At 71.5% G+C, this 55,495-nt stretch carries 58 protein-coding genes and 1 pseudogene (1 of these 59 cut by a window edge); 36 read left to right on the top strand and 23 right to left on the bottom strand.

What is annotated here, in order from left to right; genetic code table 11:
- Positions 1 to 422 carry the 3' portion of an SDR family oxidoreductase gene (locus tag ABEA10_RS28245; protein ID WP_345469025.1) on the top strand. It extends 316 nt beyond the left edge of the window, so only the last 422 of its 738 coding nucleotides appear in the window; its start codon lies beyond the left edge, outside the window; it ends in the stop codon at positions 420 to 422.
- Here the strand turns inward: ABEA10_RS28245 and ABEA10_RS28240 are convergent.
- Both ABEA10_RS28240 and ABEA10_RS28235 read right to left on the bottom strand, forming a co-directional pair.
- On the bottom strand, positions 401 to 1,219 hold the full coding sequence (locus ABEA10_RS28240; RefSeq protein WP_345469024.1) for a MaoC/PaaZ C-terminal domain-containing protein: 819 nt from the start codon (positions 1,217 to 1,219) through the stop codon (positions 401 to 403). The two genes, ABEA10_RS28245 and ABEA10_RS28240, sit on opposite strands and share 22 nt — an antisense overlap.
- 47 nt (positions 1,220 to 1,266) lie before the next feature.
- Entirely contained in the window at positions 1,267 to 1,797 is a 531-nt protein-coding gene (locus tag ABEA10_RS28235) for a CGNR zinc finger domain-containing protein (RefSeq protein ID WP_345469023.1), read from the bottom strand.
- A 53-nt stretch (positions 1,798 to 1,850) separates the two neighbouring features.
- On the opposite strand from ABEA10_RS28235, the gene ABEA10_RS28230 reads away from it, so the two are divergent.
- Positions 1,851 to 2,492, top strand: a complete 642-nt coding sequence (locus ABEA10_RS28230) for a LysE family translocator (protein ID WP_345469022.1) — start codon at positions 1,851 to 1,853, stop codon at positions 2,490 to 2,492.
- A 62-nt stretch (positions 2,493 to 2,554) separates the two neighbouring features.
- On the opposite strand, the gene ABEA10_RS28225 is transcribed toward ABEA10_RS28230, so the two are convergent.
- Positions 2,555 to 3,439: a LysR family transcriptional regulator gene (locus tag ABEA10_RS28225; RefSeq protein ID WP_345469021.1), complete on the bottom strand. Its 885-nt coding sequence runs from the start codon at positions 3,437 to 3,439 to the stop codon at positions 2,555 to 2,557.
- A gap of 170 nt (positions 3,440 to 3,609) precedes the next feature.
- Between ABEA10_RS28225 and ABEA10_RS28220 the strand changes: the two genes are divergently transcribed.
- Positions 3,610 to 4,092 (top strand): PAS domain-containing protein, encoded by a 483-nt coding sequence (locus tag ABEA10_RS28220; protein ID WP_345469020.1) that lies wholly within the window; start codon positions 3,610 to 3,612, stop codon positions 4,090 to 4,092.
- Between the two features lie 50 nt (positions 4,093 to 4,142).
- On the top strand, positions 4,143 to 4,379 hold the full coding sequence (locus tag ABEA10_RS28215) for an alpha/beta hydrolase family protein (RefSeq protein WP_345469019.1): 237 nt from the start codon (positions 4,143 to 4,145) through the stop codon (positions 4,377 to 4,379).
- A gap of 265 nt (positions 4,380 to 4,644) precedes the next feature.
- Here ABEA10_RS28215 and ABEA10_RS28210 read toward each other — a convergent pair whose 3' ends face one another.
- Positions 4,645 to 4,995: a phosphotransferase gene (locus ABEA10_RS28210; protein WP_345469100.1), complete on the bottom strand. Its 351-nt coding sequence runs from the start codon at positions 4,993 to 4,995 to the stop codon at positions 4,645 to 4,647.
- 285 nt (positions 4,996 to 5,280) lie between these two features.
- On the opposite strand from ABEA10_RS28210, the gene ABEA10_RS28205 reads away from it, so the two are divergent.
- The gene (locus ABEA10_RS28205; protein WP_345469018.1) at positions 5,281 to 6,342 is read left to right on the top strand and encodes an ABC transporter permease; all 1,062 of its coding nucleotides are present in this window, start codon (positions 5,281 to 5,283) and stop codon (positions 6,340 to 6,342) included.
- 17 nt (positions 6,343 to 6,359) lie between these two features.
- Here ABEA10_RS28205 and ABEA10_RS28200 read toward each other — a convergent pair whose 3' ends face one another.
- Positions 6,360 to 9,575: an ATP-binding protein gene (locus ABEA10_RS28200; protein ID WP_345469017.1), complete on the bottom strand. Its 3,216-nt coding sequence runs from the start codon at positions 9,573 to 9,575 to the stop codon at positions 6,360 to 6,362.
- A gap of 117 nt (positions 9,576 to 9,692) precedes the next feature.
- Between ABEA10_RS28200 and ABEA10_RS28195 the strand changes: the two genes are divergently transcribed.
- From ABEA10_RS28195 to ABEA10_RS28180, 4 genes are all read left to right on the top strand, one after another.
- Entirely contained in the window at positions 9,693 to 10,340 is a 648-nt protein-coding gene (locus tag ABEA10_RS28195; RefSeq protein ID WP_345469016.1) for a hemerythrin domain-containing protein, read from the top strand.
- 40 nt (positions 10,341 to 10,380) lie between these two features.
- Positions 10,381 to 10,809, top strand: a complete 429-nt coding sequence (locus ABEA10_RS28190) for a DUF4267 domain-containing protein (RefSeq protein WP_345469015.1) — start codon at positions 10,381 to 10,383, stop codon at positions 10,807 to 10,809.
- A 188-nt stretch (positions 10,810 to 10,997) separates the two neighbouring features.
- A complete protein-coding gene (locus ABEA10_RS28185) occupies positions 10,998 to 12,308 on the top strand; it encodes an FAD-binding oxidoreductase (protein ID WP_345469013.1) in 1,311 nt (436 codons plus the stop codon).
- A 178-nt stretch (positions 12,309 to 12,486) separates the two neighbouring features.
- On the top strand, positions 12,487 to 13,296 hold the full coding sequence (locus ABEA10_RS28180; RefSeq protein ID WP_345469012.1) for a TolB family protein: 810 nt from the start codon (positions 12,487 to 12,489) through the stop codon (positions 13,294 to 13,296).
- Between the two features lie 76 nt (positions 13,297 to 13,372).
- On the opposite strand, the gene ABEA10_RS28175 is transcribed toward ABEA10_RS28180, so the two are convergent.
- Positions 13,373 to 13,999 (bottom strand): TetR/AcrR family transcriptional regulator, encoded by a 627-nt coding sequence (locus ABEA10_RS28175; protein WP_345469010.1) that lies wholly within the window; start codon positions 13,997 to 13,999, stop codon positions 13,373 to 13,375.
- 83 nt (positions 14,000 to 14,082) lie between these two features.
- On the opposite strand from ABEA10_RS28175, the gene ABEA10_RS28170 reads away from it, so the two are divergent.
- Positions 14,083 to 14,274 carry a hypothetical protein gene (locus ABEA10_RS28170; protein WP_345469009.1) on the top strand — a complete coding sequence of 64 codons (192 nt, stop codon included), beginning with the start codon at positions 14,083 to 14,085 and terminating at the stop codon, positions 14,272 to 14,274.
- Positions 14,253 to 14,747, top strand: coding sequence for a DUF3237 domain-containing protein (locus tag ABEA10_RS28165; protein ID WP_345469008.1), 495 nt, complete (start codon positions 14,253 to 14,255; stop codon positions 14,745 to 14,747). The genes ABEA10_RS28170 and ABEA10_RS28165 overlap by 22 nt, the downstream gene beginning before the upstream one ends.
- 60 nt (positions 14,748 to 14,807) lie before the next feature.
- Here ABEA10_RS28165 and ABEA10_RS28160 read toward each other — a convergent pair whose 3' ends face one another.
- The 4 genes from ABEA10_RS28160 to ABEA10_RS28145 form a co-directional block, all read right to left on the bottom strand.
- Complete coding sequence (locus ABEA10_RS28160; RefSeq protein ID WP_345469007.1) at positions 14,808 to 16,010, bottom strand: epoxide hydrolase family protein; 1,203 nt, start codon at positions 16,008 to 16,010, stop codon at positions 14,808 to 14,810.
- A gap of 212 nt (positions 16,011 to 16,222) precedes the next feature.
- A complete protein-coding gene (locus ABEA10_RS28155; protein WP_345469005.1) occupies positions 16,223 to 17,098 on the bottom strand; it encodes an NmrA family NAD(P)-binding protein in 876 nt (291 codons plus the stop codon).
- An 81-nt stretch (positions 17,099 to 17,179) separates the two neighbouring features.
- Positions 17,180 to 17,779 (bottom strand): TetR/AcrR family transcriptional regulator, encoded by a 600-nt coding sequence (locus ABEA10_RS28150; protein WP_345469003.1) that lies wholly within the window; start codon positions 17,777 to 17,779, stop codon positions 17,180 to 17,182.
- Positions 17,780 to 18,057: 278 nt separating this feature from the next.
- Entirely contained in the window at positions 18,058 to 18,303 is a 246-nt protein-coding gene (locus tag ABEA10_RS28145) for a hypothetical protein (RefSeq protein ID WP_345469000.1), read from the bottom strand.
- 547 nt (positions 18,304 to 18,850) lie between these two features.
- Here ABEA10_RS28145 and ABEA10_RS28140 point away from each other — a divergent pair.
- Positions 18,851 to 19,714 (top strand): alpha/beta hydrolase, encoded by an 864-nt coding sequence (locus ABEA10_RS28140; RefSeq protein ID WP_345468999.1) that lies wholly within the window; start codon positions 18,851 to 18,853, stop codon positions 19,712 to 19,714.
- A gap of 256 nt (positions 19,715 to 19,970) precedes the next feature.
- Positions 19,971 to 21,095, top strand: coding sequence for a hypothetical protein (locus ABEA10_RS28135; protein ID WP_345468997.1), 1,125 nt, complete (start codon positions 19,971 to 19,973; stop codon positions 21,093 to 21,095).
- Positions 21,096 to 21,231: 136 nt separating this feature from the next.
- On the opposite strand, the gene ABEA10_RS28130 is transcribed toward ABEA10_RS28135, so the two are convergent.
- Entirely contained in the window at positions 21,232 to 22,056 is an 825-nt protein-coding gene (locus ABEA10_RS28130; RefSeq protein WP_345468995.1) for an alpha/beta fold hydrolase, read from the bottom strand.
- Positions 22,057 to 22,067: 11 nt separating this feature from the next.
- Complete coding sequence (locus ABEA10_RS28125) at positions 22,068 to 22,730, bottom strand: DUF4097 family beta strand repeat-containing protein (protein WP_345468994.1); 663 nt, start codon at positions 22,728 to 22,730, stop codon at positions 22,068 to 22,070.
- A 223-nt stretch (positions 22,731 to 22,953) separates the two neighbouring features.
- On the opposite strand from ABEA10_RS28125, the gene ABEA10_RS28120 reads away from it, so the two are divergent.
- The 3 genes from ABEA10_RS28120 to ABEA10_RS28110 all read left to right on the top strand — a co-directional run bounded on the left by ABEA10_RS28120 (position 22,954) and on the right by ABEA10_RS28110 (position 25,455).
- The gene (locus ABEA10_RS28120; RefSeq protein ID WP_345468993.1) at positions 22,954 to 23,688 is read left to right on the top strand and encodes a GbsR/MarR family transcriptional regulator; all 735 of its coding nucleotides are present in this window, start codon (positions 22,954 to 22,956) and stop codon (positions 23,686 to 23,688) included.
- Positions 23,689 to 23,867: 179 nt separating this feature from the next.
- Positions 23,868 to 24,359, top strand: coding sequence for an Lrp/AsnC family transcriptional regulator (locus tag ABEA10_RS28115; RefSeq protein WP_345468991.1), 492 nt, complete (start codon positions 23,868 to 23,870; stop codon positions 24,357 to 24,359).
- Positions 24,360 to 24,468: 109 nt separating this feature from the next.
- The gene (locus ABEA10_RS28110; protein ID WP_345468990.1) at positions 24,469 to 25,455 is read left to right on the top strand and encodes a DMT family transporter; all 987 of its coding nucleotides are present in this window, start codon (positions 24,469 to 24,471) and stop codon (positions 25,453 to 25,455) included.
- On the opposite strand, the gene ligA is transcribed toward ABEA10_RS28110, so the two are convergent.
- The gene (gene ligA / locus ABEA10_RS28105; protein ID WP_345468988.1) at positions 25,397 to 27,388 is read right to left on the bottom strand and encodes an NAD-dependent DNA ligase LigA; all 1,992 of its coding nucleotides are present in this window, start codon (positions 27,386 to 27,388) and stop codon (positions 25,397 to 25,399) included. The genes ABEA10_RS28110 and ligA overlap by 59 nt on opposite strands.
- Positions 27,389 to 27,682: 294 nt before the next feature.
- On the opposite strand from ligA, the gene ABEA10_RS28100 reads away from it, so the two are divergent.
- Together ABEA10_RS28100 and ABEA10_RS28095 are read left to right on the top strand one after the other, a co-directional pair.
- On the top strand, positions 27,683 to 28,639 hold the full coding sequence (locus tag ABEA10_RS28100; RefSeq protein WP_345468987.1) for a DUF1259 domain-containing protein: 957 nt from the start codon (positions 27,683 to 27,685) through the stop codon (positions 28,637 to 28,639).
- A gap of 47 nt (positions 28,640 to 28,686) precedes the next feature.
- Positions 28,687 to 28,944: a hypothetical protein gene (locus ABEA10_RS28095; protein ID WP_345468986.1), complete on the top strand. Its 258-nt coding sequence runs from the start codon at positions 28,687 to 28,689 to the stop codon at positions 28,942 to 28,944.
- A gap of 23 nt (positions 28,945 to 28,967) precedes the next feature.
- Here ABEA10_RS28095 and ABEA10_RS28090 read toward each other — a convergent pair whose 3' ends face one another.
- The 5 genes from ABEA10_RS28090 to ABEA10_RS28070 form a co-directional block, all read right to left on the bottom strand.
- Positions 28,968 to 29,336 carry a VOC family protein gene (locus ABEA10_RS28090; protein ID WP_345468985.1) on the bottom strand — a complete coding sequence of 123 codons (369 nt, stop codon included), beginning with the start codon at positions 29,334 to 29,336 and terminating at the stop codon, positions 28,968 to 28,970.
- Positions 29,337 to 29,428: 92 nt separating this feature from the next.
- Entirely contained in the window at positions 29,429 to 30,133 is a 705-nt protein-coding gene (locus ABEA10_RS28085) for a helix-turn-helix transcriptional regulator (RefSeq protein WP_329240577.1), read from the bottom strand.
- A 45-nt stretch (positions 30,134 to 30,178) separates the two neighbouring features.
- Positions 30,179 to 31,177: a cation diffusion facilitator family transporter gene (locus tag ABEA10_RS28080; RefSeq protein ID WP_345468984.1), complete on the bottom strand. Its 999-nt coding sequence runs from the start codon at positions 31,175 to 31,177 to the stop codon at positions 30,179 to 30,181.
- 13 nt (positions 31,178 to 31,190) lie between these two features.
- On the bottom strand, positions 31,191 to 31,823 hold the full coding sequence (locus ABEA10_RS28075; protein WP_345468983.1) for an ACT domain-containing protein: 633 nt from the start codon (positions 31,821 to 31,823) through the stop codon (positions 31,191 to 31,193).
- Between the two features lie 69 nt (positions 31,824 to 31,892).
- Complete coding sequence (locus ABEA10_RS28070; RefSeq protein WP_345468982.1) at positions 31,893 to 32,465, bottom strand: AraC family transcriptional regulator; 573 nt, start codon at positions 32,463 to 32,465, stop codon at positions 31,893 to 31,895.
- Between the two features lie 351 nt (positions 32,466 to 32,816).
- Between ABEA10_RS28070 and ABEA10_RS28065 the strand changes: the two genes are divergently transcribed.
- Positions 32,817 to 33,665 (top strand): alpha/beta fold hydrolase, encoded by an 849-nt coding sequence (locus ABEA10_RS28065; protein ID WP_345468981.1) that lies wholly within the window; start codon positions 32,817 to 32,819, stop codon positions 33,663 to 33,665.
- 18 nt (positions 33,666 to 33,683) lie between these two features.
- On the top strand, positions 33,684 to 34,919 hold the full coding sequence (locus ABEA10_RS28060) for an FAD-dependent monooxygenase (protein WP_345468980.1): 1,236 nt from the start codon (positions 33,684 to 33,686) through the stop codon (positions 34,917 to 34,919).
- Positions 34,920 to 34,947: 28 nt separating this feature from the next.
- Here the strand turns inward: ABEA10_RS28060 and ABEA10_RS28055 are convergent, their stop codons facing one another.
- Positions 34,948 to 35,376: a MarR family winged helix-turn-helix transcriptional regulator gene (locus ABEA10_RS28055; RefSeq protein ID WP_345468979.1), complete on the bottom strand. Its 429-nt coding sequence runs from the start codon at positions 35,374 to 35,376 to the stop codon at positions 34,948 to 34,950.
- A gap of 104 nt (positions 35,377 to 35,480) precedes the next feature.
- On the opposite strand from ABEA10_RS28055, the gene ABEA10_RS28050 reads away from it, so the two are divergent.
- Positions 35,481 to 36,437, top strand: a complete 957-nt coding sequence (locus ABEA10_RS28050; protein WP_345468978.1) for a quinone oxidoreductase family protein — start codon at positions 35,481 to 35,483, stop codon at positions 36,435 to 36,437.
- Positions 36,438 to 36,443: 6 nt separating this feature from the next.
- On the opposite strand, the gene ABEA10_RS28045 is transcribed toward ABEA10_RS28050, so the two are convergent.
- Complete coding sequence (locus ABEA10_RS28045; RefSeq protein WP_345468977.1) at positions 36,444 to 37,466, bottom strand: PHP domain-containing protein; 1,023 nt, start codon at positions 37,464 to 37,466, stop codon at positions 36,444 to 36,446.
- 310 nt (positions 37,467 to 37,776) lie between these two features.
- Between ABEA10_RS28045 and ABEA10_RS28040 the strand changes: the two genes are divergently transcribed.
- From ABEA10_RS28040 to ABEA10_RS28000, 9 genes are all read left to right on the top strand, one after another.
- Positions 37,777 to 38,970: a sensor histidine kinase gene (locus ABEA10_RS28040; RefSeq protein WP_345468976.1), complete on the top strand. Its 1,194-nt coding sequence runs from the start codon at positions 37,777 to 37,779 to the stop codon at positions 38,968 to 38,970.
- Positions 38,967 to 39,623 (top strand): response regulator, encoded by a 657-nt coding sequence (locus ABEA10_RS28035; RefSeq protein ID WP_345468974.1) that lies wholly within the window; start codon positions 38,967 to 38,969, stop codon positions 39,621 to 39,623. Before ABEA10_RS28040 ends, ABEA10_RS28035 begins: the two co-directional genes overlap by 4 nt.
- Positions 39,624 to 39,778: 155 nt before the next feature.
- Positions 39,779 to 40,702: an alpha/beta hydrolase gene (locus ABEA10_RS28030; protein WP_345468973.1), complete on the top strand. Its 924-nt coding sequence runs from the start codon at positions 39,779 to 39,781 to the stop codon at positions 40,700 to 40,702.
- A 184-nt stretch (positions 40,703 to 40,886) separates the two neighbouring features.
- Positions 40,887 to 42,008, top strand: coding sequence for a PucR family transcriptional regulator (locus ABEA10_RS28025; RefSeq protein ID WP_345469099.1), 1,122 nt, complete (start codon positions 40,887 to 40,889; stop codon positions 42,006 to 42,008).
- Positions 42,009 to 42,088: 80 nt separating this feature from the next.
- A complete protein-coding gene (locus ABEA10_RS28020; protein ID WP_345468972.1) occupies positions 42,089 to 43,018 on the top strand; it encodes an ACP S-malonyltransferase in 930 nt (309 codons plus the stop codon).
- A complete protein-coding gene (locus ABEA10_RS28015; protein ID WP_329240615.1) occupies positions 43,015 to 43,980 on the top strand; it encodes a beta-ketoacyl-ACP synthase III in 966 nt (321 codons plus the stop codon). The genes ABEA10_RS28020 and ABEA10_RS28015 overlap by 4 nt, the downstream gene beginning before the upstream one ends.
- Before the next feature lie 54 nt (positions 43,981 to 44,034).
- Positions 44,035 to 44,286 (top strand): acyl carrier protein, encoded by a 252-nt coding sequence (locus tag ABEA10_RS28010; RefSeq protein WP_329240617.1) that lies wholly within the window; start codon positions 44,035 to 44,037, stop codon positions 44,284 to 44,286.
- 44 nt (positions 44,287 to 44,330) lie between these two features.
- The gene (gene fabF, locus ABEA10_RS28005) at positions 44,331 to 45,593 is read left to right on the top strand and encodes a beta-ketoacyl-ACP synthase II (RefSeq protein ID WP_329240620.1); all 1,263 of its coding nucleotides are present in this window, start codon (positions 44,331 to 44,333) and stop codon (positions 45,591 to 45,593) included.
- Positions 45,590 to 47,056 (top strand): acyl-CoA carboxylase subunit beta, encoded by a 1,467-nt coding sequence (locus ABEA10_RS28000; RefSeq protein WP_425550971.1) that lies wholly within the window; start codon positions 45,590 to 45,592, stop codon positions 47,054 to 47,056. Before fabF ends, ABEA10_RS28000 begins: the two co-directional genes overlap by 4 nt.
- A gap of 337 nt (positions 47,057 to 47,393) precedes the next feature.
- Here the strand turns inward: ABEA10_RS28000 and ABEA10_RS27995 are convergent, their stop codons facing one another.
- Together ABEA10_RS27995 and lnt are read right to left on the bottom strand one after the other, a co-directional pair.
- Complete coding sequence (locus tag ABEA10_RS27995) at positions 47,394 to 47,888, bottom strand: DUF3145 domain-containing protein (RefSeq protein ID WP_329240623.1); 495 nt, start codon at positions 47,886 to 47,888, stop codon at positions 47,394 to 47,396.
- A 144-nt stretch (positions 47,889 to 48,032) separates the two neighbouring features.
- Positions 48,033 to 49,595, bottom strand: coding sequence for an apolipoprotein N-acyltransferase (lnt, locus tag ABEA10_RS27990; protein WP_345468969.1), 1,563 nt, complete (start codon positions 49,593 to 49,595; stop codon positions 48,033 to 48,035).
- Positions 49,596 to 49,734: 139 nt separating this feature from the next.
- Between lnt and ABEA10_RS27985 the strand changes: the two genes are divergently transcribed.
- The 3 genes from ABEA10_RS27985 (at position 49,735) to ABEA10_RS27975 (ending at position 52,628) form a co-directional block, all read left to right on the top strand.
- Positions 49,735 to 50,901 carry a S8/S53 family peptidase gene (locus ABEA10_RS27985; protein ID WP_345468968.1) on the top strand — a complete coding sequence of 389 codons (1,167 nt, stop codon included), beginning with the start codon at positions 49,735 to 49,737 and terminating at the stop codon, positions 50,899 to 50,901.
- A 147-nt stretch (positions 50,902 to 51,048) separates the two neighbouring features.
- Positions 51,049 to 51,771 carry an alpha/beta hydrolase gene (locus tag ABEA10_RS27980; protein ID WP_345468966.1) on the top strand — a complete coding sequence of 241 codons (723 nt, stop codon included), beginning with the start codon at positions 51,049 to 51,051 and terminating at the stop codon, positions 51,769 to 51,771.
- Positions 51,772 to 51,824: 53 nt separating this feature from the next.
- A complete protein-coding gene (locus ABEA10_RS27975) occupies positions 51,825 to 52,628 on the top strand; it encodes a class I SAM-dependent methyltransferase (RefSeq protein ID WP_345468965.1) in 804 nt (267 codons plus the stop codon).
- Positions 52,629 to 52,790: 162 nt separating this feature from the next.
- Here the strand turns inward: ABEA10_RS27975 and ABEA10_RS27970 are convergent, their stop codons facing one another.
- Positions 52,791 to 53,267, bottom strand: a complete 477-nt coding sequence (locus tag ABEA10_RS27970) for a hypothetical protein (RefSeq protein WP_345468963.1) — start codon at positions 53,265 to 53,267, stop codon at positions 52,791 to 52,793.
- A gap of 158 nt (positions 53,268 to 53,425) precedes the next feature.
- Here ABEA10_RS27970 and ABEA10_RS27965 point away from each other — a divergent pair, with 158 nt between their 5' ends.
- From ABEA10_RS27965 to ABEA10_RS27955, 3 genes and pseudogenes are all read left to right on the top strand, one after another.
- Positions 53,426 to 53,950: an RNA polymerase sigma factor gene (locus ABEA10_RS27965; protein ID WP_345468962.1), complete on the top strand. Its 525-nt coding sequence runs from the start codon at positions 53,426 to 53,428 to the stop codon at positions 53,948 to 53,950.
- Positions 53,951 to 54,085: 135 nt separating this feature from the next.
- On the top strand, positions 54,086 to 54,547 hold the full coding sequence (locus tag ABEA10_RS27960) for a hypothetical protein (RefSeq protein ID WP_329240641.1): 462 nt from the start codon (positions 54,086 to 54,088) through the stop codon (positions 54,545 to 54,547).
- Positions 54,540 to 55,495: pseudogene (locus tag ABEA10_RS27955) on the top strand (hypothetical protein); the annotation flags it as partial. The gene ABEA10_RS27960 and the pseudogene ABEA10_RS27955, both read left to right, overlap by 8 nt.

Here is a 55,495-nt window from a genome sequence, read left to right as displayed (position 1 = left end):
TCCAGCTGAACCTGCTCGCCCCGTTCTACGTGGCACAGCCCGCCAACATGGTCATGCAGGGCCAGCGGACCGGCGGGACGATCATCAACATCGGCAGCGTCTCGGGCACCGACCCCCAGCCGGGCACCGCCGCCTACACCGCCGCCAAGGCGGGTCTGCTAGCTCTCACTCGTGCCCTGGCACTGGAGTGGGCGCCCAAGGTGCGCGTCAACCACATCACCGCTGGACCGGTCCGGACCGGGGCGACCGGTTACGAGGGTCTCGGCGGCGTGATCCCGATGGGCCGGCCGGCCGACCCGCAGGACGTCGCGAACGCCTGCCTCTACCTGGCCGGTGATCTGGCGTCGTACGTGACCGGCGCGGACCTCGCCGTCCATGGAGGCGGCGAGGTCCCGGCACGCTATGTCGTGACGCGAAACTGAGCCCGGCCGCCCGAGATCACCGTCGTCCCGCCGACCGCGGCTTCGAACAGCACCGCGTCCCCGTCGTCCCAGCCGATCACCTGGAGCCGGTCACCGGGGAACACCGGGGCGGCGAACCTCCCGTCCAGCGCCACCAGATCGGCCGGGTGCGCGCCGATCTCGCCGGACAGCGGCAGTGTGACCGCGGCCAGCGTGCACAACCCGTGCATGAACGGCCGGGGCATCCCGGCGGTTCTGGCGGCCTCCGGGTCGATGTGCATGGGGTGGCGGTCGCCGAGCAGCCGGTACAGCGCTGCCTGGCGGGGCGAGGTGTCAACGCTGAACTCGTGGTCGGGCGGGCCGTCGGGCCGTTTCCGACCGGACGGTCCGCGGTCGCCGTGGAAGCCCCCGCGGCCGGGAGCGAACAGTGACCAGGTGGCCTCGAAGTACTCGCACTCCACGACGACCTCGAAGATCGCGGCGGCGCCCTTGTCCCAGACCTCGGCGACGCGAGCGATCAGTTCCAGCTCGCCCGAGCTCGGCAGCGGTCTTCGGACGCGCAGCCGCTGCGCCCCGTGGACGGCGGTCTTGACATCGAAGGCCCCCGCCGAGCCGAGGGCATCGGGCGCCCACTGCGCCCGGGTGAGAGCGAAGGTCGGCAGCACCCGCAGCCGGTCCTCGAACACCAGGTCGAGATCGGTCGCGGCCGCGCCGACGGCGAGCGCGTAGAGGATCGCATCACGGTCGTCATAGCGGACCGTCCGGGTACCCAGGTCCCGGCCGCGCCAGCGCCCTGGGCTCGCCTCATCCAGATCCATGAAGGCCCCTTTCCTCACCGGCCGTTGAGCGGTGGCGCCCGTTTCAGCTAAAGGGCTTGCGGGTGACGCCGGCGTCCGCGGTGGCGACGGACCGCGTCGCGGCTCCCGCAGCGCGGTGAGCAGTAGCGCTGAGTGCCGTTGCGTGAGACGTCGACGACGACGTTCTCGCAGGGGGTGGCGGCGCATCTGCCCAGGCGGTTCATGCCTCGTGTGGTCAGGTGCAAGGCCGTACCGACGCTGAACACGGCGTGCAGTACGCCCGGCAGGTCGTCGACGTCTCGGTAGTGAAGGTGCCAGCCTTCGCCGTTGTGGTCGGTCAGCTGTGGGTAGGCGCTCGCGGAGGCCATCTGCTGGTTCAGGATGGCTGCTCGTTCGTTCGGGTCGTCGGCGTCGACGACCCGCAGCCACTCGTCGAGCACGGCCCGGCACCGGGCGTGGTCCCCGGGTCGCTCGGGGAAGATCATCGTCATCCCGAACTCGCGGGTCCGTTGGACGATCCCGGCCCGGGTATCGGGCCAGTCGTCCGCCAACGACCGGGCGAGGAGGACGGCGTACTCGCCGTAAGGGTTGAGATGCACAAGGCCATTACACCAAAGTGTGCGGCATGCCTCTCACCTCGTTGTCGTCACCCGTGTCCTCTGCGTCTGTGCTGGGGATGTCGCTCACCGCGCTGGTGATGGTCCTCACGCCCGGGCCGAACATGATCTATCTCGTCTCGCGCAGCATCAGCCATGGCCGCGGTGCCGGTCTGGTCTCCCTGACCGGCACCGGGGTCGGCTTCGTCGTCTACATGTTGATGGCCAATCTCGGCCTGGCCGTCGTGTTCGTCGCCGTGCCCTGGCTGTTCATCGGCTTCAAGGCTGCCGGGGTGCTGTATCTGGCTCACCTCGCCTGGCAGGCGCTACGGCCCGGTGGTCGAGGAGTGTTCGAGGTCCGCGATATCCCCCGCGACGGTCCGGTCCGGCTGTTCCGGATGGGGCTCGTGACGAACCTGCTCAACCCGAAGGCCGCGATCATGTACCTGACCTTGATCCCGCAGTTCATCGATCCGCACCGCGGCCACCCGACCGCTCAGGGCCTGACGCTCGGGTCGATCCAGATCGCGGTGAGCCTCACGGTCAACGCCTTGATCGTCATCGCCGCCGGAAGCATCGCTCACTTCCTCGCGGAGCGACCGAGCTGGGCCGGCCTGCAGCGCCGCATCACCGGCACACTCCTCGGCACGGTCGCTCTCCTCCTCGCCCGTGAGGTGCCCAGCCGAGCTCGAGTCTGAACCCGGCCACTACCTGGAGCGGGCGGCGGCGATCAAATATCCGTTGAGTCGCGTGAACGCGATCACGACGTTCTGAGGTGTGCGGCGAGCGCTGCCGCGGCTTCGGAGAGCCCGGACCAGCCTAGGCTGCACAGCAGCAGATTGCGCTTCGCCCAGGAATTCGTCAGGTCCACGGCCCGCAGGTCGTAGGCACGCTGCCAACGGGCGGCCGCAACCGCGGGAACCACGGCGATGCCGACCCCAGCCGCCACCGCACTGCAGATCGCCTCCGTGGTCGGCAGATGCGCTCGGTAGCGAGGCCGGAGCCCGAGCGGCTGGGTCTGCCCGCTCAGATGCTCCTGCAACGGGTTCCCCTCGGTGAAGCCGACGAATGGGTGGCCGAGGCACTCGCTGAACGCGACATCAGCACGCCCGGCCAGAGCATGGCCTGGCCGCACGATGACGACCAGCGGGTCGGGACGCAGGACCGCGTGTTCCAGCCGGCCCGAGTCCACGGTGTCGGCGATGATCCCCAGTTCCACCCGGCCGTCGGTGACGGCGGCGACGATCTCATGGCTTGGCCGTTCCTCCAGCTCCAGGTCGACGTCGGGGTTGTCGGCCATGAAGTCGACCATCACCGACGGCACGAGCGTTTCGGTCGCCGACGTGTTCGCCGAGATCACCAAAGTGGACCGCAAGCCGTCGGAATACCGGGCCAACTCTGAACGCATCCGAGCGATCTGCCCAACGACTTCACGGGCATGGGCCACCAGCAGCCACCCTGCCGGTGATGGCACAACGCCACGGCGGTGCCGGATCAACAGCGGTGCCCCCAGAGCCTTCTCCATCGCCTTGATCCTCGCACTGGCCGAGGCCAGCGACAGGTGTGACCGATCCGCCCCCCGGGTGATGCTGCCCTGGTCGACCACCTGCAGGAACAGCTGAAGATCGGTCAGGTCGTACGTCATGGGTCGAGACGTTACCCGCACCGCCCGATCCGAGCAGCCTTCGGCTCGGCCGAAGGCTCACTCACGAAAAGACTCATTGTGAACTCGATGCCGGACGTCCAGGCTTAAGGACACCAGACACCGTCTGTCGAGTACGACGGGTATCCCGCCGATCCTTCTCGGAGGCACCAATGACATCTCGGGCCGAGCTAGCCGAAGTCGCCGAGAAACGCATCGCCACGGACTGGGGCCTGGACGAGTGGGCGGACCGGCTTGTCGAGCAGGCCGGAGTCGGAGTCACCATCGTGGACCGCCACGGAACAGTGATGTATTACAACAAGTGGGCATCGGAGCATCTCGACCGGATGCCCGAATACATCGGCAACGACGTCCGGAAGCGGCATCGCCGAGCGGTGACCAATCCCCGTTTCGACGCCATGCTCAAGCTGTTCGAAGACGGCCGCGTTGAGCCGGTGCGCTACGTCGCCAGGCCCTATGGGAAGACGACAATCCTGGTCACGGTCTCGCCGATCCGGGTCGAAGGCGAACTTGTCGGCTTTTCCCAGATCGTACTTCTCAAGGACGAGGTACAGGAACTTTGCGCGCGGTTCGACACGTCGGGACGCGACTCGTTCGAGAGAGAAATGCTGCCTGATGGCCCGCCGGCAACCTGAAAGCACGACTGAGCAGCGCCGGTCCAGGCACCGAGAGCGTTCGCGCCGCCGTGGGCACCGCCCGGCAGGTGACGTGGTCGGCTCTCGACGGGCTGCAGGGCCTGCTCGACCTGCCACGAGGCGACGCGCCGTACCCACTGGTCGTCCACCCGCACGGCGGTCCAGTCGGCGCCTACCAGGACGGCTGGATCGGGCGCGACCTACACACCACGACCCCGGTCGCGCGCGGGTACGCCGTCTTCCGGCCGAACCTACGTGGCAGCGCCGGCTACCCGGCCGACACCTGAGTCTCAGTCCGGTTGCCGAAGCACAGGCAGGGCGGCGTTCCCGTCATCGCCGGGCTTCCGGCCACCACGACAAGACCACCGCTCGGCTCCGCAATGAGACCGGCGGGATATGGACTCGGTACGTTCCTGGAGATCACGTACGGTCACCAGCGGGTTGGATTCTCGGAGAAATCAGCGATAGCTGAATAGGCTCCGGATCCCAGCTCAGACACCAGCCGCAAAGCGCCTTGAAATGGTCCGCGTCGCTCCGAGATGGGAGCGGGGCCTATGCGGGGGAGGGCCTGCCCAAGCTAAATGTCAGAACACGATCGAGCGCCGCCCGGCCTGCGGGTCCCCATGTCGGCTTGCCGCCAGGAAGACCCCGATCCCCGTTCTGACCCATGAGGATGAGGAAAAGGCTCTTCATGGCAGCCAACCCTCGGGCGCGCCGGATCGTCGCCTCGTCCGCATGCGCGTACACCTCAAAGAACCGTGAGCCCGCGCTCGCGGGAAGCAGCACCCACGCGGCCGCGAGGTCCCACGCCGGATCGCCAGCGAACATGGCATCGAAATCAATCACACCCGAAATCGTCCGGTCCGAGACGACGACGTTCGCGGGATGGAGGTCACCGTGCAGCCATACCGGCGGGCCTTCCCACTCGGGGCCGCAACAGCATCGTCCCAGACGTCCCAGACGTCCCGGATGGCGGCGGCAAACCCTCCGGGGGCCATCGCCGCCAGCGCGTGGGCTCCGGCTCGCCGAGCGGGGAACCTGCGCACCGTCGAGGCCATCGCCGTGGGTCGCACGCCGAGTGGCGACCGGGGTCGCGTGGCCCGACGGGTGCTCGGGCGGCTTCCTCTCCCCCGCCCGCTGACGCTCGGCCTGGCTACACCGTTCGCGCGTCCCGGTCGCTCGGCGACGATGGCGGTCGCCGTGGCGATCGGCACGATCGGTGCCACGTTCGGAATCGGGCTGGCGCTCTCCCTCAACGGCATTCAGAGCGGCATCAACCTCCGATCTCCGGGTGACGTGGTGGTCAGCGACCTGACCTCGCCCGTGAACACCGACAAGGTCGACGCCGCGATCGCCCGGCAGCCGGGCACCGGGCAGTGGTTCAACAGCGCCGAGGCAGATCTCGGGGTGGCCGGTTCGGCCGGCTCGACCACGGTGATCTCCTACCAGGGTGATTCCTCCTGGGCGTCATGGCAGATGATCCGGGGACGCTGGTTCCACGGGCCGGGCGAGGTCGTCGCAGCGTCCGGTTTCCCGCACGCGACCGGCACCCGCATCGGCGACGGCATCACGCTCATCAACGGATCCCGGTCGTCGACCGTCAAGATCGTGGGGGAAGTTCTGGACGTCCGCCAGGAGGGCATGCTCATCGTGCTCGACCGGACGTCGATCGCCGCACTGCAGCCGCAGATGGACCCTCTCTCGTACCAGTTCAACGTCCGACTGAAGCCGGGCGTGAAACGTGACGACTACATCCAGGCGGTGAACCGGGACCTGGAGCCATTCGGCGTCTCGGCAACCCGGAACAGCAACAAGCTCAGCGACACCGTGGTCTCCATGGATGCTCTGACCGGCGCCCTCACCATTCTTCTGCTCTCCGTCGCCGGTCTCGGGGTGCTCAACACCGCCGTCCTCGACACCCGCGAACGAGTACACGACCTCGGTGTTCTCAAGGCGCTCGGTATGTCACCGCGGCAGACGACAGTCGTGATCATCACGTCCGTGAGCGGTGTCGGTCTCATCGCCGGCGTGGTCGGCGTTCCCATCGGCATCGCCGTCCACGGTGTCGTCATTCCGATCATGGGCCGCGCCGCGGGAACCGACATTCCGGCCGTCGACGCGGCGGTCTATGACCTGCCGCTCGTGATCCCGCTGCTCCTGGGCGGACTGGTGATCGCAACCGCGGGCGCTCTGCTGCCCGCCGGGTGGGCGACTCGCACCCGGACCGCCGTCGCCCTCCGCACCGAGTGACCGCCCAAGCCCATTCGCTAGGTGGTCGTTCGCGACCGGGCCTCGGCGGCCCAGTGGGGTGCGTTCCACTGGTCGGCGATGGTGGCGGCCTGGGCGAAGTGGGCGGCGGCCTCGTGGTCGCGGCCGAGGAGGACGGCCAGCTCGCCGAGGGTGTGGGCGACCGGGCGCAGGGCCACCGCCAGGCTCGTGGCGCCCGCCGGGGGGCCGTTGCGGTGCGGAAGCAGCGTCGCGTAGATCTCCTCGGCGGCGTCGCGGTCGTTCAAGGCGACGATGGCCATCGCTCGCAACGTCGTGAGGAAGGTGAAGAAGAAGTCGGGGCGGATCGGGCCGGGTGACGCGCGGACCTCGCGGGCTTCGGTGTCCAGGCCGTTGGCGTGGAGGGCCAGCGCGAGCAGGTCGGAGGTCATGGGGCCGAGTGCGGCGTGGAGGGCGCGCACGTCGTCCAAGTGCGCACCGAGCGTGCCGTCGTTCAGCCGGATCGTGACCAGGGCGAGGGGGAGAAAGCCCGTAGCGTGCACCGATCCGGCGCGCCGCATGCCCTCGTCGGCCTTGATGTAGAGGAGTTCGGCGTCGGCGAAACGGCCTTCGATGAGCGCCAGGGTCGCCAGCGTGATCTCGGCGACGGCGGTCGCCTCGGGCATTCGGTAGGTGCGCGCGAGGTCGAGGGCCTCGATGATCACCTGGTGCATGGTGACCGGGTCGTTGGCGTCGGCGGCGACGGCGGCATGGTTGAGCAGCCCGGTGACGCGGTAGACCGGCAGGTCGTGCTCGGTGCCGATCTCGACGAGTTCCCGGCAGAGCTCGGCGTCGCCGTGGATTTCGGCCAGGATCTCCAGTGCCGCGGCCCGCAGCCGGGGTCCGGTGGCGAGGTCAAGGGCCTCTTGCGCCGCCTGCAGAACGGTCGGGTCGTCCTCGCCGATCAGCTCTTTCGCGTACGCCGTCAGGAGCCGAGACCGCACCGAAGGGGTCAGGTCGCGCTTCAGCAGGCGGCTCAGGCGGTCGACGATGGGCCGGTCCACCGTGCCGTACGTACGGGCCTGCCAGGGGGTCGGCTCTGTCCATGCGGTGAACGCGGCGATCATCAGGTCGTCGCGGCCCAAGGACTCCGCGTACTCCACGGCTTCGCGGCGTGTCTCGCGGGCGGCTGCGACGGCTCCCGCCCGGATCTGTGCGCGCAGCAGCCTGCCGAGCAGTTCGACGCGTTCGTCCGGTCCGGTCGAGTTGGTGACGGCGTCGGTGAGGAGGCAGGCCGCCACGTCGTGGGCGTAGCGGGCCTCGGCGAGCTCGGCGGCCTGGACGCAGTAGCCGACGGCCTTCGGCGAGCCGGCGCGCGCGTAGTGGTGGGCCAGCGCCGCGATGTCGTCGGTGCCTTCCAGGGCGTCGGCGATCCGGGTGTGCATCCGGGCTGCGCGGAGGCGGCTGAGGTCGGCGACGAGCGTGTCCCTGACGAGGGCGTGGACGAAACGGATGAGGCCTGGGCCGGGCTCGTCGAGGAGCCCGGAGATGACGCCCGCGTCCAGCGCGTCCAGCACGCCGTCCTCGTCGGTGTCGGCGGCCTTGACGAGGACGTCCACCGAACTTTCCCGGCCCGCGACGGCGGCGAGCCGGAGGATGGACACGCCTCCTTCGGGCAGGCGCGCGAGCCGGCGGCGGAGGACGTCCCGTACGCCTTCGGGGACCTCGGAGAGGGCGACCAGCGCGCCTTCGCCGTTCAGCAGCCGGGCGCTTTCGCGCACGTAGAACGGGTTGCCGCCGGTGCGCTCGGCGATCCCGGCGATGGTCTCCTCGTCGGCCTCGCACTCGGTCCGAACGAGCTCCGCGACGGCCTCGTCGTTCAGCCCCGGCAGCGCCAGGCGGAGGGGCCTGGCCCGCGCGAGGGAGGCCAGCGTTTCGGTGAGGTGCTCGCTCTCGTCCCCGCGGTAAGCGGCGACGACCAGGATCGGGGCCCGCATGCCGAGGCCGCCGCCGAGCAGCTCCAGCGTGGCGGCGTCTGCCCAGTGCAGATCGTCCAGCACGACGGCGACCGGGCGTTCCGTCGCGACCGCCGCGAGCCACTTCCACACGGCTTGGCGCAGCCGGAACCGTCCCGCGGTGGCGTCGGCGTTCACCGGTCCGGTGTCGGTGAGCAGCGGCGCGAGGTCGTCGGCGAACTCGCCCGGGGACGTGGTCGCGGCGACGGCTCTCAGCGCTTCGGTCCAGGCCCAGGCGGGCGGCGCGCTGTCGACCTCGGGGCAGCGGCCGGCGGCGACCAGCCATCCGTCATGTTCGAGCCGCCTGCCCAGGTGTTCCAGGAGCGTCGACTTGCCGAGCCCGGCCTCGCCCGTGACAAGGGCGATGCGGGTTCCGTCGGTGGCGGCCTCGGCGGCGGCCGTGACCAGTGCCGACAGCTGTGCCTCGCGTCCAACGAACGGCGTGTTGGTGATCGGAGCCGGCCGCGCCGGCGGTGCGGCCGGCGGTGCCGGCGGCACGGTCTCGCGCAGGACGTCGGTGCGCTGGGTGAGGATCGCCTCCTCCAACGCCGTCAGGTCCGGGCCGGGGTCGAGCCCGAGCTCCTCGGCGAGGATGCCGCGGGCGCGGCGGAGCGTCGCCAACGCGTCGGCTTGGCGGCCACTGCTCCACAGCGCCAGCGCGTGCAGCCGCCAGCCCTCCTCGCGCAGCGGCTCGTCGCGGGTGAGCCGCTCGGCCTGGGCGACAACCGCGGCGGGGTCGCCGATGCGCAGACCCGCCGCGACGTGCAGCTCGGTGGCGAGCAGGCGCAGCTCGTTCAGCCGGGCCGTCTCGGCGGCGGCCCACGGCTCGTCGGCGACCTCGGCGAACGCCGGCCCCCTCCACAGCCCCAGCGCCTCGGCGAGCCGAGCCCGGGCGGCGCGCGGGTCGGTGACCGTACGGGCCTGGTCGAGCAGGTCCTCGAACCGCCACGCGTCCACCGACTCCGGCGGCAACCGCAGCGCATAACCGGGCGACGCGCTCACCAGCAGCCGGGCCGGCGTGCGTGGCGGACGTCCGGGCTCCAGCAGCCGGCGCAGGTTGGACACGTACGCCTGCAAGGACATCAGCGCTCGCGAGGGCGGCTCCCCGCGCCACAGATCCTCGATCATCCGGTCGACCGGCACGACCTGCCCACGCGCCGACACCAGCAACGCCAGCACGCCACGCTGCCGCGGCCCGCCGAGGGGAACGGCCGCACCGTTCACCTCGGCCGCGAACGCGCCGAGCACCCGGATGAAGACCATGGTCCGGCACATCGTACGTGGACTGGTCCAAGCCAGCTCCAAGTCCCCTCCAAACCCCCGGGAGCAGCCTGAACACATCGCAACCGACCAGGCGCAAGCCAACAGAGGCGGGAACAGATGAGCGTCAACACCCGGGATATGGAGATCGTCCACCGCGTGCTCCGCCGTGAGTCGCGGCTGCTGGTGGAGCTCGTCGCGGCCGTCGCCCCGGGCGACACCGCGCGCGCCAAGGTGATCGCCGACCACTTCCGCGTCTACCGCGTGGGCCTGCACAACCATCACGAGGGCGAGGACGAGCTGCTGTGGCCGCCGCTGCTTTCCCGGGTGGACCTGGAGGCCGACATCGTCCTGCGCATGCAGGCCCAGCACGAACGCATCGCGGCCACCCTGGCCAGGCTGGACGCCGCCGTCCCCGCCTGGGAGACCACGGCGGGCGCCGACGAACGCGACACCCTCGTCGCCGCCCTCGCCGAGCACCACGCGGTCCTGCTGGACCACCTCGACGACGAGGAGGCCACCCTCCTCCCGCTCGCGGCCAAGCACATCACCGAACAGGAGTGGGCCTCCCTGGGCGACCACCTGGTGAACAACACCTCCAAGCCCACCCTGCTCACGCTCTTCGGCGCCGTCCTGGAAGACGCCGACCCGGCCGAGCGCGCCACCGTGCTCAGCGGCCTTCCCGCCTCGGTCCGCGTCATCTGGCATGTCATCGGTCGTCCCCGCTACGCCCGCCACATCCGCCGTGTCCGCCGCGTCCGCGGCTGAGCCCTGCCCCGACCCGTCTGAACGTCAAAAGAGAGAAACCATGTCGCTGAAGAAGCTCAACACCGTCCTGGCCACCGTCGTCGTCCTGTTCACCTTCTACCTCGGGGTGTCCTTCGTCCTGACCCCCGAGACGTCCGCCCCGGGCTTCGGCCTGCCGAGCTGGCCCTCTGGTGACGGCGGCGGCTTCCTCATCGTGAAGGGCAGCCGCGAAATCTCGATGGGCCTGGGCATGGGCATCCTGCTGGTGACGGGCCACCGCCGCTCCCTGGGCTGGGTCGTGCTGATGGTGGCCGTCGCCCCGTTCGGCGACATGCTCACCGTCTTGGCCCACCACGGCTCCGTGGCCGCCGCGTTCGGCATCCACGGCCTGACCTCGGCGCTGATCGCGGTCACGGGCCTGCTGATCCTCCGCGAGAGCGGCAAGGCCCAGGAGGCCGTCGCCCCGGCGCCCGCCGCGCAGCCGGCCTGACGTCTGCACGTCGCCCACCACGCCCAGCCGGACCGGTAGGCAGGCGCGGTCACAGACGCCCGGTCAAGGCGATCTTGGCGCCTTGCCGAGCGGTAGGCGACCCGCCGGCCGCGAAGGCCCACGCTCCCTCGAACAACTGCGACAAGACCCTCCTCAAGCACGCACTGAGAACTCGAAAAGGGACGATGATGACGATCAACGATATGCGCGGTGTCCTCAAGGGCCGCGTGCTCCTGCCTGGTGACGACGGCTTCGAGCAGGCGGCCACCGCCTGGAACCTCACCGTCAGGCAGCCGGTCGCGGCCGTGGTGGAGGCCGCGGACGCCGACGACGTGGCGGCGCTGGTGCGTTACGCGCGGCGGGCGGGTATGACGGTGGCCGCACAGCCGAGCGGACATGGCGCCTCTGGTGATGTGGAAGGCCTGATCCTGCTGCGTACCGGCCTGCTGAACCAGGTGGAGGTACGCGCGGAGGAGCGCGTGGCTCGGGTGGGCGCGGGCGTGAGGTGGGGGCAGGTGCTGGCGGCGGTCGGTCCGCTGGGTCTGGCCGGCCTGTCGGGCAGCGCGCCGGGGGTCGGCGTGACCGGCTACACCCTGGGCGGTGGGGTCGGCTGGTTCAGCCGCAAGTACGGCTTCGCCTCCGACAGCGTGCGGGCCATCGACATCGTGGACGCCGATGGCGAGCCCGGCCGGGTGACCGCCGAGTCCGATCCCGAGCTGTTCTGGGCGCTGCGCGGCGGTGGCGGGGACTTCGCGATGGTGACCGCCCTCGAACTCCAGCTGTACCCGGTGCCCACCATGTACGGCGGGCGCGTCATCTGGCCCGAGCACCGGACCAGAGAGGTGTACGACGCATTCCTGGAGATCACCGCCGAGGCGCCGGATGAGCTCAGTGTCTGGATCAACCGGTTCCAGCCACCCGGCGCGCCGCCGATGGTCACGCTGGATCTGACCTACCTGGGTGAGGCGGCTCAGGCGCAGGACCTGCTGACTCGCCTCGACAAGATCGAGGGCGCGATCTCCGACGGCCGCGGCGTCGTCCCGGTCGCCGACCTGGGTGACATCACCGCCGAGCCCACCGACCCGACCCCCTTCATCAGCGGTGCGGAGCTGCTCACCGGCCTGGACGCCGACGCGGTGGAGATCCTGCTGGCCAAGCCGATCGAACCACTCGTCAACCTTCAGATCAGGCACCTGGGCGGGGCGCTCGCCGAGCCGGGCGGCGGCGCCGGTGCGAGCGGCGCGGTGGCCGAGCCGTACCTGCTGAGCCTGGTCGGGCTCGGCCTGCCGCACGTGGCCGATGCGACGCGCGCCAAGCAGGCCGAGGTCGTGGCCGACCTGGATGCCTACATCAGCGGTCGCAAGCCGTACACCGTGCTGTCTCCTGGTGAGACGGCGGCCAAGTCCTTCTCCGGCAGCGCGCTCGCGCGGCTGCGGGAGATCAAGCGGGCCCGCGACCCGCACAACGTGTTCCGCGCCAACTACCCGGTGCTCGGATAGATCGGTTCCCAGCAGGTCACGGCTCCTCCACCCACCGGGGCGGAGGAGCCGCCCCGAACCATCTGAAGACGGCGGCGGCCGTTCGGGGGCCGCATTCGCCATGCCGGTGACCGAAACCGGCCGATTCCCAGGTCAGCACCCTCGACCTCATCCGCGTGAGTGGGGAGCTGGTAGGGCGATGGAAACCACCATGAGGCGCCGGACGTTCTTGGCGGCCGGCGCGGCCGCCGCCGGCGCGACCCTGCTTCCCAAGCCCTTCGCGGTCGCGGCTGCCGCCGCCGGCACGAAGGGCGTGATGCTGATGAACCGGATCGGGCCCTCATCGTCGGATCTCTACATCTCCGACATCGACGGTTCGAACGAGCGCAAGCTGCTGGCGAACCCGGGGTTCGACTATCACGCGGGCATCGCCGCCGACGGCCGGTCACTCGTCTTCACGTCGGAACGGACGGGTGATGGGAATTCAGCCCACTATCGGGCTCGTATCGACGGAACGGGCCTCGAACCGCTGGTTCTCGGTCCGGCGATGAACGACTGCGGCACCCTGTCACCGGACGGCACGGAACTGGCCTTCGTCTCCACGCACGGAGTTCTCAACCTCACTACCGGAGCGACGCGCGTACTCACCGAGGAGTTCGACAATCTGCCCGACTGGTCCCCGGACAGCAGACTCATTCTCTTCACCCGCAAGACGAGCGCGACCAATTTCGACGTGTGCACCATCCGTCCCGACGGAACCGACCTGCGGGTCTTGACCAGCAGCGGAGCGAACGACGGCCACGCCGTCTGGAATCATGACGGACGCATCCTTTACAACAGCGGCATGTACGGCTTCCGCGCGGGAGCGGCGCTGTACGACGACACCTTCCAGCCTTACGGCCAGATTTTCAGCATGAAGGCGGACGGCTCCGACAAGAAGCTGCTGACCGACAGTCAGTGGGAGGACTCGATGCCGCTCTACCTCCCGCGAGACGTTCTGTCGCAATGAGCCTTGTCATCTCCGCCGAAGGCCCGCCGTCGCATCTGCGTCGATCGGTGAGCGCCCGGGGAGGTGGAACGCCCGTTCAAGGGCGGGTGAGGAAGCCGTCGATCACACGGCGGGCTCTGCCGGGTGCGTCGCGATCACCCAGGCGCAGGGCGGTATTGGTCGCGTTGAGGACCGCGTCGGCCTGGAAGGCGGCCAGATCGGGGTCGATGGAGGCGATCTCGCCGGCGTTCAGCGCGTGTCGCAGCTGTGCGGAGATGAGGGACAGCCAGTCTTGGTGCTGGCCCGCCAGGGCGTCCCGGACGGGACCGGGGCGGCTGTCGAAGTCGGGCAGGTTGGCCGCCCAGAAGCAGCCGCCGGTGAACAGCGGCTTTTCCGCATAGTCGATCCAGTGGTCGATCAGGGCGCGCACCCGCGCTGCTCCCGGAGGCGCGGCCTGCGCTGGGCGCACGACAGCGTCGAGGAACAGTTCGCGTGCCGCTTCGACCGTGGCCAGGTACAGGTTCTCCTTCGTCTTGAACAGGGTCTGGACGCCGCTCTTGCTCAGTCCGAGGTCCGTGGCCAGCCGGCCGAGGCTGAGACCGTTGAGCCCCTCCAACGACGCGATGTCGACGGCGTGCCGGGTGATGGCCCGCCGTGATCGGGCGCCGCGCAGCAGGCGCCCGTCGGTGACCGCGGCGCCGGGGGGCGGGACGTTGTCGCTCATCTCCTCCATCGTGCCACAGCCGCTTGCCTATACGTACGAACGTACGTATTGTTTCGGTCCTCACCGCCAACGGAGGGTTGACGATGGACGGCGATCGCATGTTCGAGCCGGCGCAGGCACTGGCCGTCGCCAAGAGTCACCAAGACATCCCTGCGGCCCTGGCACTGCTCCACCCGGAGATGGTGCTGGAGAACCCGGCCTTCGGGACGACGGCCCGTGGCCGGCGGACTCCAGCAACGAAAGGTGACTCCGCATGCTTGCAGACCCACGCGTGAAGGACGTCGGGGAAATCCAGACGGAGTTCCTCTTTGACATCGTGGTCGATCTGAACCCGCGGCTGAACTTCGGCAGGGGACCGGTCGGGCAACGCGTCCTGTTCGGCTCCGCCGGCGGAACGTTCGAGGGCCCGAGACTGCGCGGCGAAGTCCTGCCGGGCGGCGGTGACTGGGCACTGTTCCGCCCCGACGGCGCCATGCTCCTGGACGTCCGGCTCGCCCTGCGGACAGACGACGGAGCCCTGCTGCACATGACCTACGGCGGTCGCTACACCACCCCGCCGGAACTGCGCGCGGAAATGGCCGACCACGCCACCAGGCACCGGGTATCCCCGTCTCGCTACTACTTCAGGACGAATCCGCTTTTTGAGACGGGCGCCGAGTCGCATGCGTGGCTGAACGACATCGTCTGCGTGGGATCGGGCTACCTCGTCGAGGGCGGGATCGCATACAAAATCTTCCAGGTGGTGTGAATGAGCGCCGCCGTTGCCGACGGCTCGCGACCGGGCCAGGCATCACTCCGCCGGGCCGAGTCACTTGGGCGCGGTCTCGCGGAGTTTCCGGAAGAACGTCCTGACGTCGCCGACCAGAAGCTCCGGTTGCTCCATCGCTGCGAAATGCCCGCCCTGCTCGTACTCCGTCCACTGCACGATGGTGTTCGTACGGTCCGCGATATGCCGCAGCGGGACGAAATTGTCCCGCGGGAAGACGGCCAGCGCGGTCGGCGCCGTCGACGGCTCAGGGGGCGTGCCCCAGTAGTCGGCGTGTGCCCGTTCGTAGTAGATGCGTGCTGAGGAGCCGGCTGTGCCGGTCAGCCAGTAGAGCATCACGTTCGTCAGCATCCGGTCGCGGTCGACGGCGTCCTCCGGACGGTCTTTGGAGTCCGTCCACTCCTTGAACTTTTCCGCAATCCAGGCCAGCTGACCCACCGGTGAGTCGGTCAGGCCGTACGCCAAGGTCTGCGGCCGGGTGGCCTGGAGGTCGGCATACCCCTGGCGCTCACGGCTCCACGCCTTGAGGCGTTCCCAGGAGGCCAGCGTGCGCTCGCGCTCGTCAGGGGTTAGCGCCGCCAGTTCCTCGGCGTCGGGTTCTTGGGCCTGGAAGGAATCCGGCAACAGGTTCAGATGGACACCGATGACCCGATCGGGCCGGGTACGGCCGAGCTCGCGGGAGATGACGGCTCCCCAGTCGCCGCCCTGTACTCCGTATTGTGCGTAGCCCAGACGCGCCATCAGCTCGGCGAACGCCGCGGCCACTCGCTTGAACTCCCAGCCCGGTTGCGTCGTCGGTCCGGACAGGCCGAACCCGGGGATGCTCGGGAGCACCAGGTGGAACGCGTCGGCCGGGTCGCCGCCGTGCGCGCGTGGGTCAGTGAGCGGGCCGGCCACCTCGGTGAACTCGACGATCGAGCCGGGCCAGCCGTGCGTCATGAGCAGCGGGGTCGCATCCGGTTCCGGCGAGCGGAGATGGGCGAAATGGATGTTCGCACCGTCGATCGCGGTGGTGTACTGCGGCCATTGATTCAACTCGGCCTCCGCGGCCCGCCAGTCGTACACGTGCCGCCAGTAGTGCGCCAGCTCCTTGAGATAGTCGCGCGGGACGCCATAGGACCAGCCCACACCCGGCAACTCGTCGGGCCAGCGGGTACGGTCAAGACGCTCATGGAGATCGTCCAGATCGCTCTGGGGGACGTCGATACGGAACGAGTGGATGCTCTCATCAGCCCAAGTCGCCATTTCGTGCATGCTACGCCCGGGCTCGGAGACCGGATCGCGCGATGCTGGCCGCACGCCCCGGGACGGGTCCCGGCATCGCCCGCGCCGACGGCGCTGCGGTTCGGCGCCGTAGCGAAGGCGATGACCAACATGATGCGGAGCAAGATCGCCGGGCGCTCTACTCACACTGGGCGGCCGGGCGATCGAGGCGATGGTCGCGTCCGGCCCGAGGGTCAGTGGCCGCTGGGGCTTTGTCCGGTGATGCGGTCGGTGAGCAGGTCGGCGACCGAGCGCGGGGCGCGACCGAGGAGTTCGGCCAGGAGCGGGTCGACTCCGGCGAAGCGGCCCTGGCGGGAGGCCTGGAAGAGGGTGAGCAGCATGCGGGCCATGGCCTCCGAGGAGCCCGCTGCGACCTGGTCGGCGATCCACTGCTCGTCGTCGACGACGACCCGTTCGATGGTGCGGCCGGTGAGGGTGGAGGCGATCTGGGCGATGTCGTCGAACGTGACGGCGTCGGGAGCGGTGACGGTGATCGGGCCCTCGAAAGAGCGGTCTCCGGCGAGGATGAGCGCGGCGGCTTCGGCGGCATCGGCGCGGTCGGTCCAGGAGACGGGGCCGTCGGCCGGGGCGGTGATGGTTCCGGTCTGCTGCCAGGGGCCGAGGAACCAGTCCAGACTGTGAGCGTAGAAACCGTTGCGCAGTGAGGTCCAGGCGATGCCGGTGCCGGCGAGGAGCGCTTCGGTGGCGGCGTGGTCGCCTGCGGGCGGGAACGGGCTGTCGAGACCGGCGCCCTGGTGGCTGGTGTAGAGGATGCGCTGCGCGCCGGCTGCGACCGCGGCTTCGATGGCGGTGCGGTGCAGGGCGACGGCGTCGGCGGTGGGGTCGTTGGAGGAGACCAGCAACACTTGCTCGGCGCCTTCGAACGAGTCACGCAGGGCGTCCGGGTCGTCGTAGGAGCCGCGCCGCACGCGTACGCCGCGGTCGGCGAGGTGCCTAGCCTTGGCGACGTCGCGCACGCTGACGCCGATCTGGTCGGCGGGGACCAGCTTGAGCAGGTGTTCGACGGTGGCGCCGTTGAGCGCGCCGGTCGCGCCGGTGATGACGATCATGATCAGTTCTCCTGTCGGTGGTCTCACGGGATCGCGGCGGTCACGCGCCAGGGCCACGGGCCCTGGTGTGGCGGGTGGCGGCTATCGCCTTTGGAGTAGCGGGAGGAGGACGTCGTCGACGAGGTGCTCCAGGAACGGCTGGTCACAGGGCCGGCCGGCGAAGATGAGCCGGTGCACGATGACGGCCGGGGCGATCTCGGCGAACAGTTCGGCCGCACCGGGCACCAACCACTCACCGCTCTCGACGGCACTGCGGAACGGCTCCTCGGTCATCGCCGCTTCATCCCGGCGCAGGATCCGCCGCATCTCCGCGGCGAGGCCGGGGTCGTTGCGCATGCCGGTGAACAGAGCGCCGAGTAGCCCGATCTCCTGTTCGGCGATCTGATCGGCCAGCCACCGTACGGTCAACAGCAGTGCCGCACGCAGGTCGCCCGGCGGGGTGGCCGGTGGCGTTCCCGGCACGCGGTGTTCGACCGCCGCGGCCACCAGAGCGGCCTTGCCCGGATAGCGCCGGTAGACCGTCGGCTTGCCGACCCCGGCCCGGGCCGCGACCGCATCGATCGTCAGCCGGTCGTATCCGACCTCGGTCAGCACCAGCAGCGTCGCCTCAAGGATCGCGACGTCACGACCGGCGTCCCGAGGCCTGCCGCGCGCTGGCGCGGGCCTGCGCCCATCCGACATCGCCCACCTCCTCGGTTAGCGAAACGAAACTGGAACGTAACGTAAATTAGCGAGGGTTCGGGCGTCCAGTCAAACTCCGCACTCGCCGGCGCAAGACGGCCAGTGGCGATGACGGACCCCGAGGAATCGCTCACGCGCGGACGCGAGGTGGGCGCGCAGCTCGGCGTCTCCTCGGCGAGCCGCGCCGGGAGTCCTTGGACGGTGGGCTGCCGGAGATCACCTGCCTCAACATGAAGCGTGTGCTCTGCCTGTCCCCCACCGGCCGGTGCTCGGCTCAGTCAGAAGGGCGAGTCGTCGGCGAAGCGCCTTGGCACGCGCCGGTAGTCCTCACCGTCCACGCGCTCCAGGTCGTCGGCGAGCATCCACACGTCGACTCCCCGCCACGTGACCTGCTCGCGGGCCAGCCAGGCAACATGCCCCCACCAGCGGCCGTACTTGTCACGCTTCCACGCCAGCAGGAACACGAGCCGCCCGCTGCGCTTGACGCGGACGCCCGGCGCAAGCCACTCCGATTCTCGCGCCACATTCGAACACACTATCGAGTATGCGGATCGCCGACGAAGGACACCCGTGCCGCGTCCACCTGGCCACCCGGGTCGGAGCGCTCCTCCGCTGAGCCACGTCGACGACCGGCTTCGGGAGCGGCCTCGGCCGCGTCGCCGGGCGCGGTCGGAACTTGACGAGTTCCCGGGCTCCGCTCCGGCCTGAAGGCCGGCCGGGGTGCTCGGTCCAGCACCGGGCTTGGCTGGATGTGGTCAAAGGCTTCACCCGGGGTGCGGCGCGGCAGACGATCACGGCGGCACCGGCCGACGCGAGGCGGCGAGAACGGTGCGCCGAGCCTGCGTCAGCGCGGGGAGAACGAGGAGGCCTCGGATGAGTGCGGATCGTCGGGAAGCCCGAACGCCGGGGTCGGGACAGGGCCACGAAAGGCGCGCGGTCCCACGGCTGGCCGGTCTGGTGATGGCCGCAGCGCTGGCGTGCCTGACCGCGGTGGCAACGCCGGCCGGCGCCGGCGCCAGCCCTCATGCGGCGCCGCCCAGGGCCGCCGCCGCTGACGATGGGGCGCATGTCGTGGCGCGGCAATGGATCGACGAGCGCACGCTCGACCTGACCATCGATTCGCCGGCGATGGCGGGCAATGAGCAGGTGCGGCTCCTCCTGCCCCCCGACGCGAAGGCCCGCCCGCACAAGCGCTGGCCGGTCCTCTACCTCCTGCACGGATGCTGCGACAGTTACGTCAGCTGGACGCGCTCCACGGACGTGGAGCGCCTGACCGCCAGGACGGACGTACTCGTGGTCATGCCCGAGGCCGGCACCGACGGCTTCTACTCCGACTGGTGGAACGGGGGCAGCGGCGGCTCGCCCCGCTGGGAGACGTTCCATCTCACCGAGCTACGCCAGATCCTGGAACGCGGGTTTCAAGCCGGCCCGAGACGGGCGGTCGCCGGCCTGTCCATGGGCGGGTACGGAGCGATGAAATACGCCGAGACGGGCCTGTTCCGCGCCGCCGCCTCCTACAGCGGCGTCCTGGACCCGCTCAGCGATCCCGACGGCGTGCTCGCGTACCTCTACCCGGATGCTCTCTGGGGCGACCCCGTCGCTCAGCGCGCCGTCTGGGAGGCGAACGACCCCACCGATCACGCTGATCTCCTGCACGGGGTCAAGCTGTTCGTCGCGTCCGGCAACGGACAGCCCGGCGGCCCGTACGACGGGTCCTCGCAGACCACCGACCGCACCGAAGCCGAGGTCTACGCCGAATCCCGCAACTTCGTCCACGCACTGCGGCAGGCGCACGTGCCCGTCACCACCGACTTCTACGGACCAGGCCACCACGCCTGGCAGTACTGGCAGCGGGATCTGCACCGGTCCTTCCCCATGCTGATGCACGCGATCGGCGCCCAGACGACCCCGGCCGGACAAGCCGCAACCCGCTGAATCCTCTGACCTGGGCGGCCGGGTCGCGGGCCACCAGTTCACTCACGGCTCGGGGGGTCGGCCCGGTGGTGTGCGTCGCTTCTTCGCCTGCGAGCAGGCCGTGGCGCTCACGTACCGGGCATATACCGGATCTATACCGGCGCTGCGTACGCTGAGCCGCCCGTTAGGCCCGAAGGAAGGGCAGGGTGTGGCCGGCCAAAACGCGAAAAGGCGCGCGGGTTGCGTCGGTTGTTCGATCGTCGCCGTAGCGGTCGTCTTGACCCTGTACATCAGTGCGCTGCAGACGGTGGCCAGCGCGGTACTGCCCATCTTCCTGGCGTTCGTGTTCCCGGCCGCGGCGGTCAGGAGGTACGGTCGCCGCCGCGGTCACTTCCCGGTGGCCCTGGCGGTCGTAGCGGGAGTGGCGGCCCTGGGCACCGCGCTCAGCCTGTTCGCGCTGTTGGGCTTGGCCGTACGGTACGGCGACGAGGCAAACTACGTCCGAAAATACGGAACCCCCGTCACGGTGCATTACCAGTTCGGCCATTGCCGTTACACGGTGACCGCCCGCACACATAAGCCAAGCGATCCCGACTGCGGCGGAGCGACCTGGACGAGCAAGGACGGCCATGTTCACAGCGGCACGTTGAAACTGTCCTGGACCGACTACGACAAGGCCGGAACGAGCGGCACGATTCGCGGGTATGCGGGGCACGGCAACAGGGTCTACACCGCGCACAAGGCCTCTGCCGTGAGCGCGCCATGGGTTTATCTGGGCCGGATTCCGCTGTGGACGATACTGCCGGGCGTGCCGGCCGCGGTCCTCGGCTGGCTGGCGCTGGTGCTGTCCGGTCGCAAGGAGGACAAGGCAGGTGGCACGGCGTCCCCGGTGCGGGCTCCGGCGCCGGCGGCGCATCCGGTTCCCGATTCCGCGCCGGAACACGCCACGGACGCGGACTTCGAACGGCTCGCCCGCGAGCAGGGCTGGACGGCCCGCCCGCCGATCGGGTCCATGACCAGGGCGGCGGACTGGTTCGGGCGGCCGCTGGGGCTTCTGCGGGGCCACCTCGATGGAAGGCAGTTCGTCGTCTCCCGGTACGCCCGGACGACGCAGATCACGGTCCTCCTGCCCCGATCGCTGCCCGACCTGGACGTCGACGGCGCAAACGACGGTCAGCCACGGGTCACCGGCGGCGCCGGCCTCGGCGAACCCGTTCTGCGGCAGATCCGCGACGTCGCCCGGCGCGGGAACACCACCAAGCTCTGGATCCGCAAGAACGGACTCCACCAGACCTATGCCGGGGCACTCGGCCCCGGAGCGGTCGTCGACCGGCTCCGGGAAGCCGTCGCGCTGGCCGGCACGCTCAGCGCGGAACCGTTCACGGAGACACCGCCGGGTTGAGCGGCCGGCGCGCCCGCCACCGCCCGAGCGCTGGTTTTCCGACCGGCGCTGACCTCGGGGTGACGGGCTCGTCTTCGGCGGAGACGGCGGTGGGGATGGAGTCGGCCGGCTGATCGTCCGTCTGCTGATCAGGTCTTCAGCGCTCCTCGTGGTCGAGGGCGGCGACCTCGCGTACGGCCTCGGCCACGGCCCGGAAATCCTTCTTCAGGATCGCACCGTGGTTGCCGGCGACCTTCGCGCTGATCTTGATGTTCGTGTTGCGGGCGGTCACCTTCTCCAGGCTCGTGCGTATCCGCTCCTGCTCATCGCCGCGGCTTCCGAAGGAGGTTCCCGACGCGACCACATACCGCACCGGGACGGTGATGTCGTCCAGCACGGGGCCCAGTTCGCGCTCGCGGGAGAGCCTGCCGAGCTCGATGTTGCTGTCCGCCTGCTGTTCGGCGGTCATCCGCGGGGTCAGGCCCGTCGGGCGCAGCAACGGCGTGAACCAGCCCATCCGCCGGAACAGCTTCCGGATCCGCTGCTCCATGGCCTCGTCCAGCCAGTCGTACGGGAAAGCGCCGTCGACCAGGACCGCGCCCACGGTACGGCCGGGATTCCGCCTGGCCCAGTGCGCGGCGACGCATGCTCCGTAGGACCAGCCCACCAGCAGCGCCCGGTCCACCCCCCTGGCCGCGAGAACGGCATCGACGTCCCGGACGGCGGCCTCGAAGGAGTAGTCGGCCGAACGCTTCGATCTGCCGCGGGCCCGCTCGTCGTAGGTGATGTGCCGCCACCCCGTCCCGAGTTCGGCCAGGACCCGCCGCCAGTACCCCTGAGTGGCGAACTGGCCGTTGAGGTAGACCACCGGCGTCCCGGGGCCGCCGGTGTCGGTGACGGCCAGGGCCGTGTCGTCGACCGGCACCATGCCGGTCCACCTCGAACCGGTCGAGGGAGTGTCGTTGTCCGTGGTGTTCGTCATGGTGGTGCTCCTCAGAGGCTGCGGGCGGTGATGTCGCCGTGAGAGGTGGTCGCGTGGATGTCGAGTTCGGCGGTGCCGTCGTTCCTGAGGGAGTTGCTGACGCGGCCGTAGGAGGTGCCGGCGTCCAGGGAGGCCGAGACTCCGGCGGCGGCGCCGATCGAGATGTCCCCGGACTGGGTGCGCAGCACGACCGTGCCGCGCACGGCCTCGGCGATCCGGATGTCACCTCTCGCGGTGCTGATCTCCGCGGGGCCGCCCAGCCGGCCGACCTCGACGTCGCCGTCGGTCGCGGTGAGGCGGACGCTCGCGGCCTCGTCGATCTTGATCTGGTGATACGCGCCGTCGAAGACGACGTCGCCGAGCCGCCCCACGGCCCGGAGTTCGGCGCTGGCCGCCTTGGCCTCGATGCGGGAACCGGCGGGCAGCTGGACCGTCACCTCGATGGATCCGGAGGGGCCGACGTACTGGTTCTTCGCCGGAGTCTCGATCCGCAGGACGCCGTCGGCGTACTCGACCGTGGTCTGCTCCGCCGCCTTCACGTCGCGGCCCTTGGCGGCGTTCGCGGGCAGGACCTCGACCGCGGTGTCGGCCCGGTCGGCGGCGATGAGCTGGACGCGTCCGGCCGGGATGTGGACGACGGCGGCGATCGGGGCGGGGGTGTCGAACTTCTGCATCGTGTGCTCCCTGTGCTCGTTGTTTCGAACACTGGAAACGCTACGTTGCCTTCACTGATTGAACAACCAGACCTTTGCATGAAGACCATGCATCTGCAGGTCACAGCCAACTAATCGTTGCAGTGGTCGTGAAAGGTAATGCAACAAGGGTCATCTGTTCGTTGCAATGGATTGAAGGTTAACGCTAAGGTGGAGGCGTCGGAGGAACACGAGGGAGATCGCGATGCCCGGAGGCAGGCTCACCCAGCAGGACCGCCAGCAGATCGCGCTGGGGCTGGCTGACGGCCTCGCCTACGCCGAGATCGCCAGACGCCTGGACCGCCCCACCTCCACGATCACCCGCGAGGTGATGCGCAACGGCGGCCCCACCGCGTACCGCGCCGACCTGGCCCACCGCGCGACCGAACGCCGCACCCACCGGCGCAGGCAGGCCGCGCCCCGGGAGCCGCAGGCGGCCCCGCAACCCCACGGACGCGACCCCGAAGCCGTGCGCGAGTACGAGGAGATGCTCACGACCGTCTTCATGCAGTCGGGCCTGCCCAAGATGATGGCCCGGGTGCTGGGCTGCCTCTACACCACCGACGCGGGCAGCCTCACCGCCTCCGAACTGGCCCAGCGCCTCCACGTCAGCCCCGCGTCCATCTCCAAGGCGATCGCGTTCCTGGAGAGCCTGGACCTGGTCCGCCGCGAGCGCGACGAACACCGCCGCGAGCGCTACGTCGTCGACGACGACCTCTGGTACCAGTCGATGATCCGCAGCGCGCGGGACAACGCCCAGCTCGTCGAGACCGCACGCAAGGGCGTCGGCGTCCTCGGCCCCGACACGCCCGCCGCCACCCGCCTCGAGAACATCGCCCGCTTCCTCGACTTCGTCACCGAGAGCCTCACCCGGGCCGCCGAACAGGCCCGCGAAGTCCTCCACACCAAACCCGCGACCCACGAGCCCGACGCCCAGTGACCAAGCGCCGCCGGGTGGCGCGTAGGAGGCGGAACCGCGGCCCTACGCCGCGGAGAACCAGCCGAAGCACCCCTGGCGCCGCGCTCCGAGCCGCCTCCGGGACGGCCGAATAAAATTCGGCGATAGCGGCGGCGAGCCGACGTCGCGCGTACGGAGTTCGGCGTGATGGAGGGGTTTTCGTGGACGCGGTGGACCGGGAGATCCTGCGCCGGTTGCAGCGAGACGGCCGGCAGACCAACCGGGAGCTGGCCCAGGCGGTGGGGATCGCCCCGTCGACCGCCCTGGAGCGGACGCGCGCCCTGCGCGAGCGCGGAGTGATCACCGGTTTCCACGCCGGGGTGGACATGACGGCGCTCGGCCGCAGCGTCCAGGCGCTGATCTCGATCCGGATCAGGCCGCAGTCGCGGGAGGCCATCGAATCGGTGCGGGACAGCATGGCCAAGCTCCCCGAGACGCTGGGGGTGTTCGTCGTGACGGGCAACGAGGACCTCCTCGTTCACGTCGCGGTACCCAGCACGCGCTACCTGCGGGACTTCGTCCTCGACCGCCTCGCGCGACGCAAGGAGTTCGTGGACGTGCGCACCACCGTGGTGTTCGACTACGTACAGCCGGCCGAGCAGTCCGAACTTTCCGACGTCGTGGAGCGGGATCCCCGAACGTCGTACGGCTGAACGCGGTGTGAGGCCGCGAGCGGCGAACGAGTGACGGTCATGGCGTATCAGCGCGAACGAAGTTCGGCCGACGATCTGATACAGCGCACTTCTCACTAGCGTCGCGGCCATGGAGCAACGAAACGACGTTTCCGGAGTGCTGCTGGTGCTCATGGCCGGGATCCTGTGGGGCACCGTCGGTCCGGCCCAGCTGCTGGCCGACGTCCCCGCGGGTCCGGTCGCCCTGGGCGGTGCCCGGATCCTCCTCGGCGGCGTCGTGCTGGCGGTCACCGTTCTGGTGACGGCTCCCGGTGCGTACCGCACGCTGTCCCGCACGTCGTGGCCGCCGCTGCTGGCCGCCTCCGCCGCCACCGCGACGTTCCAGGCCGCGTTCATGACCTCGGTCGCGCGGACGGGGGCGGCCGTCGCGACCGCCATCGCGTTCGGGATCGCGCCGGTCAGCACCGGCGTCTGCGAACGGCTGGTGCTCGGCACCCCGCTGACACGGCGCTGGATCGGCGGCACGGCGTTCGCGATCGCCGGCTGCGCCCTCGTGATGACGCCGGCCGGCCCCGTACGGATCGACGCGTACGGCGCGGCGTTCGGCGCGTTGGCCGGGGGATGCTTCGGCGTCTACACGGTGTCGGCCAAGCGGCTCATCCAAGGGGGCGTCGGCATGCCGGCCGCCGTCTCGGTGACGCTGCTGGCCGGTGGGGCGGTCCTCGCTCCGTGGACCCTGGCCGGGCTGCCCGCGCTCGGCACCGTACGCGGGCTCGCCCTGATCGCGTGGCTCGGCCCGGTCACCGCGGCGCTGGCGTACTGGTTCTTCGTCGCCGGCCTGCGCCGCGTCACCGCCGCGACCGCGGGCACGCTGTCACTGGCCGAACCGCTGGTCGCCACCGTCCTGGCCGTCTCCGTCCTCGGCGAGCGCATGTCCACGCCGGTGACCGCGGGTTCCGTCCTGCTGCTCGGCGGGCTCGTCATCGTCTCGCTACCGTCGAGGCGTCCGCCCGCGGCGAAGGCCCCGTCCCGCGGACAGCGGGGCTTTGAGACACGCCCTAAAGCACGCCGGCCTCGGCCAGCCACTGCCACAACTCGTCCTGGCGGACGACCGTGACGCCGAGCTTGTCGGCTTTGCCGGTCTTGGACGCGCCGACGTTCTCGCCGGCGAGCAGGTAGTCGGTGTTGGCCGAGACCGACGAGGCGGTCGTCGCCGCCGCCTGCTCGACCAGGCGCGTGACGTCCGGGCGGCTGATCTTCGCGCCCGAGCGTGGATCGGTGAAGGCGCCGGTGATCACGACCGACCTGCCCTTCAGCGGCGAGTCGTGCGCGGCCGCCGCGTCGAGCGGCCGGTCCTCGTCCAGCACGTCGAGGTTCACGCCGCGCTCACGCAGCCGGGCGATTTCTTCCTTGACGTCCGTGCGGGCGAAGAAGTCGACGATGCTCGCGGCGGCTTTCGGGCCGATGTCGCGGATCGCCACCAGGTCCTCGGCCGTCGCCGCCGCGACGTCCTCGATGCGCTCGTAGCCGGCCAGGCACAGGCGCTTGGCCGTGCCCTCGGAGGCCATCGGGATCGCCATGCCGATCAACGCGCGCCGCAGCCCCATGCCCTTGGAGGACGCGATCGAGTCGACCATGTTCTTGGCGCTGACCTCGCCCATCCGCTCATAGCCGAGCAACTGCTCAGCCGTCAGATCGTAGAAGTCGCTGCGGCGCTTGAGCACCCCGTCCTCGGCGAGCTTTTCGATCCAGACATCACCGACGCCCTCCATGTCGGCCGCCTGCCGCGAGGCCCAGTGCATCAGCCGGCGCGTGACCTGCGCCGGGCACTGCAGATTCACACACCAGCGCTCCTCACCGGTGCCACGGACCTCCAGCTCCGAGCCGCACGACGGACAGTGCGCCGGCGGGACGATCTCGACCTCGCTCCCATCGCGCCGCTCGGGCAGCGAGCGGCCGGCGAACGGGATCACATCGCCACGCCGTACGACCGCCACCGTGTCCCCGATCCGCAGATCGCGCTCACGGATCAACCTCGGGTTGTGGAGGGTGATGTTCTCCACGGTCACTCCGCCGACGAACACCGGCTCGACCCGCGCCCGCGGCGGAACCCGGCCGATCTTGCCCACCGGCCACTCCACCGACAGCAGTTTCGTCAGCTTCTCCTCCGGCGGATACTTGAACGCGATCGCCCCACGCGGCTCGGCGCTGTTGAAGCCCGCCGCGTCGAACGCCGCCGGCTCGTGCAACCGCACGACCGCGCCGTCGATGTCGTAGTCCAGCCCGTCACGGCGCCCGCCGATCTCATCGATCGCGGTCAGCACCTCCTCGACGCTCGCGCACACATACTGGGCGACCGGATCGAACCCCGCCGGGACCTCCAGCGCGACGCCGTCACGATCGGCACCGAACGCGAAGAACCGCAGCAGCCGCTCGGCTTTCGCGGCCGCCACGGGATCCTTCAGCACCAGCGTGCCCGCCGCGCCCGACCGCGGGTTGGTCAGCGTCCGGTCCGGGTGCGCCTCGTTGTAGGCGGCCCACACCGACCGCAACATCACCGCCTCACCGCGGACCTCCACACGCCCCGGCACCTCGATCTCGACCGGCAGACCGGGAATCACATGGCGCACCTTCTCGGTCACCAGTTCACCGACCGCGCCCGTGCCGCGCGTGGCGACGTAGTCCAGGCTGCCGTCGACGTAGACCACGCTGAGAGAAAGCCCGTCGAGCTTTTCCGACACGCGGAAGACCTGGCCGCCGAAGCGCCCGCAGAACGTACGGATCTGCTCCTCATCGGTGGCCTTCGCCAGCGAGAGCATCGGACGCGCGTGCCGCACGGTCGGGCCGGTCAGCTCCGCCGGCGCGTTGACCTTGCCGAGCGGGCTGTCGGCCGGCTCCAGCTCCGGGTGCTCGGCGACGAGCGCCGCCAGCTCGTCCTTCAACGCGTCGTAGTCGGCGTCCGGCAGCGGGCTGTCGCCGGTGCCGTAATACAGGTCGTTCAGGCGCTTGACCTCAGCGGCCAGCTCAGCGATGCGCTCACCTATGTTCACGCCCCGATTAAACGTCAAGCCACCGACATCCACGCCCTGCCCGGAGCCCGGCCCCCGCGGGCGGCATCGCGCGACCCGAGTCCCGGGAGGCGCGCATCACGGGATCCGTCAGGGCTCGAGGTCGGCCACCCCCTTGTACTGACCGCACCCGGCCGGAGGGGCGGATCCGCTCGCGTTCCGGGCTCCGGCGCCGGCGAGCACCCGCTGGCCGTACGGGGTGGTATGCGCCCTCGAAACCGGGGAATGGCTCACCTATCGGACTCCAACACCTCGGTCCGCGGGGGGAGGAAGACGATGACCGGTCCATGCCCGCAGCGAATACGCGCCTCACGGGCGTCGGCACACGGGTTCCGCCGCCGCGCGCCGATCCTGGCGACGGCCGCCGCCGTGCTCGCCATGACCGGCGGGCCGGCCCTGGCGAAGGCCGGTGACGTCGACTGGAACGCCGTGGGCCGCGCCATCGGCCGGCCGCTCCAGACCGAGGCCGGTGATGTGCACACCGCCGAGTGGCTGCGCACCGACCTGCGGGTCGTCAACGCCGGCGTACGGGAGAACCCCGGCATGGAGCTGAACGCCGAGGCCTCCTTCCACCGGACCGGCCCCGGCAAGGCCCTGATGATCGGTGAGGTCACGCTCAAGAGCTCCGAGGTGAGCAAGGTCGCCGACGCCCTGCGGCAGGGCGGTGTGGAGATCACCGCGCTCCACAAGCACATCCAGGACGAGACCCCGCGGCTCTGGTGGATGCACTACTGGGCGCTGGGCGATCCGGTCCGCATCGCCCGTACGATGCACACCGCTCTCGCGCGGACCGGCATCCCTCTCAACCAGCCGGAGACCACCGAACCGCCGGTCGCCCTGGACACCGCGGCGCTGGACCGCGTCATCGGCGCCAAGGGCGAGGACGAGAACGGCGTGCTGCAGTACCACATCCCCGTCGCCCAGAAGGTCACCGACACCCGCGCCCACATCACGCTGCCGTACCTGATGGAGGCCTCGACCCTGCTGATGTTCCAGCCCCTGGGAGGCGGGCGCGCCGCGGTCAACGGCGACTTCACCATGACCGCCGACCAGGTCAACCCGGTGATCAACGCCCTGCGCTCGCACGGCATGACCATCGTCGAGCTGCACAACCACATGCTGTACGAGCAGCCCCGCCTGTTCTACATGCACTTCTGGAAGACCGGGAACGCCATCGAACTCGCCCGCGCCCTGCGCGCGGGGCTCGACCAGGTCCACGCGCCCCACCACTGACGCGACGCAGGGGCTGCGCGACGTCGCGTCGCGGTACGCCGGAGAGTTTGGGGGACACCGTGGCGGAGCAGGCGGAGGGGCTCCGGTGGAATCCGCCGGACCGGCCGTACCACATGCTCGGCGGGGAGCACTTCGCCGAGGTCCTCCGGCTGCTCGACGGCCGAGGCGACCCGTGGCAGCGCGACGACGACGGCCTGGACGCCGAGATCGACGCCCGCTTCGAGGCGTGCTTTCGCGCGCCGGCCGCCGCCGCGGGCCGCGACGTCGACGCCGGCCCGCCCGTCCACCTCTGGACGCTTGACTGACCGGCGTCGGCACAGGCGCCGGATCAGGCCCTGGGCGGCGGGGTGAAGATGCCGAAGTGGTTGCCGGTCGCGTCGCGCAGCTGGGCGAAGACCAGACCGTCCGGCGTGGTCGTCGCCGGCACGATCGCCTTGGCGCCCAGCGACTCCGCCTTCGCCAGCGTCCCCGCCACGTCCTCGACCGTCACGTAGAAGATGGCGTAGCCGGGGAACCGGCCCCCCGTGTCGGAGAGGCCGCCGCCGACGTGGTCCGCGCCCGGCGCCGTGATCTCCTGGTACGGCCCGTCGCCGGCGAACGTCCAGCCGAACAGCTCGCCGTAGAACCGCCGGGCCTCCTCCGGCCGGTCGGTCGCGACCTCGAACCATTCCACCGCGTTGTACTGCTGAGCACTCATCATCGTCACCTTCCGGTATGGGACTCCCCGCGGATCCGCGCGGGACGACACGTACGATCCCGTCCGACGGCGACAGCCCTATGTCGGTGTTTTCAGCCGAGTTGGAGCGCGTGCGCCACCAGGTCCGGAACGCGCGGTGCCATGTCGCCGAAGTCGCGTACGGGCGCCGTCTCATCCAGCAGGGACGCCCGCCGGATGCGGTCCATACGGAACAGGCGCGGGCCCTCGCGCAGACGGCACCAGCCGACCAGGTACCAGTCGCGCGCGCCCGACACGAACGCGACCGGCTCGACGTCGCGCTCGGTCTCGGCGCCGGCCCGGTCGACGTAGCTCAGCCGCACCACCTGGCGCAGTGCCACGGCCTCCTCGACGACGGCGGGCACGGCGGCGCGGTCGTCCTGCGTGCCCGGCACCAGGAACTGGATCCGCTCGGCCAGCTCACGCGCCTCGGCGCTGTCGGCGGCCGACATCGCGGCAACGATCTTCAGCAGGGCGGTGCGCGCGGAGCGGGCGAACGGGGCTCCGGTGGCCTGGCCCAGCGCGATGCCCACGGCGACCGCCTCCGCCGGGGTGAAGTTCATCGGGGGCAGGGTGCGGGTGCGGTCGAGGGTGTAACCGCCGCCGCGCCCGGTGTCGGCGTAGATCGGCACTCCCGCCTGCTGAAGCGCGCTCACGTCCCGTTCGATGGTGCGGACGCTGACGTCGAAACGGTCGGCGAGCGAGCGGGCGGTGCGCCGGCCGGGTGAGCTCGCCCGGAGTTCTTCGACGATCGCGTAGAGCCGGTCGGTACGGTTCACGCCCCGACGTTAGGCCGCGACACCGACATTTACCGGCGAACGCGGTCAGCCGGTCTCGTCGGACACGACCTCACGTTGCCGACCGTACCGGGCCAGAACGCGTTCGCGCAGGCCGGAGTCGTCGCGGGGCACGGGTTCGAGGAAGACCTCATAGACCTCGCGGTACGTCTCGTGCAGCTCGCCGTCGAGCCGCGCGCACGCGCGTTCGACGTCGGCGGCGCCGAGTGAGTCGTCGAAGTCCAGCCTTGCGCAGACGAGGATCTGGTCGGTGCCGACGTTCATCGTCAGCAGGTCGACGAGCTCTTCGACCTCGGGCGCGTCCGTCAGCATCCGGCGCATGCCCTCGAGCACCTCGGGCCGTGCCTGGCGCCCGACGAGGAGTTCCCGGTTCGTGCGGCCGAGCAGGAACGCGACCAGCGACAGCATCAGGCCGATGAGCAGCGAGGCGACGCCGTCGCCGACGGCCGAGCCGGTCAGCTGGTGCGTCAGCAGGCCGAGAGCGGCGAAGGCGATGCCGAGCAGCGCCGCCGAGTCCTCGAAGAGCACGGACTTGGCGGTCGGGTCGTCGGTCGCGCGGAGGAACTCCAGGAAGCCCTCGCCGCGCTCGCGCGCGTGCTTCCGGGTCTCACGGAACGCCTGCCTCCACGAGACGGACTCGAGCACGGCCGAGATGGCCAGCACGATGTAGCCGACGAGCGGGCTGGCCTCCTCGGCGCCCTTGCCGAGAAGCGCCCCGAAGCCCTGGAGGAAGGCGAACAGCGCCCCCATCCCGAAGATGCACACGGCGACGAGGAGCGACCAGAAGTAGCGCTCGGTGCCGTGGCCGAAGGGATGCCGCGAGTCCGCGGGCCGCTCGCTGCGCCGCAGCGCGGTGAGGAGGAGCAGTTCGTTGATCGAGTCGACGAACGAGTGCCCCGCCTCGGCCGCCATCGACGCCGAGCCGGTCATCAGCGCGGCGACCGTCTTGGCCAGCGCGATGCCCAGATTGGCCGCGAGCGCCAGCAGGACGGTCAGCAGGCCTTGCTGCTTTTTTACCTTCGCCACGCGCCATAGGGTGTCACGCCGCAGTTGAAACGCCCAATACGGCCTCGGCGGCCGTCGCGAGCTGGATCAGCCGTTCGACCTCCGTCCGGTGGAACGGCGGGGCCGCCACCCGGGCCAGGAGCAACGTCCGCGTGGCGCCGCCGACCGGCACGCAGGCGTACCGGACCCCGTCCTCGCCGGTGAAGGCGCGCCCGGCGGAGACGGGGAGCGGCGGCGGCACCACCGGGTCGGGCGCCTGCCGGCTCGCGTGCACCACCGTGCCGTCCGGGCCGAGCATGACCGCCCAGTCGGCACCGAAGATCTTGGGCACCGCCTCGACCAGCGCGACGACCCCGTTCGGCGGGTTCGCGGCCATCTGGCCCACGATCTCGACGTCGGAGAAGACCCCCGGTGCCTCGCTCGTACGCCAGACCCCGTCGACCACGACGCCGCGGACCGAGTCCAGCGCGTCGCACAGGACGTCGAGCGAGACGCCGTCCGGCCAGGTGACCGTGACGTCGTCGATGGCACGGCCCGCGGCGCGCTCGAGCACCACGACCTGGACGATGTCGGCGCCGGCGGCGCCCAGCGTACGGGCGACCGTTCCGAGCGACCCGGGACGGTCCGGAAGCTTGATTCGGATGCGCAGGAGCGACAAAACGCTCACCTCCCTGACAGGCAAGATGCCTTACCGACATTTCCGGCATGTTGCCTGCGTGTGTCCATGCCGCTACCGCTACGGCGTGGCGGGTGTCCCCTGGGTGGGCCAGGCGATGTCGTCGACGGCGAGGAAGGGCTCGCCGGCCACGGTCGCGGGGGTCGCCCCGGTGAACGCCACGACGTCGCGGTGCAGGTGGGACTGGTCGGTGTAGCCGGCGTCGGCCGCGACCCGTGCCGCGCCCTCGCCGGCGACCAGGCGGTGGGCGGCGTGGTCGAAGCGGACCAGCTTCACGGCGCGCTTGGGCTGCAGGCCGAGCTGCGACCGGAACCGGGACCACAGCCGCTTACGGCTCCACCCGACCTCGGCCGCGAGTCCGTCGACCCGGGCCAGGCCACGGCTGCCGACGATCCGGCGCCACGCCCAGGCCACCTCCGGGTCCACCGGCGGCCCCGTCTCATGCCGGCGGGCGAGCAGCGCGTCCAGCAACGCGAAGCGGTCCTGCCACGACGAGACCTCGCCCAGTCGCTCGCGGATCCGCGAGACCTCCCGGCCCCATAGGTCATCGAGGGCCACCACGGCGCCGTCGAGGTCGGCGGGGGCGACGCCCAGAACCGCGCGTGCGATCACCGGGGACAGGCGCACCTGCACGCACTCGACGTTCTCACCGCGCGCCCAGACCGCGCCTCCGGACCCGATCCCGGCCCGGCCACGACACTTCCCCGCTGTTGCCGCCCGGCGGCGTCGTCCACGACGGGCGAACCGGCGCCGAACTCCAGAAGCAGCGTCACGGCGGGGTGCGGGACCATCCGGAGCGCGTCCAGGGTACGGACGTGGAACCCGGCCATGGTGATACCGGCGACCCGGCTGGGCCGCCGCGGGGACGCGACGCCCCACACAGCCGCATCGTGCACGAACGTCCGCACCGTCCCATGCTAACGAGCCGGCGGAGGGGAACATTCGTACAATCCTCCGGCGCGTACCGGCCGCGACAGTGGGCGCATGACTGTTTCTGACGGCGGACCGCAGCGGAACGGCGCCACCGAGAGTTCGACCCTGCCGATGGCCGACGGCGACATCCACGTGTGCCAGGACGGCCCACGCGACGCCCCCGCGCTCCTGCTCATCCACGGGTCCGCGTCCTCGACCCGATCGTGGGACCCGATGGTGCCGCTGCTGACCGGATCTCACCGCGTAATCCGGATCGACCTGCTCGGGCACGGCCGGTCGGCCAAACCCGCCGACCGCGGTTACGCGCTCCCGGACCAGGCCGACCGGGTGGGCGCGGCCCTGGACCGGCTCGGCGTCGAGCACGCCGTGGTCGTCGGCCACTCCAGCGGCGGCGCGGTCGCCACCGCCCTCGCCGAACAGTGCCCTGACCTGGTGACCGCGCTCGCGTTGATCAACACCGGTCCCCGCCTGGACGCCTTCATCGCACCGGAGTCCGCCGCGGCCGGACCGTCGCAGTGGCCGCCGGCCGACGAACAGCTCCGGCGGTTCGCGAGCACCGCCTTCCGCCGGGCGGGCTACCGGATCCCGCCCGAGCTCCTGGACGACGTGCGCGCCATGACCTACCACACGTTCACCGCGACGATGCAGGCCACCCGCCACTACCTGGAGCAGCGTGCGCTCCCGGATCGGCTGGCGGTCCTGGGCAAGCCGCTACTGGTGATCTTCGGGGAGGACGACCGCAGATGGCGCTCCTCATCCGCCTCCGACTACCGCGCCGTTCCGGGGGCGAAGGTCGAGTTGCTGCCCGGTCTCGGGCACTCGCCCCTGCTCGAGGATCCGCCGCGGACCGCCGCTCCCCTGCTGGCCTTCGCCGCGACCCACGCCGTACGGGCGGACTGAATGACGAGGAGGGGAGCGATGCGGATTCTCGTCTCCGGCGCCAGCGTCGCCGGTCCGGTGCTGGCCTACTGGCTCACGAGACACGGCTTCGAGGTCACCGTCGTGGAACGGGCCCCCGTGCTGCGCAAGACGGGCGGGCACGCGGTCGACCTGTTCCGGCCCGCGATGAACATCTCGGAGAAGATGGGCGTGCTCCCGCGCGTCGAGGAGCGGGCCACCGGCACCAGCCGGATGACCGTTCACCAGGAGGGCGCACGGCGTCCCGTCCGGGTGAACCTGTCCAAGATCTTCAGTGCCGCCTCCGACCGGCACGTCGAGATCATGCGCGACGACCTGAGCGAGATCTATTACGACGCCACGCGCGACGACGTCGAGTACGTCTTCGACGACTCGATCAGCGCGATCTCACCCGACGGCGAGGTGCGGTTCGAGAACGCGGCGCCGCGCCGTTTCGACCTCGTCGTCGGCGCGGACGGGCTGCACTCCAACGTGCGCCGCCTCGTCTTCGGCGAGGAGTCGCGCTTCAGCGCCTTCGTCGGGGCCTACCTCGGGGTGCTGACCCTGCCGAACGTCTTCGAGCTCGACGGCGAGCTCCTCATCCACGTCGGCGTCGGCCGCACCGCCGGCATGTACGGCGCGCGGCACCTCGGCGACGCACGGGTGTTGTTCCTGTTCCGGAGCGAGCGCGAGCTCGACCACCACCACCACGACGTGCCCCGGCAGAAGGAGCTGCTGCGCGGTGCGTTCGACGGCATGCACCCCGACGTGGACCGCTGGCTGGACGAGCTGGACCGCACCCCGGCGTTCTACTTCGACTCGATCACCCAGCTCCACATGGACACCTGGTCGCGGGGCCGGGTGACGCTCGTCGGCGACGCGGGCTATAGCCCCGGCCCGGCCGTCGGCGGCAGCACCAGCCTGGCCGTCGTCGGCGCGTACGTCCTCGCCGGGGAGCTGGCGCGGGCGGGCGGTGACCACGAGCGCGCCTTCCCCGCCTACGAGCGCGCGATGGCGGAGCACGTACGCGGCAGCCACGCGGCCGCGCTGAGCGCGGCGAAGACCCTGATCCCCACCTCACGCCTCGGCGTACGGGGACTGGCCCAGGGCGCCCGCCTGATCTCCGCCCTCCCCGCGGGGGCCGGCCGCGCCCTTCTCCGCCTCACCACCGGGAGCGCACGCCTCTACAACTCCATCACCGTCGACGACTACCCGCCGCCGCCCGCCGCATCACGGGTCGGGCTCGGGGCGGAGTAGGGCCGTCGACAGGGGACGCGAACCGTGATCATCCGACCAGCCTGGCCAGGAGACCGCTGAGGCGCCTCCGGTCGGCCGGCGCCAGGCCGCGGGTCATCGGCGTGAGCAGGTCGGCGACCTTGTCGGTGATGACGCCGGCGAGGCGCCGTCCGTCCGGGGTGAGGGCGACCCGGACGGCTCGCCCGTCCTTCTCGCTGGCGTCGCGGCGCACGAGCCCACGCCGGACGGCACGGTCGACCAGCCCGCTCACCGAGGAACGCTCAAGCCCCAGGTGCGCCGCGAGCTCGGCCATCATCGGCTCGCGGTCCCGCAGGATCGCCAGGACCCGCAGCTGCGTCAGCGACAGATCGTGCTCCGCCGCCACCCGGCTCAACAGCGCCATCACCGCGAACGAGGCCTGCACCAGCCCGTCCATCAGCTCGGCGGAGACCTGGTCGCGGCCGGCGTGTGCGTCCATGCTCCTACCGTAGCTTGAAATAGTTCGTAATGCCATCTAATTTAGTTCGCATTGCCACTCATTTTCGAGTCGCGTCCGGAGCCCGGTCACCCTGGAGAGCCAGCATGCGCGCAGCGGTCGTCACCTCCTTCGACACCCCACCGACCTGCCAGGACTTCCCCACACCGGCGCCGCAGGCGCCCGGCGAGGTCCTCGTCGACGTCATCGCCGCGGGCCTGCATCCGCGGGTGCGGTCCCAGGCCGACGGCTCGCACTACACCGGCTCCGGCGAGCTCCCCCTCGTCCCCGGGATCGACGGCGTGGGCCGCGCCCCCGACGGCACGCTGCGCTACTTCGTCCTGCCCGACACCGCGATGGGCGCGATGGCCGAGCGGACGGTCGTCGACCTGCGCCGCAGCGTCACCCTGCCCGAGGAGGGCGATCCGGTGCTCATCGCCGCGGCCATGAACCCCGCCATGGCGTCGTGGGTCGCCCTTCGCCGCCGCGTGAGCTTCCAGCCCGGTCAGAACGTCCTGGTGCTGGGGGCGACCGGCAGTTCGGGGCGGATGGCCGTCCAGGTCGCCCGGCACCTCGGCGCCGTCCGGGTCATCGGCGCCGGACGCCGACCCGATCGCCTCGCCACGCTCACGGATCTCGGTGCCGACACGACCGTCTCCCTCGACGGCTCGCCGGACGAGGTCGCCCGGCACCTCGGGCAGGCGGCCGGCGACGCCGACGTCGTCATCGACCACCTCTGGGGACCGCCCGCCGCGGACGCGATGCGCGCCCTCGTCATGAACCGCACCGACCGAGGACGGCCGCTGACCTGGATCCAGATCGGCTCCGTCGCCGGACCCACCGCCGCGATCCCGTCCGCGGCGCTCCGTGCCGCGCGCCTGAGCATCGTCGGCAGCGGGCAGGGATCGGTGCCGACCGGGGACATCCTGGCCGAGCTTCCCGGCCTCGCCGCCGAGATCACCCGAGGGACCTTCCGCATCGACGCGCGCGCCGTCCCGCTCGCCGACGTCGAGGCCGCCTGGCGGGACACCGGCGGCGGCCGGCGCACCGTGATCACTCCCTGACCGGTGTCAGCCGGCGGTCCAGGCGAGCAGGTCGTCCAGGCTCATCGTGTTGACGACGCGCTCCGGGGGCACGCCGCACCGGGCGGCGCGCTCGCATCCGAACGGCTGCCAGTCGAGCTGTCCCGGCGCGTGGGCGTCGGAGTCGATGGAGAACCGGCAGCCCGCCTCCAGCGCGGGCCGCAGCAGGCGTTTGGGCGGATCCAGCCGGTCGGGCCGGGAGTTGATCTCCACCGCGACGTCGTGCCGTACGCAGGCGGCGAAGACCTGTTCGGCGTCGAACTCCGACTCGGGGCGCTTGCCACCGCGCCGGCCACCGGCCGCGACGATGCGGCCGGTGCAGTGGCCGAGGACGTTGACGCGTGGGTTCTCGATGGCGCGCAGCATGCGCGGGGTCATCTCGGCCGACGGCATGCGCAGCTTGGAGTGCACGCTGGCGACGACGACGTCGAGCTCGGCCAGCAGCTCGGGGTCCTGGTCGAGCGAGCCGTCGTCGAGGATGTCGACCTCGATGCCGGTCAGGATGCGGAACGGCGCGAGCTCCTTGTTCAGCGCCGCGACCACGTCGAGCTGCGAGCGGAGCCGCTCCGGCGACAGGCCGTTCGCGACCTTCAGCCGCGGCGAGTGGTCGGTGAGTGCGACGTAGTCGTGGCCGATGCCGATCGCGGCGGCCGCCATCTCCTCGATCGGCGAGCCGCCGTCGGACCAGTCCGAGTGCGTGTGCAGGTCGCCGCGCAGCGCCGCGCGCAGCGCCTCGGTGGCCTCGTCGAGCGGCCGCCCCTCGGTCGCCTCGAGCCTCCGCAGGTACACGGGTGTGTCTCCGTCGAGCGCCTCCTTGATCACCAAGGCGGTGACCTTGCCGACGCCGGACAGGTCCTCCAGCGTGCCGGCCCGCGCGCGGGCGGCCAGCTCGTCGGCCGGGGTCCGCTCGACGGTCGCGGCCGCCCGGCGGAAGGCGCGCACCCGGTAGGTCGCCTCGCCGGCGCGCTCCAGCAGGAAGGCGATGCGCTTGAGTGCCTCGAGCGGCTCCATGGCCTCCTTTCTACCCGGACCGTCCGACATCCCCTACCGAAGTAGCATCCGCGAGATCCCTCCCTAGGCGTACGCCACCGGCGCGTACGCCCCCTAGGCTCGGCCCGTGACCGAGCGGAGCGAGGGAATCGAAAACGCGCCCCTGTGGTCACCCTCCCCGACGAAGGAGGGCCCATGACCGAGCGAAGCGAGGGAATCGAAGACACGCCCCTGTGGTCACCCTCTCCGACGAAGGAGGGTCCATGACCGAGCGGAGCGAGGGAATCGAAGACACGCCCCTGTGGTCACCCTCCCCGACGAAGGAGGGCTCATGACCGGTGAGGGGAGCGCCGCGGCGCCGCGGCGTGGGCGCATCCGCTCCCGGCTGCGGGTGGGCCGCGTCGACATCGTCGTGGCGCTGGACTTCCTCATCGCCCTGGTGTTCTTCGCCATCGACAACGCCGTTTCGCAACCGGTGCAACCGGCGGCGGCCCCCGCTCATCCCTCCGACGTCCTGCTCATCGTCGGCTCCTTCATCACCGCCGCGCCGCTCACGCTTCGCGACCGGCGGCCGCTCGCCGCCTGGCTGTGCTCGGCCGGCGCGATCCTGGTCAACCGCGGCCTGCTCCTCGTTCAGGGTCTCTCGCTGCCCTACCTCCCGGGCGCCGTCGTGGTCTACCTGCTGTGCCTGTACGCGGTGGGGGTCCGCGGCGGCAACCGCGTCACGGCCGGCGCCGCCGTCGTCACCGTCGTCGGCGCGGCCGTGGTCGACTCGTCCACCGCGGTGGTCGCGATTCCCGCGATGATCCCCCTCCTCGTCGGCCTTCTCGTGCGGATGCGACGCACCACCCGGCAGGCCCTCGCCGAGCAGGAGGCGCGGCACGCGGCCGAGACCGCCGTCCTGGAGGAGCGCCAGCGGATCGCGCGTGAGCTGCACGACGTCGTCGCCCACCACATGTCGGTCATCGCGATCCAGGCCGAGGCCGCGCCGTACAAGGTCACCGATCCCCCGCCGGAGCTGGCCGAGAGCTTCGCCGAGATCCGCGCCAGCGCCCTGGCCGGGCTGACCGAGCTGCGCCGGGTGCTCGGCGTGCTCCGCACCGGCCACACGCCGGACACCGCGCCGCAACCCGGCCTCGACCGCCTCGAGGAGGTCGTCGCCTCCGCCCGGAGCGGCGGGCTGACCGTCGAGGTCCGCTCGACCGGCGAGCCGCCGCCGCTGCCCCAGGGCGTGGCGCTGTCGGCGCACCGCATCCTGCAGGAGGCCCTCAGCAACGCCATGAAGCACGCGCCCGACGCGTCGGTGACCGTGGACATCGCCTACCGCGCCGGCAGCCTGCGACTGCGGGTCGTCAACGGTCCCGGCACCGCGCCCCGGCCGGTCGCCGAGAGCGGCGGCGGCCACGGTCTCGTCGGCATGCGCGAGCGTGCGAGCATGCTCGGGGGGAGCCTGGCCGCCGGTCCCGAGCCCGACGGCGGGTTCGCCGTCACCGCCGTCCTCCCGTACGAAAAGGCCTCAGCGTGATTCGTGTGCTCATCGCCGACGACCAGGGCATGGTCCGGTCCGGTTTCTCCATCCTGCTGAACGCCCAGCCCGACATCCAGGTCGTCGGCGAGGCGGTCGACGGGAAGGAGGCCGTGAGGCGCGCGGCCGAGCTCCGTCCCGACGTGGTGCTGATGGACGTCCGCATGCCCGTGATGGACGGCCTGGCCGCCACCCGGGTCGTCACCGCGGGCGAGGACGCGCCGAAGGTGCTGGTCCTGACCACCTTCGACCTGGACGACTACGTGTACGAGGCGCTGCGCGCGGGCGCCAGCGGATTCCTGCTGAAGGACGCCTCGGCCAGTGAGCTGGCCGAGGCCGTGCGCGTCGTCGCGAGGGGCGACGCGCTGCTCGCCCCGGCGGTGACCCGCCGGCTCATCGCCGAGTTCGCCCGCATGGGCGCGCCGCGGGGACCGGACGGCCGGCGCGCCGAAGGGCTCACCGAACGCGAGAGCGAGGTGCTCGGCCTGGTGGCGCGCGGCATGTCCAACGCCGAGATCGCCGCCGAGCTCGTCGTGGCCGAGCAGACCGTGAAGACGCACGTCGGGCGCATCCTGATGAAGCTGGACCTGCGCGACCGCACCCAGGCCGTGGTCTACGCGTACGAGACCGGCCTCGTACGCCCGGGCGGGTAGCACGAACCCGGGTCACTCGTACTCCCACGACGTACCTGAGAGGTACGCGCGGATGCGCTCCCGGGAGGGACGCGCACCACGGCCGCCCGTCCGTAACTTCCTGTCCCGCCGTCCGGCCGCCCCGGCCGGACGGCGTGGACCGGAGGGAGACCGGAATGAAGGCCGGACGGGTGACCCTGCTCGCACTCACGGGCGCCGCGCTCGCGCTCAGCACCGCCGCGGCGGGCGACGCCTCGTCCCGGCCGCTGCCCCTGCGGCCCCTGCCCGCCCTGACCGGCCAGGCGCTGACCGCCCGGTACGCGGCCGAGCGTGCGGCGATCGAGAGCGCCGCCCGCGGCACCGAGGACCCGCGCACGTCGCAGCGCCTGCGCGCCCTCGCCGCGCCCGGCCGTACGTTCCTCGACTTCGACCCGCGCGGCCGGGCGGTCGAGGTGATCGGCGACCTGGCGACCGCGCGGCGTGTCGCCGTGCTCGTGCCCGGCGCGGACACGACTCCGGCCACCTTCGACTCCCGGGGGACCGCGTCGCCCGGCGGGGGCGCCCGAGCCCTGTACGCCGAGGCCGAACGCCTGTCCCCGGGCGCGCGGCTGGCCGTCATCGCCTGGCTCGGGTACCCGGCCCCGGCCACCATCAGCCCCGCCGTGCTCACCACCGGCCACGCCGACCAGGGCGCCCGGGCGCTCCGGCCGCTGGTCTCATGGCTGAACGCCCGCGGCGCCGGCGTCGCGCTGCTGTGTCACAGCTACGGCACGGTGGTCTGCGGGCGCGCCGCGAAGGACCTCGCCGCGACCGACATCGCCGTGTTCGGCAGCCCGGGGATGACCGTCTCCTCAGCGGCCGGGCTGCACACGCGTGCGCGGCTGTGGGCGGGACGCGCCTCGGCCGACTGGATGCGGTACACGCCGAACGTCCGGGTGCTCGGCGTCGGCTTCGGCGCGGACCCGGTCGCGGCGGGATTCGGCGCCCGGCGGTTCGCGGCGGGGGACGGCGGGCACAGCGACTACCTCCGGCCCGGCGGCGCCGCGCTGCGCAATCTGGCTCTCATCGCCCTCGGCCGCGTCGGCGATGTGACGCGTTGACCAGGACCTTCCCGGCACTTCCACAACCAAAGGCGGTTACCGTCACAGGTGACGTACCGCCGCCGGCGGCGACGTGCACGGCCCCCGCCGATGCTCTCATCCGCCGGCCGGGGGTGGGAGGGTGGAGAATGTGAAGAACGACGGCGACATCCGCGAAGAGACGACCGAGCGGCTCGAGCAGGCCATGGGATCGCTCGGCACCGCCGCCACGGCCAGCATGGAAGAACGCCTGCCGTGGTTCCGCGCGATGTCGGCGGAGTACCGCTCGTGGGTCGGCCTGGTGGCCCAGGCGGGCATCGCCGGGTTCGTCGAGTGGTTCAAGCACGAGGAGAAGATCCGGCCGGCCATCGCGGGCGAGGTCTTCGGCACGGCGCCCCGCGAGCTGATGCGCGCCGTACGCCTCCAGCAGACCGTCGAGATCGTGCGCGTCGTCATCGACGTGGTCGAGGCGCAGGTGAACAAGCTCGCCGCGCCGGGCGGCGAGACCCAGCTGCGCGAGGCGATCCTCCGTTACACCCGCGAGGTCGCCTTCGGCGCCGCGCAGGTCTACGCGCGGGCGGCCGAGACGCGCGGCGCGTGGGACGCGCGGCTCGAGGCGCTCATCGTCGACGCCCTGCTGCGCGGCGAGGTCGACGAGTCGCTGCACTCCTGGGCGGCCGCGCTCGGCTGGGCCTCGACCTCGGTGGCCGTCATGGCCGGGCACACGCCCGACGACGAGCCCGAGGCCATCATCGACGACATCCGCATCGCGTCGCGCCGCGCGCGCGTCGACGTGCTCGCCGGGGTCCAGGGCAGCCGCCTCATCATCATCGTCGGTGGCGTGGAGGACGATCCGCTCGCCGCGGCCAAGCCGTTCACCTCCAAGTTCGGCGCGGGCCCGGTCGTCGTCGGCCCGCGGGTGGAGGACCTGTACGCCGCCACCGGATCGGCGCGCGCCGCGCTCGCCGGGCTGCAGGCCGTGGCCGGCTGGCCGGACGCGCCCCGGCCGGTGCTCGCCGGCGCGCTGCTGGCCGAGCGCGCCCTCGACGGCGACGATGACGCGCGGGCGTTTCTTGTGGAGGAGGTCTACGAACCGCTGCGCGACGCCGGCGCCCCGCTGCTGGACACGCTGACGACCTATCTGGAGCAGGGCTCGTCGCTGGAGGCCACCGCGCGGCTCCTGTTCGTCCACCCCAACACCGTCCGCTACCGGCTCAGACGCGTCACGGAGCTGACCGGATACGTACCCGCCGACGGCCGCGCCGCCTTCACGCTGCGCATCGCACTCGTGCTCGGCCGCTTCATGTCGCGTCCGGCCAACTTGTAGGACCCTCACAAGGCGGGCCGCCCCAACTTCGTACCTCACCGCATGAACACGGCGCATCCCCACGAGGCACTGTGGGATGCGTGCTCGCCATCACCGCGCCCGGGCAGGGCGCCCAGACACCCGGATTCCTCGAGGCCTGGCTCGAGCTCCCGGGGGTGACCGAACGCCTCACCTGGTGGTCGGCCGTCACCGGGCTCGACCTGATCCGCTACGGGACGACCGCCGACGCCGACGAGATCCGCGACACCGCCGTCGCGCAGCCGCTGCTCGTCAGCGCCGCTCTCATCGCGTACGAGGTGCTCGACGTCAAGCCCGGCCTCGTGGCGGGGCACAGTGTGGGTGAGCTGGCCGCGGCCGCGATGGCCGGCGTCATCTCCCCCGAGGCGGCGCTCGTTCTCGCGCGTGAGCGCGGCCGGGCCATGGCCGAGGCGGCGACCGTCACCGAGACCGGCATGACCGCGGTGCTCGGCGGCGACCCGGGCGAGGTACAGACGGTCCTGAAAGAACACGGCCTCACGCCGGCGAACATGAACGGCGCCGGGCAGGTCGTCGCCGCCGGCACGATGGAGCAGCTCGCCGCGCTGAAGGACCGGCCGCCGTCCGGGGCACGGTTGCGCAGCCTCCAGGTGGCGGGCGCGTTCCACACCGTGCACATGCGGCCGGCGGTCGACACGCTCCAGCGCATCACGCCGGGCATGCCCGTGGCGGACCCGGGTATACAGGTGCTGTCCAACCGCGACGGCGCCGTCGTGGGGCGTGGAGAAGACTTCGTCGCCCGTCTCGCCGAGCAGGTCAGCAACCCGGTGCGCTGGGACTCCTGCATGGAGACGATGACGGACCTCGGCGTCACGGCCATCATCGAGCTTCCGCCGGCCGGCACTCTCGCCGGTATCGCTCGCCGTGCGCTGCCGGGGGTCGAGGTGGTCGCGCTCAAGACGCCGGACAAACTCGACCAGGCTCGCATCCTGGCCGAGGCCAGCCCCAGTGACGACACATTGGAGAACGCGTGACGTCCTTCCAGCTCCGTACCGGCGCCCCCGGGGCGCGCATCCTCGCGTTCGGCCACTACCAGCCGTCCAACGTCGTCACCAACGACGACATCGCCAAGACCGTCGACACCAACGACGAATGGATCCAGAGCCGGGTCGGCATCAAGCAGCGGCGCATCGCCGGTCCCGACGAGTCGGTGGTCGACATGGGGGTGCAGGCGGGCGGCAAAGCCCTCGCCAACAGCGGTCTGTCCCCGGCCGACATCGACCTGGTCATCGTCGCCACCTGCACCCAGGAGGCGCAGATCCCCAACGCGTCGGCACAGGTCGCCAGCCGTCTGGGCATCGTCGCGCCGGGCGCGTACGACGTCAACGCCGCCTGCGCGGGCTTCTGCTACGCCCTGTCCAACGCCTCCGACGCGATCCGCGCCGGTTCGGCGCGCAACGTGCTCGTGGTCGGCGCGGAGAAGCTCTCCCAGTGGGTGGACTGGACGGACCGTTCCACCTGCATCATCTTCGCCGACGGCTCGGGCGCGGCGGTCGTCGGGCCGTCCGAGGAGACGTCGGTCGGGCCGGTCGTGTGGGGCAGCGCCGGCGACATGGCCGAGCGGATCTACATCAAGGACCGGAACAGCTTCCTCTACCAGGAGGGACAGAGCGTGTTCCGGTGGACCACCACGTATCTTCACAAGGTGGCCAGGGAAGCGTGCGACCGCGCCGGCGTCGACCCGTCGGAGCTGGCGGCGTTCGTGCCCCACCAGGCCAACCTGCGCATCGTCGAGGCGATCGCGCGCAAGCTCAAGGCGGACAACGCGGTCGTCGCCGACGACATCGTGGAGGCCGGCAACACCTCGGCCGCCTCGATCCCGCTCGCTCTCTCCCGGCTCATCGAGCGCGGCGACGTGCCCTCCGGCGGTCCCGCCCTGCTGATGGGCTTCGGCGCCGGGATGACGTACGCGGCTCAGGTCGTCGACATCCCGTAACCCCCGTTCCTCACCCACCTTCAGTACAACCCGATTCAGAGGAGTAATAGCACCATGGCACTGTCCGACCAGGAGATCCTCAAGGGCCTCGGCAAGATCATCGAGGAGATCGCCGGTGTGCCGGCGTCCGACGTCACCCCCGACAAGTCGTTCGTGGACGACCTCGACATCGACTCGCTGTCGATGGTGGAGATCGCCGTCGCCGCGCAGGACGAGTTCGGCGTCGAGATCCCCGACGACGAGCTGAAGAACCTCAAGACCGTCAAGGACGTCGTCGTCTACGTGCAGGGCAAGGACGCGGCCTGAAAGACACGTCCAGCGACGAGAACATCAAAGGAGAGCGTGACCGAATGAGTACCTCCGTCGTCGTGACCGGACTGGGCGCGACCACGCCACTCGGCGGCGACGTGGCGTCGACCTGGTCCGCTCTGCTCGCGGGCCGTTCCGGCGTCAAGCCGATCGAGGCGGACTGGGCCAAGGACCTGCCGGTGAGGATCGCCGCGAGGATCGCGGTGGAGCCGTCGGAGGTCCTGCCCAGGCACCGGCTGCGCCGTCTCGACCGGTGCCAGCAGTTCGCTCTCATTGCCGCGCACGAGGCCTGGCGCGACGCCGGCCTCGCGTTCGGTGACGAGGAGTCGGCGGAGGGCTTCCGGGTCGACGGCGACCGGCTCGGCGCGGTCGTCTCCAGCGGCATCGGGGGGATCATCACCACCCTCGACAACTACGACACGCTGCGGGAGAAGGGCTGGAAGCGCGTCTCGCCGTTCGCCGTGCCGATGCTGATGCCCAACGGCGCCGCCGGCCAGGTGAGCATCGAGTTCGGCGCCCGTGCGGGCGCGCACGCGCTGGCGAGCGCGTGCGCCTCCAGCGCCGAGGCCATCGGCTACGGCATCGACATGATCCGCTCCGGCCGTGCCGACATCGTCATCGCGGGTGGCACCGAGGCGGCCATCCACCAGCTCAACCTCGCCGCGTTCGCGTCGATGCGCGCCATGTCGACGCGTAACGACGAGCCGGAGCGCGCGTCGCGGCCCTACGACAAGAACCGCGACGGTTTCGTGCTCGGCGAGGGCTCGGGCATCGTCATCCTCGAGTCCGAGGAGCACGCCCGTGCGCGCGGCGCGCGGATCCACGGCGTCGCCGCCGGCGTCGGGTACTCCGCCGACGCCAACGACATCGTGCAGAACGACGCTGACGGCATGTCCAAGGCCATGAAGCGCGCGCTGGCCGACGCGGGTCTTGAACCAGGAGACATCGTCCACATCAACGCACACGGCACGTCCACCCCGATCGGCGACGTCGGTGAGATCAAGGCGATCAAGAAGGCGCTCGGCGACGCGGCCGGGCAGATCATCGTGACGAGCACCAAGTCGATGACCGGGCACCTGCTCGGTGGCACCGGCGCGGTGGAGTCGATCGCCACGCTGCTCGCGCTGCGCGAGGGCCTGGTCCCGCCGACCATCAACATCGACGATCTCGACGACGAAGTCGACCTCGACATCGCCCAGGGCGAGCCGAGGAAGCTGCCCGGCGGCCCCGCCGCGGCACTGAACAACTCGTTCGGCTTCGGTGGCCACAACGTGTGCGTCGCCTTTAGGAGGCATGAGTCGTGACCGTTGTCGACAGTCGTACCCCCGCTCCGGCGGCCGACGAGATCCCCCAGCAGGCCGAGGCCGAGCTCGAGGCCGAGGCCGCGCCGGACCCCCGGGACCCGCGCGTCCGGCTCGAAGCGCTCTTCGACGAGGGGTCGCTGCGGCTCCTCACCGAAGAGGACGACAGCGGCGCCATCGCGGGCGTCGGCCGGATCGAGGGCATGCCCGTCGCGGCCTTCGCCAGCGACCCGCGCGTCCAGGGCGGCGCCCTGGGCGCGGCGGGCTGTGAGCACATCGTGCACGCGTACGACCACGCGGTGCGCGAGCGTCTGCCGATCATCGGCCTGTGGCACTCCGGCGGTGCCCGCATCGCCGAGGGCGTCGAGTCGCTCCACGGCGTCGGCCGGATCTTCGCCGCGATGACCCACGCCTCCGGCGTGGTGCCGCAGATCTCGGTCGTGCTCGGCGCCGCGGCCGGCGGTGCGGCGTACGGCCCGGCGCTGACCGACATCGTCATCCTGTCCGAGGGCGGCCGCATCTTCGTGACCGGCCCGGACGTCGTCCGCTCGGTCACCGGCGAGGACGTCGACATGGCGGCGCTGGGCGGTCCCGAGCCGCACAGCAAGCGCAGCGGTGTCGTGCACATCGTGACCAAGACCGACACCGAGGCCCTGCTCAGGGCCCGGCGGGTCGCGGCGCTGCTCGGCCACCAGGGTCGGCTGCGGCCCGAAGAGGTGGACGAGGTCGACCTGGGCGGCATCCTGCCGGACAACCCCCGGCGTGCCTACAACGTCAAGCCGATCGTGACCCGGCTGCTCGACGAGGGGTCGGAGTCGATCGAGCTGCACCCCAAGTGGGCGCCGAACATCACGACCACGCTGGGCCGTCTCGGCGGCCGTACGGTCGGGGTCATCGCCAACAACCCGATGCGGCTGGGCGGCTGCCTGGACGCGACGTCGGCGGAGAAGGCGGCGCGGTTCGTCCGGATGTGCGACGCGTTCGGGGTGCCGCTCATCATGGTGGTCGACGTCCCCGGCTACCTGCCGGGCGTGGGCCAGGAGCACGACGGCGTCGTACGGCGAGGGGCCAAGCTCCTGCACGCGTTCGCCGAGGCGGTCGTGCCCCGGGTGACGCTGGTGACCCGCAAGCTGTACGGCGGCGCGTACATCGCGATGAACTCCCGCGCCCTGGGCGCGACGCGCGTCTTCGCCTGGCCGACCGCCGAGGTCGCGGTGATGGGCTCGGTCGCCGCGGTCCGCATCCTGCACCGGCGCAAGCTGGCCGCCGTGCCGGAGGAGGAGCGCCACGCGCTGGAAGAGCAGCTCGCGGCCGAACACGAGAAGATCGTCGGCGGCCTCGACCGGGCGCAGAACATCGGCGTCATCGACGAGGTCATCGAGCCCGCGAAGACCCGCCGCGCCATCGCGCAGGCGATCGCCGAGGCCACCCCGGCCCGCGGCGCACACGGCAACATCCCTCTGTAGCAGTGGATCCGGGCACCGCCCGGAGACCCCACATACGGCACGCCCCGTCCAGGCCGTCCTGGACGGGGCGTCTCGGGTTCCTGGCCCGTACGGCCGTGACCGATCAACTGACCCTCGGTACCTCCCGGAAAGGGCGGTACCGGCGACGTCGGTGCCGCCCGGCCGGTCTCGTGTCGCCGAGGCGCCGGGCCGCGCCCGTACGGCGGCGCGTCCCCGTGTCGCTCCCCGCGGGGGACGGCCGTCTCCCACCGGATGGGCCGGCGGGCGCCGGGCGGACTCCGGCCGGCGCGGCCCGACGGTCGGCCGCTCCGGTCCGGTCACCCGGCTTCGTACGTGATCAGCCGGCGGCGTGCAGCCAGCGGACCGGGGCTCCGTCGCCGGCGCGGCGAAACGGCTCCAGCTCGTCGTCCCACGGCTTGCCGAGGAGCCGGTCGACCTCGTGCTCGAAGGTCGCCTTGCCCGCCATGGCGTTGGCCATCGCCGCGCGCAGGCGGTCTTCGGGCACGTGGACGTCGCCGTTCGCGCCGATCACGGCGGTGAAGGCGCCGAGGGAGGGCGTCACGCTGTAGCGGACGCCGTCGCATCCGGGCGTGGCGTCCTCGGTCACCTCGAAGCGCAGCAGGCGCCAGTCGCGCAGCGCCGACACGATGCCGGCGGCTGTGCCGGGGCGACCTTCCCAGCACAGCTCGGTGCGCATCGTCCCTGGAGCCGCGGGCTGATCGCTCCACGGCAGTGAGACGGGCACACCGAGAACGCCTGCGGCGGCCCACTCGATGTGAGGGCACAGCGCAGGCGGCGCTGAGTGGACGTAGAAAACGCCACGTGCGGACACCGGACCTCCTGGGAGCGTTGCGAGGTTCGTCTTCCCCAACGTCCTCGCACCAGACGGGACCGAATGACCGCATGGTCATTGTGCCTCATGCTCATCACTCGCACCAGACCGCATACCGCGTAGGAATGAGTCGGACCTACCAGATCAGCCTCGTGGGTGTCGCCGGCGCCACGCCTGGAGGCCGGCTCCGGCCGCGATCACGACGGCGAGCCAGGGCACGTAGTCGCCGTAGCGGTCGTACGGCGTGCGCCCGCGTGACGGCGTGACCTCCACGACGACCGAACCCCGCCGGGGCGTGTCCATCCAGGCGATCCGCCGTCCCCGCTCGTCGAACGCGGCCGACACCCCGGTCAGCGCGGCCTGTACCGCGGGCCGTCCCGTCTCGGCGGCCCGTACGGCACCGAGCGAGGCGTGCTGCGGCGGCGCCCAGCTGCCCTGGAAGGTCGAGGTCGCCGACTCGTACACGAGGACGCGGGCCCCGCGGTTCACGACCGTGCGGGCCAGGTCGGGGAAGGTCGACTCGAAGCAGATCAGCGGTCCGAAGTCGACGGCGCCCGCGCGCATCATCACGACGCCCGTGCCGGGCACGCGGTTCTGATCGGCCGCCTTGCTGACGCGGGTGAGCCAGCCGAGGGTGGTCCGCAGCGGGATGTACTCGCCGAAGGGCACGAGGCGGTTCTTGACGTACCGGGCCCGCTCCCCGTCCGGCCCGATGAGCACCGCGCTCTTGGAGATCCGCCCGGCGGCGTCCCGCGCGTCCTCGTTGACGAGCAGCGGGCCGTGCGCGCGGGCGAGGGCCGTCAGCCGGGCCATCAGGTCGGGCCGCCGGCGCAGGTCGAAACCGACGCTGCTCTCGCCCCAGACCACCAGGTCGACCCTGGGCAGCGCGGCGGTGATCCGCTCCCCCGCGTCGAACCGCGTGCCCGCGCCGACCACGACGCCCGGCTGCACGAGCGCCACCTTCAGCGGACGGCCGGCGGGCGCGGACCAGGACCGGTACGTCAGCGGCCCGGCCGCCGCGATCAGGACGGCGAGCAGGACGGCGGCAAGGGTACGGCGGACCGGCCGCCCCGCGGGCGGCGTGTCCCCGGCGCGGCGGAACCAGGCGCCGGCCGCGATCGCCAGCGCGGTGTTGACCGCCACGAGGGCGAAGGTGACGAGCCACACGCCGCCGATGGAGGCCAGGCTCAGCACCGCGGGATGCCGCCACTGCGTCGCGCCGTACAGCGCCCACGGGCCGCCCAGCGACTGCCAGGAGCGCCCCCACTCCGCCGCGAGCCACACGCTCGGCACCACGACGACGGCCGCGATGAGGCGGCCGGGCCGCAGGAGCGCCCAGGCCGCGTAGCCCCACGGCGCCCAGAGCGCGCCGGCGGCCACGGCGAGCAGGAGCACACCCGGCCCGACGGTGGGGAGCAGCCAGTAGAGCGCGGCGAGGATGAACCCGGCGCCGAACCACCAGCCGCGCTTGGCCGCCTCGCGGCCGGTCGGCGCGGAGCGGGCGAGCAGCAGGCCGGGCGTGAGCGCCACCCACGCGAGCCAGTCGAGCCCCGGACGTGGGAAGGCCAGCACCGGCAGCGCGCCCGCGACGAGGGCCGGCGCCCGGCGGCGCAGGAGGGCGACGGCCCTGGCGCGCCGGGTGACGGAACGGCCGCCGTCCGCCGACGGGTCTCCGCCGGACCCGATCACCTCCGCCGCGGCCCTCACCCCTCAAGAGTGATCGTCCGCGGGGACGTAAGGCAAGGGGGCCGGTTCCCCCGTTCCGCTGGCCGTATGCGACATGTCACGGCACACTGCGTAACGTCCACTCGCTCTGCGTGAACGACCGGTGCTGCGGAGGTGCGCGGTGTTCGACGAGACCGTTCAGGCGGCGCGGCTCGAACGCCTGCTCGCCCGCCACCGCGACGCCGTGGTCGCCGAGCCGGTTCGCGGGCGCCCGTCCCTCGTACGCCGCGACCAGATCCTCGTCGCCGGCCAGGACGTGCCGGCGGTGGAGGATCTGGTGCGCCGCTGGCGTGACACGACGGAGGAGGGCCCGGGCGCCGCCCGCGTGCACCTGCGGGCGCCGGCGGGTGTCGACGTCTGCGAGCTGGCCGCCGAACTGCACGGGCACCACGGGCTGGCGGTGGCGCCCAACCATCTCGTGCACGGCCAGCCGATGTGGTGGACGGGCCCGGCCGGACGGCCACGGCCCGCCGCGCCGCCCGTCCCGCCCGCCGCCCCGGGCGCGGGGCGGCGCCCGGTCACGGTCGCGGTGCTCGACACGGGGATGTCGCCGCACCCGTGGTACGAGACGACGGACTGGTACGCCGCGCAGCGCGCGGAGGTCACCGAGGTCCTCGACGCCGATCTGGACTACGAGCTCGACGCCCAGGCGGGGCACGGCACGTTCATCGCGGGCGTGCTCCTGCGGCACGCGCCCGGGGTCCGGATCCGTGCCCTCCGGGTGATCGGCGGCGACGGCGTCGGTGACGAGCTCGGCGTCCTGCGCGCGCTGGCCTGGCTGTCGGAGTGGGGACGGGCCGACGTCGCCAACCTGTCGCTCGGCTGCCACACGTACGACGACCGCCCGTCTCCGGTCGTCGCCCGCGCCGTCGCCGCCCTCGCCCGGCGCACGGTCGTGGTGGCGTGCGCCGGCAACCACGCGAGCGACCGGCCGTTCTGGCCCGCCGCGCTGAAGCACGTGGTCGCCGTCGCCGCGCTGGACGGTGGGGAGCGCGCCTGGTTCTCCGACCACGGCTGGTGGGTGGACGCCTCCGCGCCGGGAGTGGACGTCACGAGCTGCTTCGTGCGCTTCGACGGCCCACGCCCACCGGTGCACGGGATCGACCCGGACGCCTTCGCCGGCTACGCGACGTGGAGCGGCACCTCGTTCGCCGCGCCCGCGGTGGCCGGCCGGATCGCCGACCTGGCGGCCACCGAGCGGATCCCCGCCCCTCTGGCGGCCGCCCGCCTGCTCGACCCCGCCGGCCGGCGGGTCTCGCCGGAACTCGGCGTAATCCTGACGCCTTAGGCGCACCGGTCGGGCTCCGCGACCACCGGTGTCACCCGCCGCTCCGGCCGCCGCACCGCGGGAATGTCGGTGCCGTCGCCTACCGTCAGTCGCATCCAGAGCGTGGCAGGCGACTGATCGGGGATCGCGGCAGCGGGAGGGGACACGGTGGCCACATTCGTCTTGATCCACGGCGCCGGCGATGTCGGCTGGTACTGGCACTCGGTGGAGGACGCGCTGCGGGCGCGAGGCCATGACACCGTCGCGCCGGATCTTCCCTGCGACGACGACTCGGCGGGCCTGCCCGAATACGCGGACACCGTGGTCGAGGCGGTCGGCGACCGGACCGATCTGATCGTCGTCGCGCAGTCGCTCGGCGGCTTCACGGCCCCGCTCGTCTGCGACCGGGTGACAGTCAAACTGCTCGTCCTGGTCGCGCCCATGATCCCCGCACCGGCGGAGGCACCCGCCAACTACTGGGCCCATACGCGATACGGCCAGGAGGCGCGCGACCACTACGACGACACGATCGCGCTGTTCTACCAGGACGTCCCGCCGGAGCTGGCCGCCGAGGCGCTCAAGCGGACGCGCGGCCAGTCCGAGGCCCGGATGGGAGAGGCCTCGCCGCTTCGGGCCTGGCCCGACGTTCCCACGCGGGTCTTGATCTGTCGCGACGACCGCCTGCTCCCCACGGTTTTCCAGCGCCGCGTCGCCCGGGAGCGCCTGGGCATCACCCCCGACGAGATCGACGGTGGGCACACCCCCGCGCTGAGCCGCCCCCGCGAGCTGACGGACCGCCTCGAGGCCTACGCCGCCGAGCAGGGACTGCTCGGTGACCGCGACGAGCCGGCCGCCTCCCGGAGGCCGGGTGGCGGGACGCCGTCCCGATGAACACCGGTCACCGACGGCGCCCCGACGACCCCGACCGTGGTGAGGGAACCGCGATGCGAGACGCCGCGAGCGCACACACGCTCGACCCCGGCGGCTACGAAGCCGAACTGCGGCGACACGACCAGGTGCTGCGCCGGGCCTGTGGCGTCCGGCTCCACGACCACGTGCTCGACGTCGGATGCGGCGCCGGGCAGACGACCCGGCAGGCCGCGCGCACGGCCCGGGCGGGCGGCGCGCTCGGCGTCGACATCTCCGCACCCGCCATCGAGCGTGCCCGTGAGCTCGCCCGGGCGGAGGGGCTCCGCAACGTCACGTTCGAACACGCCGACGCACAGGTTCACCGCTTTCCGCAACAGCGCTTCGACCTGGCGATCAGCAGGTTCGGCACGATGTTCTTCGAGGATCCCGTCGCCGCGTTCACCAACATCGGCCGGGCGCTGCGCCCGGCCGGGCACCTGGTGATGATGGTCTGGCAGTCCTCCGAACGCAATGAGTGGATCGTCGCGATCCGCCGGGCCCTCGCAGGCTCCGAAGGGTCCGGGGCCGCCGCTTCCGCCGGACCGGATCCGTTCTCGCTCGCCGACGCGGTGACCGTGAGGCAGACGCTGGACGCCGCGGGATTCGCCGACATCGCCTTCAGCGAGGTCCGTGAGCCGGTCTACTACGGTCCGGACGTGGCCGCCGCCCTCGACTGGGTCCGCGGCTTCGCCTGCACCGGCGAGACACTGAACGGGCAGGACCCCGCCGCGGCGGCGCGTACGGTCGCGCGTCTGCGCGAGACGCTCTCCGCACACCTGCGCGACGACGGCGTCTGGTTCGACTCCCGCGCCTGGATCATCACCGCTCGTCGCCCCTGAGAGGGCTCGCCCAGACCTCAGGTCGATCGCGCGAACGCCCCGCGCGGCGGTACGACGGAACCTGATGCAGCCGCTTATGCCCCGACCGCCGCGGGATCGCACGGCATCGCCGCGCGCCATACTTATAGAGACCGGGGTGATTCGCTTTTTTGAGGTCGCGCCTCACCGCCGGCGACGGTGTCGACGTGGGTGATGACGCTGGCCGCCGCCGGCCGGTCCTCTTCGCGGTAAAATCGCGTTCCAGCAGGTCAACAGGTCTATAGACACCGGGAACGACACCGCCCGAGCTTCACCGAAGCCCGATTCCCGCATCAGCGTCTCGAGCGCGCGGCGGGCCATGCGGTATTCCTTCGCTATTCGCCTGCGCACATCTTTCCAGGGCGCCGTCCAGTTCACGACCGGGTTTTCCCAACGCCCGCGCGCCTCCTTTTTCATCGCCTCATCAGCAACCGCAAAGCCGACGACTGCTATGCGGTTCGTCGTTCTCCGGTCGATCGGGTCGTCGGTTCGGATCTCCGGCGACGGCCCGGGATCCGCCTCTTGCCCGGCGGCGTGATCCGTGTGATGCTGCCGCATATCGTGAACACCGAGTTCGCGATATGAACATCCTCCGACCCGCGCCTCATCATCGGAGAGCACGCAAGATGAACATGTTCAAGCGGCTGTTGCAGTCGGCCGACCGGCCCGTCATCGGAACGTTCGCGAAACTCCCCACCCTCGAGATCGCCGAGATCGGTCTTTACGACTTAGTGTAATCGAGCGGTAACGATCCGCTAATATCCGCGTCTGTGGAGGAGATGAGCACGGGCGATCTCGTACGGCGGGCGGGGCAGGGAGACGCGGAGGCGTGGCGGGCCCTCGTCGGCCGTTACTCCCGCCTTCTCTGCTCGATCGCGCGCTCGTACGGGCTGAGCGGCGCCGACGCCGAGGACGTGGTGCAGACGACGTGGCTCCGGCTGGTCGAGCGCCTCACGCTGCTGCGCGACCCGGCGCGCGCGGGGGCCTGGCTGGCGGTCACGGCGCGGCACGAGAGCATGGCCACGCTCCGGCGGGCCGGGCGCGAGCGGCCTCTCAAGGGAACCGGTCCGACGGTGACCGGGCCCCACCACGTGGTGTTCGGCCGCGATCTGGCCGCCTCCGTCGGGGCCGCGCTGGAGACGATCCCGCCGCGCTGCCGCGAGCTGCTGGAGCTGTTGGCCGGCTCGCCGCGGCTCAGCTACGCGGAGATCTCCGCGGCGCTCGAGATGCCGGTCGGCAGCGTGGGTCCGACGCGTGCGCGCTGCCTCACCCACCTGCGCCGTCGCCTCGGCGGTCGCGCGTGAACGAGCGAAGCTGGCGACCGAACAGGCACAGCGGCGTTTCGCTCACGGGTCCGGCCAGGGAGGCCCCATGAGCGAACGCAGTGAGCGAATCGACAACACAGCGCCCATGGTCACCCCTCCGACGAAGGAGGGCTCATGAGCAGGCGAGGCGACGGACACAGCGGCTCCGCTCCCGGTGAACCGAGCGATCAGGAGCTGACCAGGGCGCTGCGCCGGGCGTTTCCGCCGGTGCCGGAGCGGGTGATCGCGCTCGGGCAGGCCGCGTTCGACTGGTTCGAGCCGGCCGCCGCGCTCGCCACGCTCACCTCCGAGACCATCGCGGCTCCGGCGGGCGTCCGCGGGGGCGGCTCGCGGCTGCTCACGTTCTCCGGGGCCCGCGTCAGCGTCGAGATCGAGGTCTGCGGCCGGGAGATCGTCGGCCAGCTCGCGCCGCCGTCGGCCGCCGAGGTGATCCTGCGGTCGCCCGGTGGTGAACGTGGCACGCGGACCGACGACGCGGGGGCCTTCGCCCTGACCGGGGTTCCGGCGGGCGTGGTCAGCCTGCTGTTCCGGCTGGCCGACGCGACGTCGGTCGTGACGAGCTGGATCCGTGTCTGATCGCCTGATCACGGCGGCGGCAGCCGATCCGCGGCGGGCCTACGACACGGCTCTCGCGCTGGTGGACGACGGTGACCCGGCGCTCCGCGTGACCGCCCGGCGCGCGCTGGGCCTCGCCTGCAAGGAGCTCGGCCGGCTCGGCGAGGGGCGTACGCACCTCGCCGAGGCCCTGCGGGTCGCCGAGGCCGAGGGGCTGGCGTACGCGTCGGCGCTGGTCAAGATGAACCTCGTCGGGCTGCTCGTCGCAAGCGGCGACGTGGACGGCGCGCTCGCGGCGGCCGACGAGGCGGCGCCCGTGCTCACCGGGGCCGACGCCGACCGTCTCCTGGCGAACCGCGCCTGCGCCCTGGCCCGTGCCGGGCGCATCGAGGAGGTGGCGCGGATCGCGCGCACGTGCCGCGACCCGGAGGTGGCGATCGGCCTGCGGGTCAACGTCGGGCTGGCACGGGTGTACGCCGGACGGCTCGGGCGCGGTGAGGCGGACCTGCGCGGTGCGCTCGCGTTGGCCGAGCGCGCCGGACTGCGGCACCAGGCGGCGATGGCGCGCCACAACCTCGCGGTGGTCGCGCTGCGCCGTGGCGACCTTGCGCGGGCGCTCGCGATCTACGACGAGGTCGAGGCGCGGCTCACCGGCGTCGGCGAGCGGCTGTGCCAGCTTCACCTCGACCGCTCGGAGGCGCTGATCGCGGCCCGGCTGCCGGGCGAGGCGCGCGTGCTGCTGGCGCGGACGCTCGAACGCCTGGACGGCGCCGGCTACCGCTGTGACACCGCCGACGCCCTGCTGCTGCTCTCCCACGCCGAGCTGGCCGACGGCGACCCGCACGCCGCGTCCGCGACCGCCGAGCGGGCACGGGCCGCGTTCGGCGCCGGGCGTCCGGGGTTCGCGCTGCTGGCCGGGCAGGTCGGGCTGCGGGCCCGCTGGGCCGGCGGCGACCGGTCGGCCGCGCT

The sequence above is a fragment of the Actinoallomurus oryzae genome, assembly GCF_039541955.1.
In the GTDB taxonomy this organism is placed as follows: Bacteria; Actinomycetota; Actinomycetes; order Streptosporangiales; family Streptosporangiaceae; genus Actinoallomurus; species Actinoallomurus oryzae.
Note: the sequence above shows the minus strand (reverse complement) of the source record. Positions and strands in the feature narration are given on the sequence as shown.

Coding starts and splice junctions, on each gene's coding strand:
- ABEA10_RS28240 (WP_345469024.1), bottom strand. CDS start 1,219: ATGGATCTGGATGAGGCGAGCCCAGGGCGCTGGCGCGGCCGGGACCTG.
- ABEA10_RS28225 (WP_345469021.1), bottom strand. CDS start 3,439: ATGACGTACGACCTGACCGATCTTCAGCTGTTCCTGCAGGTGGTCGAC.
- ABEA10_RS28220 (WP_345469020.1), top strand. CDS start 3,610: ATGACATCTCGGGCCGAGCTAGCCGAAGTCGCCGAGAAACGCATCGCC.
- ABEA10_RS28205 (WP_345469018.1), top strand. CDS start 5,281: ATGGCGGTCGCCGTGGCGATCGGCACGATCGGTGCCACGTTCGGAATC.
- ABEA10_RS28200 (WP_345469017.1), bottom strand. CDS start 9,575: ATGGTCTTCATCCGGGTGCTCGGCGCGTTCGCGGCCGAGGTGAACGGT.
- ABEA10_RS28195 (WP_345469016.1), top strand. CDS start 9,693: ATGAGCGTCAACACCCGGGATATGGAGATCGTCCACCGCGTGCTCCGC.
- ABEA10_RS28190 (WP_345469015.1), top strand. CDS start 10,381: ATGTCGCTGAAGAAGCTCAACACCGTCCTGGCCACCGTCGTCGTCCTG.
- ABEA10_RS28185 (WP_345469013.1), top strand. CDS start 10,998: ATGACGATCAACGATATGCGCGGTGTCCTCAAGGGCCGCGTGCTCCTG.
- ABEA10_RS28180 (WP_345469012.1), top strand. CDS start 12,487: ATGGAAACCACCATGAGGCGCCGGACGTTCTTGGCGGCCGGCGCGGCC.
- ABEA10_RS28175 (WP_345469010.1), bottom strand. CDS start 13,999: ATGAGCGACAACGTCCCGCCCCCCGGCGCCGCGGTCACCGACGGGCGC.
- ABEA10_RS28170 (WP_345469009.1), top strand. CDS start 14,083: ATGGACGGCGATCGCATGTTCGAGCCGGCGCAGGCACTGGCCGTCGCC.
- ABEA10_RS28165 (WP_345469008.1), top strand. CDS start 14,253: ATGCTTGCAGACCCACGCGTGAAGGACGTCGGGGAAATCCAGACGGAG.
- ABEA10_RS28160 (WP_345469007.1), bottom strand. CDS start 16,010: ATGGCGACTTGGGCTGATGAGAGCATCCACTCGTTCCGTATCGACGTC.
- ABEA10_RS28155 (WP_345469005.1), bottom strand. CDS start 17,098: ATGATCGTCATCACCGGCGCGACCGGCGCGCTCAACGGCGCCACCGTC.
- ABEA10_RS28150 (WP_345469003.1), bottom strand. CDS start 17,779: ATGTCGGATGGGCGCAGGCCCGCGCCAGCGCGCGGCAGGCCTCGGGAC.
- ABEA10_RS28130 (WP_345468995.1), bottom strand. CDS start 22,056: ATGACGAACACCACGGACAACGACACTCCCTCGACCGGTTCGAGGTGG.
- ABEA10_RS28125 (WP_345468994.1), bottom strand. CDS start 22,730: ATGCAGAAGTTCGACACCCCCGCCCCGATCGCCGCCGTCGTCCACATC.
- ABEA10_RS28120 (WP_345468993.1), top strand. CDS start 22,954: ATGCCCGGAGGCAGGCTCACCCAGCAGGACCGCCAGCAGATCGCGCTG.
- ABEA10_RS28110 (WP_345468990.1), top strand. CDS start 24,469: ATGGAGCAACGAAACGACGTTTCCGGAGTGCTGCTGGTGCTCATGGCC.
- ABEA10_RS28100 (WP_345468987.1), top strand. CDS start 27,683: ATGACCGGTCCATGCCCGCAGCGAATACGCGCCTCACGGGCGTCGGCA.
- ABEA10_RS28090 (WP_345468985.1), bottom strand. CDS start 29,336: ATGAGTGCTCAGCAGTACAACGCGGTGGAATGGTTCGAGGTCGCGACC.
- ABEA10_RS28065 (WP_345468981.1), top strand. CDS start 32,817: ATGACTGTTTCTGACGGCGGACCGCAGCGGAACGGCGCCACCGAGAGT.
- ABEA10_RS28060 (WP_345468980.1), top strand. CDS start 33,684: ATGCGGATTCTCGTCTCCGGCGCCAGCGTCGCCGGTCCGGTGCTGGCC.
- ABEA10_RS28055 (WP_345468979.1), bottom strand. CDS start 35,376: ATGGACGCACACGCCGGCCGCGACCAGGTCTCCGCCGAGCTGATGGAC.
- ABEA10_RS28050 (WP_345468978.1), top strand. CDS start 35,481: ATGCGCGCAGCGGTCGTCACCTCCTTCGACACCCCACCGACCTGCCAG.
- ABEA10_RS28045 (WP_345468977.1), bottom strand. CDS start 37,466: ATGGAGCCGCTCGAGGCACTCAAGCGCATCGCCTTCCTGCTGGAGCGC.
- ABEA10_RS28040 (WP_345468976.1), top strand. CDS start 37,777: ATGACCGGTGAGGGGAGCGCCGCGGCGCCGCGGCGTGGGCGCATCCGC.
- ABEA10_RS28030 (WP_345468973.1), top strand. CDS start 39,779: ATGAAGGCCGGACGGGTGACCCTGCTCGCACTCACGGGCGCCGCGCTC.
- ABEA10_RS28025 (WP_345469099.1), top strand. CDS start 40,887: ATGGGATCGCTCGGCACCGCCGCCACGGCCAGCATGGAAGAACGCCTG.
- ABEA10_RS28010 (WP_329240617.1), top strand. CDS start 44,035: ATGGCACTGTCCGACCAGGAGATCCTCAAGGGCCTCGGCAAGATCATC.
- fabF (WP_329240620.1), top strand. CDS start 44,331: ATGAGTACCTCCGTCGTCGTGACCGGACTGGGCGCGACCACGCCACTC.
- ABEA10_RS27975 (WP_345468965.1), top strand. CDS start 51,825: ATGCGAGACGCCGCGAGCGCACACACGCTCGACCCCGGCGGCTACGAA.
- ABEA10_RS27965 (WP_345468962.1), top strand. CDS start 53,426: ATGAGCACGGGCGATCTCGTACGGCGGGCGGGGCAGGGAGACGCGGAG.
- ABEA10_RS27960 (WP_329240641.1), top strand. CDS start 54,086: ATGAGCAGGCGAGGCGACGGACACAGCGGCTCCGCTCCCGGTGAACCG.